Annotated in this window: 52 protein-coding genes and 1 tRNA gene (2 of these 53 cut by a window edge); 36 read left to right on the top strand and 17 right to left on the bottom strand. The window is 61.4% G+C overall.

The genetic code is table 11. The features are described from left to right. The 6 genes from VF285_RS14155 to VF285_RS14130 form a co-directional block, all read left to right on the top strand. A protein-coding gene (locus tag VF285_RS14155; RefSeq protein ID WP_346953275.1) for a maleate cis-trans isomerase family protein crosses the window boundary here: on the top strand, positions 1–216 show its final stretch. 504 nt of this gene lie to the left of the window's left edge; only the last 216 of its 720 coding nucleotides appear in the window; the start codon falls outside the window, past its left edge; its stop codon occupies positions 214–216. A gap of 74 nt (positions 217–290) precedes the next feature. Then, positions 291–1,043, top strand: a complete 753-nt coding sequence (locus VF285_RS14150) for an aspartate/glutamate racemase family protein (protein ID WP_346953274.1) — start codon at positions 291–293, stop codon at positions 1,041–1,043. 102 nt (positions 1,044–1,145) lie between these two features. After that, positions 1,146–1,823 carry a GntR family transcriptional regulator gene (locus tag VF285_RS14145; protein ID WP_346953273.1) on the top strand — a complete coding sequence of 226 codons (678 nt, stop codon included), beginning with the start codon at positions 1,146–1,148 and terminating at the stop codon, positions 1,821–1,823. Between the two features lie 260 nt (positions 1,824–2,083). After that, complete coding sequence (locus VF285_RS14140) at positions 2,084–3,646, top strand: S53 family peptidase (protein ID WP_346953272.1); 1,563 nt, start codon at positions 2,084–2,086, stop codon at positions 3,644–3,646. Next, entirely contained in the window at positions 3,580–5,226 is a 1,647-nt protein-coding gene (locus tag VF285_RS14135; RefSeq protein ID WP_414648159.1) for a S10 family peptidase, read from the top strand. Before VF285_RS14140 ends, VF285_RS14135 begins: the two co-directional genes overlap by 67 nt. A 66-nt stretch (positions 5,227–5,292) precedes the next feature. Beyond that, a tRNA-Pro gene (locus VF285_RS14130) sits at positions 5,293–5,369 on the top strand. Positions 5,370–5,531: 162 nt separating this feature from the next. Here the strand turns inward: VF285_RS14130 and VF285_RS14125 are convergent. The 3 genes from VF285_RS14125 to metC all read right to left on the bottom strand — a co-directional run bounded on the left by VF285_RS14125 (position 5,532) and on the right by metC (position 8,276). After that, entirely contained in the window at positions 5,532–5,915 is a 384-nt protein-coding gene (locus VF285_RS14125; protein WP_346953271.1) for a pyrimidine dimer DNA glycosylase/endonuclease V, read from the bottom strand. A 181-nt stretch (positions 5,916–6,096) separates the two neighbouring features. Continuing rightward, entirely contained in the window at positions 6,097–6,918 is an 822-nt protein-coding gene (locus tag VF285_RS14120) for an SDR family NAD(P)-dependent oxidoreductase (protein WP_346953270.1), read from the bottom strand. Positions 6,919–7,022: 104 nt separating this feature from the next. Continuing rightward, positions 7,023–8,276: a cystathionine beta-lyase gene (metC, locus tag VF285_RS14115; protein WP_346953269.1), complete on the bottom strand. Its 1,254-nt coding sequence runs from the start codon at positions 8,274–8,276 to the stop codon at positions 7,023–7,025. A gap of 120 nt (positions 8,277–8,396) precedes the next feature. Here metC and VF285_RS14110 point away from each other — a divergent pair, with 120 nt between their 5' ends. Continuing rightward, positions 8,397–8,873: an Lrp/AsnC family transcriptional regulator gene (locus VF285_RS14110; RefSeq protein ID WP_346953268.1), complete on the top strand. Its 477-nt coding sequence runs from the start codon at positions 8,397–8,399 to the stop codon at positions 8,871–8,873. A gap of 10 nt (positions 8,874–8,883) precedes the next feature. On the opposite strand, the gene VF285_RS14105 is transcribed toward VF285_RS14110, so the two are convergent. The 3 genes from VF285_RS14105 to VF285_RS14095 all read right to left on the bottom strand — a co-directional run bounded on the left by VF285_RS14105 (position 8,884) and on the right by VF285_RS14095 (position 13,046). Next, a complete protein-coding gene (locus tag VF285_RS14105) occupies positions 8,884–9,357 on the bottom strand; it encodes a carboxymuconolactone decarboxylase family protein (protein ID WP_346953267.1) in 474 nt (157 codons plus the stop codon). A 91-nt stretch (positions 9,358–9,448) separates the two neighbouring features. Then, entirely contained in the window at positions 9,449–11,155 is a 1,707-nt protein-coding gene (cysI, locus tag VF285_RS14100) for an assimilatory sulfite reductase (NADPH) hemoprotein subunit (protein WP_346953266.1), read from the bottom strand. Between the two features lie 46 nt (positions 11,156–11,201). Further along, positions 11,202–13,046 carry an assimilatory sulfite reductase (NADPH) flavoprotein subunit gene (locus VF285_RS14095; RefSeq protein WP_346953265.1) on the bottom strand — a complete coding sequence of 615 codons (1,845 nt, stop codon included), beginning with the start codon at positions 13,044–13,046 and terminating at the stop codon, positions 11,202–11,204. 336 nt (positions 13,047–13,382) lie between these two features. On the opposite strand from VF285_RS14095, the gene cysG reads away from it, so the two are divergent. The 4 genes from cysG to VF285_RS14075 are packed head-to-tail and all read left to right on the top strand — an operon-like array spanning position 13,383 to position 17,797. Further along, positions 13,383–14,810 carry a siroheme synthase CysG gene (cysG, locus tag VF285_RS14090; protein WP_346953264.1) on the top strand — a complete coding sequence of 476 codons (1,428 nt, stop codon included), beginning with the start codon at positions 13,383–13,385 and terminating at the stop codon, positions 14,808–14,810. Further along, on the top strand, positions 14,807–15,559 hold the full coding sequence (locus VF285_RS14085; protein WP_346953263.1) for a phosphoadenylyl-sulfate reductase: 753 nt from the start codon (positions 14,807–14,809) through the stop codon (positions 15,557–15,559). Before cysG ends, VF285_RS14085 begins: the two co-directional genes overlap by 4 nt. A 16-nt stretch (positions 15,560–15,575) precedes the next feature. Then, positions 15,576–16,487, top strand: a complete 912-nt coding sequence (gene cysD, locus VF285_RS14080) for a sulfate adenylyltransferase subunit CysD (protein WP_346953262.1) — start codon at positions 15,576–15,578, stop codon at positions 16,485–16,487. After that, on the top strand, positions 16,487–17,797 hold the full coding sequence (locus tag VF285_RS14075; RefSeq protein WP_346953261.1) for a sulfate adenylyltransferase subunit 1: 1,311 nt from the start codon (positions 16,487–16,489) through the stop codon (positions 17,795–17,797). The genes cysD and VF285_RS14075 overlap by 1 nt, the downstream gene beginning before the upstream one ends. On the opposite strand, the gene VF285_RS14070 is transcribed toward VF285_RS14075, so the two are convergent. Together VF285_RS14070 and VF285_RS14065 are read right to left on the bottom strand one after the other, a co-directional pair. Next, on the bottom strand, positions 17,798–19,672 hold the full coding sequence (locus VF285_RS14070; RefSeq protein WP_346953260.1) for an ABC transporter ATP-binding protein: 1,875 nt from the start codon (positions 19,670–19,672) through the stop codon (positions 17,798–17,800). It abuts the gene before it with no gap. 45 nt (positions 19,673–19,717) lie between these two features. Further along, the gene (locus VF285_RS14065; protein ID WP_346953259.1) at positions 19,718–20,596 is read right to left on the bottom strand and encodes an urea transporter; all 879 of its coding nucleotides are present in this window, start codon (positions 20,594–20,596) and stop codon (positions 19,718–19,720) included. 268 nt (positions 20,597–20,864) lie between these two features. Here VF285_RS14065 and VF285_RS14060 point away from each other — a divergent pair, with 268 nt between their 5' ends. After that, on the top strand, positions 20,865–22,112 hold the full coding sequence (locus tag VF285_RS14060; RefSeq protein WP_346953258.1) for a molybdopterin-dependent oxidoreductase: 1,248 nt from the start codon (positions 20,865–20,867) through the stop codon (positions 22,110–22,112). An 11-nt stretch (positions 22,113–22,123) separates the two neighbouring features. Continuing rightward, entirely contained in the window at positions 22,124–22,495 is a 372-nt protein-coding gene (locus tag VF285_RS14055) for a cytochrome c (protein ID WP_346953257.1), read from the top strand. Positions 22,496–22,541: 46 nt separating this feature from the next. Here the strand turns inward: VF285_RS14055 and VF285_RS14050 are convergent, their stop codons facing one another. Together VF285_RS14050 and VF285_RS14045 are read right to left on the bottom strand one after the other, a co-directional pair. After that, the gene (locus VF285_RS14050) at positions 22,542–23,516 is read right to left on the bottom strand and encodes a quinone oxidoreductase family protein (protein WP_346953256.1); all 975 of its coding nucleotides are present in this window, start codon (positions 23,514–23,516) and stop codon (positions 22,542–22,544) included. 47 nt (positions 23,517–23,563) lie between these two features. Further along, positions 23,564–24,793, bottom strand: coding sequence for an ABC transporter substrate-binding protein (locus VF285_RS14045; protein WP_346953255.1), 1,230 nt, complete (start codon positions 24,791–24,793; stop codon positions 23,564–23,566). A 99-nt stretch (positions 24,794–24,892) separates the two neighbouring features. On the opposite strand from VF285_RS14045, the gene VF285_RS14040 reads away from it, so the two are divergent. Together VF285_RS14040 and VF285_RS14035 are read left to right on the top strand one after the other, a co-directional pair. Further along, positions 24,893–26,320 (top strand): tetratricopeptide repeat protein, encoded by a 1,428-nt coding sequence (locus tag VF285_RS14040; RefSeq protein WP_346953254.1) that lies wholly within the window; start codon positions 24,893–24,895, stop codon positions 26,318–26,320. A 144-nt stretch (positions 26,321–26,464) separates the two neighbouring features. Next, positions 26,465–27,757: an aspartate carbamoyltransferase gene (locus VF285_RS14035; protein ID WP_346953253.1), complete on the top strand. Its 1,293-nt coding sequence runs from the start codon at positions 26,465–26,467 to the stop codon at positions 27,755–27,757. 4 nt (positions 27,758–27,761) lie between these two features. Here VF285_RS14035 and VF285_RS14030 read toward each other — a convergent pair whose 3' ends face one another. The 4 genes from VF285_RS14030 to VF285_RS14015 all read right to left on the bottom strand — a co-directional run bounded on the left by VF285_RS14030 (position 27,762) and on the right by VF285_RS14015 (position 32,773). Then, on the bottom strand, positions 27,762–28,664 hold the full coding sequence (locus tag VF285_RS14030; RefSeq protein ID WP_346953252.1) for a recombination-associated protein RdgC: 903 nt from the start codon (positions 28,662–28,664) through the stop codon (positions 27,762–27,764). Positions 28,665–28,941: 277 nt separating this feature from the next. Then, positions 28,942–30,570, bottom strand: coding sequence for an MFS transporter (locus tag VF285_RS14025; protein WP_346953314.1), 1,629 nt, complete (start codon positions 30,568–30,570; stop codon positions 28,942–28,944). 50 nt (positions 30,571–30,620) lie between these two features. Further along, complete coding sequence (locus tag VF285_RS14020) at positions 30,621–32,060, bottom strand: sensor histidine kinase (protein ID WP_346953251.1); 1,440 nt, start codon at positions 32,058–32,060, stop codon at positions 30,621–30,623. Positions 32,061–32,071: 11 nt separating this feature from the next. After that, on the bottom strand, positions 32,072–32,773 hold the full coding sequence (locus VF285_RS14015) for a response regulator transcription factor (RefSeq protein ID WP_346953313.1): 702 nt from the start codon (positions 32,771–32,773) through the stop codon (positions 32,072–32,074). 206 nt (positions 32,774–32,979) lie between these two features. Here VF285_RS14015 and recA point away from each other — a divergent pair, with 206 nt between their 5' ends. Next, entirely contained in the window at positions 32,980–34,059 is a 1,080-nt protein-coding gene (gene recA, locus VF285_RS14010) for a recombinase RecA (RefSeq protein WP_346953250.1), read from the top strand. Between the two features lie 4 nt (positions 34,060–34,063). Beyond that, positions 34,064–34,522: a recombination regulator RecX gene (gene recX, locus VF285_RS14005; protein WP_346953249.1), complete on the top strand. Its 459-nt coding sequence runs from the start codon at positions 34,064–34,066 to the stop codon at positions 34,520–34,522. Between the two features lie 66 nt (positions 34,523–34,588). Here recX and VF285_RS14000 read toward each other — a convergent pair whose 3' ends face one another. Further along, a complete protein-coding gene (locus tag VF285_RS14000; RefSeq protein ID WP_346953248.1) occupies positions 34,589–35,512 on the bottom strand; it encodes a LysR family transcriptional regulator in 924 nt (307 codons plus the stop codon). Between the two features lie 102 nt (positions 35,513–35,614). On the opposite strand from VF285_RS14000, the gene metE reads away from it, so the two are divergent. From metE to VF285_RS13905, 19 genes are all read left to right on the top strand, one after another. Beyond that, positions 35,615–37,912, top strand: coding sequence for a 5-methyltetrahydropteroyltriglutamate--homocysteine S-methyltransferase (metE, locus tag VF285_RS13995; RefSeq protein ID WP_346953247.1), 2,298 nt, complete (start codon positions 35,615–35,617; stop codon positions 37,910–37,912). A 116-nt stretch (positions 37,913–38,028) separates the two neighbouring features. Beyond that, a complete protein-coding gene (locus tag VF285_RS13990; RefSeq protein WP_346953246.1) occupies positions 38,029–38,589 on the top strand; it encodes a DUF2889 domain-containing protein in 561 nt (186 codons plus the stop codon). 77 nt (positions 38,590–38,666) lie between these two features. Next, on the top strand, positions 38,667–39,827 hold the full coding sequence (gene sucC / locus VF285_RS13985) for an ADP-forming succinate--CoA ligase subunit beta (protein ID WP_346953245.1): 1,161 nt from the start codon (positions 38,667–38,669) through the stop codon (positions 39,825–39,827). Positions 39,828–39,846: 19 nt separating this feature from the next. Then, positions 39,847–40,728: a succinate--CoA ligase subunit alpha gene (sucD, locus tag VF285_RS13980; protein WP_346953244.1), complete on the top strand. Its 882-nt coding sequence runs from the start codon at positions 39,847–39,849 to the stop codon at positions 40,726–40,728. 187 nt (positions 40,729–40,915) lie between these two features. Then, positions 40,916–41,857 (top strand): hydroxymethylbilane synthase, encoded by a 942-nt coding sequence (gene hemC / locus VF285_RS13975; protein WP_346953243.1) that lies wholly within the window; start codon positions 40,916–40,918, stop codon positions 41,855–41,857. Between the two features lie 5 nt (positions 41,858–41,862). After that, entirely contained in the window at positions 41,863–42,621 is a 759-nt protein-coding gene (locus VF285_RS13970; RefSeq protein ID WP_346953242.1) for a uroporphyrinogen-III synthase, read from the top strand. An 18-nt stretch (positions 42,622–42,639) separates the two neighbouring features. Then, entirely contained in the window at positions 42,640–43,884 is a 1,245-nt protein-coding gene (locus VF285_RS13965) for a uroporphyrinogen-III C-methyltransferase (RefSeq protein WP_346953241.1), read from the top strand. Positions 43,885–43,895: 11 nt separating this feature from the next. Continuing rightward, positions 43,896–45,380, top strand: a complete 1,485-nt coding sequence (locus tag VF285_RS13960) for a heme biosynthesis HemY N-terminal domain-containing protein (protein WP_346953240.1) — start codon at positions 43,896–43,898, stop codon at positions 45,378–45,380. A 54-nt stretch (positions 45,381–45,434) separates the two neighbouring features. After that, the gene (ppa, locus tag VF285_RS13955; protein ID WP_346953239.1) at positions 45,435–45,965 is read left to right on the top strand and encodes an inorganic diphosphatase; all 531 of its coding nucleotides are present in this window, start codon (positions 45,435–45,437) and stop codon (positions 45,963–45,965) included. 6 nt (positions 45,966–45,971) lie between these two features. Next, positions 45,972–46,670, top strand: a complete 699-nt coding sequence (locus tag VF285_RS13950; RefSeq protein ID WP_346953238.1) for a fumarylacetoacetate hydrolase family protein — start codon at positions 45,972–45,974, stop codon at positions 46,668–46,670. A gap of 245 nt (positions 46,671–46,915) precedes the next feature. Next, positions 46,916–47,146, top strand: coding sequence for a hypothetical protein (locus tag VF285_RS13945; RefSeq protein ID WP_346953312.1), 231 nt, complete (start codon positions 46,916–46,918; stop codon positions 47,144–47,146). 1 nt (position 47,147) lies between these two features. After that, complete coding sequence (locus VF285_RS13940; RefSeq protein WP_346953237.1) at positions 47,148–48,452, top strand: hypothetical protein; 1,305 nt, start codon at positions 47,148–47,150, stop codon at positions 48,450–48,452. Positions 48,453–48,461: 9 nt separating this feature from the next. Beyond that, a complete protein-coding gene (locus VF285_RS13935) occupies positions 48,462–49,238 on the top strand; it encodes a hypothetical protein (protein WP_346953236.1) in 777 nt (258 codons plus the stop codon). A gap of 652 nt (positions 49,239–49,890) precedes the next feature. Then, positions 49,891–50,850, top strand: coding sequence for a Flp pilus assembly protein CpaB (cpaB, locus tag VF285_RS13930; protein ID WP_346953235.1), 960 nt, complete (start codon positions 49,891–49,893; stop codon positions 50,848–50,850). Then, a complete protein-coding gene (locus VF285_RS13925) occupies positions 50,847–52,259 on the top strand; it encodes a type II and III secretion system protein family protein (protein WP_346953234.1) in 1,413 nt (470 codons plus the stop codon). Before cpaB ends, VF285_RS13925 begins: the two co-directional genes overlap by 4 nt. Then, positions 52,249–54,015 (top strand): ATPase, T2SS/T4P/T4SS family, encoded by a 1,767-nt coding sequence (locus VF285_RS13920; protein WP_346953233.1) that lies wholly within the window; start codon positions 52,249–52,251, stop codon positions 54,013–54,015. Before VF285_RS13925 ends, VF285_RS13920 begins: the two co-directional genes overlap by 11 nt. A gap of 5 nt (positions 54,016–54,020) precedes the next feature. Further along, complete coding sequence (locus VF285_RS13915; RefSeq protein WP_346953232.1) at positions 54,021–54,869, top strand: type II secretion system F family protein; 849 nt, start codon at positions 54,021–54,023, stop codon at positions 54,867–54,869. Positions 54,870–54,877: 8 nt separating this feature from the next. After that, positions 54,878–55,744 (top strand): type II secretion system F family protein, encoded by an 867-nt coding sequence (locus VF285_RS13910; protein WP_346953231.1) that lies wholly within the window; start codon positions 54,878–54,880, stop codon positions 55,742–55,744. Then, on the top strand, positions 55,741–56,067 hold the full coding sequence (locus VF285_RS13905; protein ID WP_346953230.1) for a DUF192 domain-containing protein: 327 nt from the start codon (positions 55,741–55,743) through the stop codon (positions 56,065–56,067). Before VF285_RS13910 ends, VF285_RS13905 begins: the two co-directional genes overlap by 4 nt. On the opposite strand, the gene VF285_RS13900 is transcribed toward VF285_RS13905, so the two are convergent. Next, a complete protein-coding gene (locus VF285_RS13900; RefSeq protein ID WP_346953229.1) occupies positions 55,998–56,801 on the bottom strand; it encodes a BPSS1780 family membrane protein in 804 nt (267 codons plus the stop codon). The two genes, VF285_RS13905 and VF285_RS13900, sit on opposite strands and share 70 nt — an antisense overlap. A 6-nt stretch (positions 56,802–56,807) precedes the next feature. Continuing rightward, positions 56,808–57,069, bottom strand: the final stretch of a protein-coding gene (locus tag VF285_RS13895) for a homoserine kinase (RefSeq protein WP_346953228.1). It continues 710 nt past the right edge of the window; only the last 262 of its 972 coding nucleotides appear in the window; the start codon falls outside the window, past its right edge; it ends in the stop codon at positions 56,808–56,810.

The following is a 57,069-nucleotide window of genomic DNA, read 5'->3' as shown; positions in this document are numbered from 1 at the left end:
ACTCTGGCTGATCTACTCAGAGAGGTGACCCGACACAAACCGGATGGTCTGACCGTCATGTGCACCAACTTACGCGCGGCCCACCTCGCCCACGATCTGGAAGAGGAACTTGGCATCCCGCTCTACGACTCGGTATCGGTCGTAGTCTGGAAGGCGCTGCAAATGCTGGGGGTTCCTGCTGGCACCGTGAAAGGCTGGGGGCGCCTTTTCGACTGACCCCGCCCCACGTTATCAACGGGGCGACAGCCCGCTCAGTGCTGTCGGCCTGCGCCCCTCAACGGAGATTCCTCATGCGTCTGCTCATCATTAATCCCAACATCTCGACGAGTGTCAGCAAGCTGATTGACACTGAAGCCCATCTGGCGGCCGCCCCTGGCACGCAGATCACCACCCTGACGGCACAACTCGGCGTCGCCTATATCGAGACCCGCTTTGAATCTCTCATTGCGGGATATGCCACCGCCGTTCTGGCTTTCGAACATGCATCGGCGCATGACGCCCTCATCGTTGCGGCCTTTGGCGACCCCGGCATCACCGGCCTGCGGGAAGCGCTGGACATCCCTGTTGTCGGCCTCACGGAAGCAGCCCTCATGAGTGCCTGCTTGCTAGGACAGCGATTCTCGATCATCGCCATTTCGCCACGCATCACGGCCTGGTACCGAGAGAACGTGGAGCGCAACGGCCTGATCTCACGCCTGGCCAGCATCCGTCACCTGGAAAGCCCGCTACGAGATATCGGCACCGTACAGGACGACCATGCAGAAAGGCTGGTGGCACTGTGCCACGAAGCGGTACGGCAGGACAACGCTGATGTAATCATTCTTGCGGGCGCACCGCTCGCCGGGCTCGCCCGCCGTGTGAAAGACCGGCTTCCTGTACCAGTCGTAGATGGGGTCTCGAGTGCCGTCTGCCATGCGCAAACGCTCGCTCAATTGGCTCCAAAAGGGGCGACTGAGGGCAGTTTCGCCCAGCCTCCCGTCAAGCCCAACATCGGCTTGCCCGACGCGCTCGCACGACTGCTCGCCCGAGAAACGCACGCCTGATTTTCACGGCAATAAAACACGCAGCGGTTCCCAAAGGAGCGAAGTTGATAAAATGAGGGGCATGCGGATTAAGACTGTAGATGCAACAATCGGTAGACTAGTTTGAAACCACGTGATCTCAGCGCACCAGATATCGCGCAAAAACTCTATTCAGCGATTCTTGAACACCGCATTCCACCGGGAACCAAGCTCGCTGAAGGCCGCCTTGCCACCATCTTCTCGGTCAACCGGGCCCGCATCCGCGAGGTGCTCGCCCGCCTTGCACACGAGCAAGTCGTCGAGCTCGTCCCGCATCAAGGTGCACACGTCGCAAAGCCCACGGTTGAGGACGCCAAAAGCGTCTTCGAGGCCAGGCGGCTTGTGGAGCCCTTCACAGTGCGCAAACTGACCACCACGCTGACGGCGGACAAGACTGCCTTGTTGCGTCGGCATCTCGCCAAGGAAGAGGAGGCACGTCGCCTGGATGACCAGCCCAGCATTATTCGCCTTTCGGGCGAATTTCACGTCTTGCTGGCGGATCTGGCCGGAAACACGGCACTGCTGCGAACCACGCGTGAGCTGTCGATGCAAACCTGCCTGATCATCAGTCTTTATAGCCACTCCACAGCACTCAGTTGCCGCGCAGACGAGCACGAGACCATTGCCCAGGCGGTCATTGACAAAGAAGCCGAGCAGGCCGTGCACCTCATCCTGGAGCACTTTGACCACATCCAGGGCAGCCTGGAGCTCAATGCGCTGCAGGAAGACATAGACCTCGAAGGGCTGTTCGCAGAGAACTGAATGCGTCCTTTGACCAGGCACTTTGCCCAAGGTGGCCCCGTCGAGAGCTAAATGGAAATGCCCGGTACAGGGAGCTGCTCGGCCTGCTGCGGACGTGCCAAGTTGACGACACTCGGCGGGTTTACCGGGTGCTTACTCAGCATCGACATTTCGGCACGCGTATCTCCAGTTGATACATGGGTGTAAAAGCGGGTTTCTGCGCTTGTCCTGTCTGTAAGCGGGGCAGTTAAATGGAAGGGAGGCAACAGGAGGATCAGCAGATGTCGCATGTTGAACTTTCCGGAAGCGCCCGGCCCTTGATGGCGGGTGCGCGATGCATCGGAAGCGCCGATCCGGGCGAACGGATCGAAGTGACTCTGGTGCTGCGTCGCCCGCATGCGGATGCGTTGAGTGAACAGGGTCGGAGGATGCTGGCAGGTGAAGCTTTCCATGCGCTGTCGCGCGACGCCTTTGCCCGGCAGTTCGGAGCGGCTCCTGAGGACTTGGACGCGGTAGTCCAGTTTGCCCGGCAGTATGCGCTAAAGGTCGTCCGGCAGGAAGCTGCGGCAGGTACGGTGGTCTTGACGGGTCCGGTCAAGCAGTTCAATCAGGCGTTCGGGATCGTGTTGCAGCACTACCAGCATCCGGGGGGCATCTATAGAGGGTGCGAGACGGCGCTGCGCATACCCGAAGCTCTGCGAGATATCGTCACGGCGGTCCTGGGCCTGGACGACAGACCGCAAGCCCGCGCACATATCCGCTTTCGCCCGCCGCTTCAGCCTGCTCGGCAGGGCGAGGCGGTGGGTTATCTGCCGACTGAGCTGGCCGCTCTCTACGATTTTCCGAATTCGGCGGGAGCGGGGCAGTGCGTGGGCCTGATTGAACTCGGCGGCGGATATGCGGCCCAGGATGCACAGACGTACTTTTCCGAACTGAGGCTGGCTGCTCCTGAAGTGACCGTTGTGTCGGTGGACGGCGCCGCAGCCGATCCGACCGGCGACCCGAGCGGGCCGGACGGTGAAGTCATGCTGGACGTGGAGATCGCGGGGGCGGTGGCACCCCAGGCCCATCTGGTGCTTTATTTTGCGGCCAACAGTGATGCCGGATTCATCCAGGCCTTCAACGCTGCCCTGCACGACAGCACACATCGTCCCTCTGTCATTTCCATCAGCTGGGGTGGGCCTGAGGCATCCTGGACCGCGCAGTCGCTGCAGTCGTTCAATCAGGCACTGCAGGCTGCCGCCATGATGGGCGTCACCGTGTGTGCCGCTGCGGGAGACAGCGGGGCTGGCGATGGTTTGTCCGGTGACCATGTGGATTTTCCCGCGTCCAGCCCTTATGCGCTGGCTTGTGGCGGTACGCGGCTGGAAGCGGCAGGTCAGACGATTACGCGGGAGACGGTCTGGAATGACGGATCGCAGGGTGGTGCAGGGGGAGGCGGCGTGAGTGCCGTATTTGCGCGACCGCAGTGGCAGGACGGGCTGACCGTTCGCACGCCGGAAGGTACGGCGCCGCTGTCGCGGCGAGGCATCCCCGACGTGGCCGGCAATGCGGATCCTGCCACCGGCTACCGCATCCAGGTGGATGGGACTGCGCAGGTGGTAGGGGGTACCAGCGCCGTGGCTCCCTTGTGGGCTGGCCTTATCGCCCGGATCAATGCGCTGCAGCCGCAGCCGGTGGGTTATGCGCATGCCCGTCTGTATGCCGCACCGCAGGCCTTCCGCGACATTACCCAGGGTAGCAACGGCGGGTTTTCGGCCACGAAGGGGTGGGATGCGTGTACCGGCCTGGGGAGCCCGAAAGGGCAGCAGGTAGCGCAGGTCTTTGCAGGAGGAACAGAATGAAAGATCAGCCTTATTCTGATTCGACGGCCTATGGCAATGGTCCGGATGATTCCGTGACCGATGTGGCCGAACACGCCGCCGTCACCCACCATGTATTGAAGCTGGCCGACCGAGCGTTGTCTTATACCGCGCGTGCGGGCCATCTGGTCGCCGTCGACCCCAGCAGTTCGCGCCCTAGCGCGAAGTTCTTCTATGTGGCCTTCACACTGGACGGGGATGAGGCGCACGCACGGCCCGTCACCTTCTTCTACAACGGTGGGCCGGGCTCGTCCTCGGTTTTCGTGTTGCTGGGCTCGTTTGCTCCGCGCCGCATTCGTACCTCCATGCCGGATTTCACGCCGCCTGCGCCCTATGTGATGGAAGACAATTCCGACAGCTTGCTGGACCGCAGTGATCTGGTCTTCATCAATCCGGTGGGGACAGGCTATTCGGCGGCCGTCTCCCCCTGGAAGAATCGCGATTTCTGGGGGGTGGACCAGGACGCCGCTTCGCTGAAGCAGTTCATCAAGCGCTACCTGACCGAATACGATCGCTGGAATTCACCCAAGTTCCTGTATGGTGAGTCCTATGGCACCGCCCGCAGCGCCGTGCTGTCCTACGCCCTGCACGAAGACGGCGTTGATCTCAACGGCGTGACGCTGCAGTCGTCGATCCTGGATTATGCGCAGGCGGGTGATCCCGTCGGTGCATTGCCGACGGCAGCGGCGGACGCCTGGTATCACCATAAACTGGGTCTGCAGCGTGTGCCTGGCGATCTGGCCTCCTTGATGGCAACGGTTCGCGGCTTCGCGGCGGGCGACTTCGCCAAGGCACTGGCGGCGTACCCCAAGGTGGCGGCGGGCACCCTGGATCAGCTGTCCACATACACGGGCATCGATAAAGCCACCCTGACGTCCTGGCACCTGGATGTTGCCGCGGGCGACGATGCCGGCCATACGCTGTTCCTGATCCGGCTGCTGCATGAACAGGGCCTCGCGCTGGGCGCTTATGATGGCCGGGTGACGGGTGTCGATACTGGGATCGCGCGCCAGATTTCACCCAATTCAGGCGGCAATGACCCCGCGATGACGGCCGTATCGGGCGTTTATACCGCCATGTGGAATCACTATCTGAACGACGAACTGAAGTTCACGTCCGACTCGGCCTTCACCGACCTGAACGATCAGGCGTTTCAGTATTGGGACTTCCATCACCTGGATCCCGCTGGTGTGCAGAAGGGCCTGGACGCCAAGGGCAACGTCGTGCTGTATACGGCTGGAGATCTGGCAGCAACGATGAGCTTGAACGTAGATCTGAAAGTGCTGTCGGCTAACGGCTATTACGACTTCGTCACGCCGTTCTTCCAAACCGAGACGGATCTTCAGGACATGCCGCTGGCCAACGAAGCCATCCGCAAGAACCTGACCGTACGCTGTTATCCTTCCGGCCACATGGTCTACCTGGATGGTTGGTCGCGCACGGCCCTGAAGGCTGACGTGGCGGCCATGATGGACGCTGCCATGGCCGATCATGCGGCCGTGGCTCGCATCCGCGGGCTACAGGCTCGACATGTATCGGCCGCGACATCGCCGAAGCGATGAAGGGGATAGCAGCGCTCTTGAAGGCTGCCGCGATGCAGAAGTTTCTGTGCTAGAATCGCAGTCTTTCGGGGCGTAGCGCAGCCTGGTAGCGCACTTGCATGGGGTGCAAGGGGTCGCGAGTTCGAATCCCGCCGTCCCGACCAGCATTATCAAGGGCTTACAGAGGAACCTCTGCAAGCCCTTGTTCTTTTCCCTGCATTTTTCCCCATCAGATTTTTTGTCGTCGTGTGGGGACGAGGCCTGCTTTCGCCGCTGGAGTCAAGGCCACCCGCATTTCGTGAGGTTCCGTGTCGCTACGAATTTGGTCAGCGAATCTTTTGCATTTCCGTGGTCCGCTCTTTAATCCGCAGCCGATTTACCCGCATTGCCGCGGCGGTCGGCTTCCAGTCGTTCCAATAGGTATCGGGCGTGCCTGGGAAGTCCTCCCGACGTACGCCTGAGAATGTTGGCTTGTATCCGCGTTTTTTCATTTCCTCGATTAGAGCCATGTGGCGTCTGGCGAGATAACCCAGCCGTGTGTAGAAGAACAGTAGGTGTCCTCTCCCGAGGACGTATGTCTTGGGCTGTGAAAACGCTCCACGCGCGGCCGCCTTTTGCGCCAGTGCAAACACTCTGGGTAATTCCCTATACTCCGCGACGAGGTGAGGGCCACTGAGCTGTTCAACAGGGATGCAGTTTATGCGGGTCATAGTGTTCAGATTGAGTGAAAGCCGTTTTATCTCAGCCGCCTCCCGCTGCGTCCGGAAGGCTGGAGGGAGTCTGCGTGTATCGCGTATTCAGGGTCATTCCACCTGGTAGTCAATTCATGACCAGGATGTGAGTGCAGATCTGCCTGGACACGAGCGTCGGCACATCTAGTCGGAACTTTCCTCAGACCTGTCGATGGACACGTGTGCCCGCCAGGCTTTGCGCGACGGGCATCAATTCGATGATGTTGATGTTGACCCGGGCTGGCTGGCTGGCGGCCCAGACGACGGCTTCGGCCACGTCTTCAGGCTTGAGGGCGTCGACATGCTCGTAGAACGCGGCAGCCTTGGCTTCGTCGCCGTGCATGCGTACGGCTGAAAATTCGGTTCCACCGACCATTCCTGGTTCAATGTTGGTGACGCGCACCTGTGTACCAAACAGATCCGCGCGCAAGCCCATGCTGAACTGCCGTACGAAGGCCTTGGTTCCGCCGTAGACGTTGCTGCCCTGGTAGGCGTAGTTGCCAGTCACCGAGCCGATATTGATGATGTGCCCGTGGTCGCGAGCCACCATACCGGGCAGAAAGCGGTGCACCATGCGGCTCAGACCGAGCGCGTTGGTTTGAATCATGCGTTCCCAGTCGAGCATGTCGCTTTGCTGAGCCGGCTTCGTGCCCAGGGCCAGCCCGGCATTGTTCACCAGCAATTGCAGGCCTTGGGGGCAGTTGGCCTCGAGCGTTTGTGCTGCCTGCTCGATGCTGTCCTCTGAGGTGACGTCCAGCGCCAGGGCGTGAAAGCGCTCGCCCAGTGTCTGTTCCAGGTGCTGCAGGCGGTCCAATCGCCGCGCCGCGCCATAAACGGTCCAGCCATTCCTGGATAGGGCAGTGGCGATTGCCAGGCCAAAGCCTGCTGAGGCGCCCGTGACCAACGCGGTGCGGGACGGCGTGGCAGTGGTGGCAGGGCCCGTGGTTTCGTAGGCGGCGTTGGCGTGCTGGTGTGAACTCATGGCGTGTTCCCGGAGAGGGCAGGGGTGGAAGAAAATTCCGGGCTTGAAGGCCCGGAATGAATTTACCGCAATGTGGCAAGCCTGTGGCAAGCCGTGTCTGCGCTTCAGGCGCGCAGGTGTTGCATGGCTTCTCTCAGATCGGCGATGAGATCGTCGGGTGATTCCAGCCCCACGTGCAGTCGCACCAGCGAACCCTGATAGGGCCAGGGGGATGCTTCGCGCTCCGGCATGGGTACTTCTGGCATGACCATGCTCTCGAATCCGCCCCAGGAAAATCCCAGGTGGAAGAGTTGCAGGGCATCGACGAAGGCGCGCAGCGATTCTTGGGTGCAGGGCTTGAAGACCACGCCAAAGAGGCCGGAAGAGCCCTTGAAATCGCGCTTCCAGAGGGTGTGGCCCGGGGCGCCTGGCAGCCCTGGGTGCAGGACTTGTTCGACTTCGGGTTGAGCAGCCAGCCATTCGGCCACCTGCAGCGCGCTGCGTTGATGACGTTCCAGACGAACCGAGAGGGTGCGCAAGCCGCGCTGCGCGAGGTAGGCATCGTCCGGGCCTGCATTCAGGCCGTGCGCGAAAGCCTGCTCGTGAACTTCCTGCCAGCATTCGCGGGTGGTCGTGATCGCCCCCAGAAGCACGTCAGAGTGACCTGTGATGTATTTTGTGCAGGCTTGCACGGACACGTCCACGCCATGCTCCAGCGCCTTGAAGTACAGCGGCGATGCCCAGGTGTTGTCCATGACGACGCGAGCCCCGTGATGGTGGGCGCAGTCAGCGATGGCTGGAATATCCTGCACTTCGAAGGTCTGCGAGCCGGGTGACTCGACATAGACGACGCGTGTGTTGGCCTGGATCAGTGCTTCGATTCCTGCACCGATCTGTGGGTCGTAAAAAGTGGTCGTGATGCCATAGCGTCCAAGGACCGTCTTGGCGTAGTGGCGCACAGGGCCGTAGGCGCTGTCGCTCATGAGCACGTGGTCGCCCGCCTTCAGGAAGGCAGACAGACCGGCGATGCAGGCGCCGAGCCCGGATGACGCGAGCAGCGTGCGGTAGCCACCTTCGAGGTAGGCGATCGAATCCTGCAGGGCGAAAGTGGTGGCAGTGCCCAGACGGCCGTACCAGAGCACACCGGGTTCGTCACGTGCCAGCGCTTGTTGGCGCCGGTCCATGTCGGCCATGTCGTCGAACACCAGTGTCGAAGCTCGGCAGACAGGGGGGTTGACGCTCCCGCCGAAGTCATGCGGGCTGCGTGTACCGTGAGAGAGGAAGGTTTCCACCGCAAGACCACTTTGCCGCGAGGCAGTGACGGGAGTCCGGGTGGCTGCCATTTCCTGTACGGCCTTGCGTGCCAGTGGTGCGTTCATGTGCTGTCTCGTTGTCGGGCTTTGATAATGGACAGTCTAGCGATGCTCAACGAGAAAGTGCTTGCTTTGTTTCCTATGGATCTGTTTGAATTTAGAAATTAATTCTAAATTAGTAGTCCTATGGATAAACTCGACTGCAAAATTCTTGAGATCTTGCAAGCAGATGCTTCGATTGGGCTGGCCGATCTTGCCACGCGAGTAGGCTTGTCCACCACGCCGTGCTGGCGGCGGGTTCAGCGCTTGAAAGATCTGAAGGTGATTCGTGCACAGGTCGCCTTGTGTGACCCTGCGCAGCTCAACCTGGGCCTGACGGCTTTCGTCACGATTCGCGCCGCACGTCATGATGACGACTGGACACGGCGTTTTCTGGATGGCGTGGCGGCGATTCCGGAGGTGCTCGAGGCCTACCGTATGGCGGGCGACGTCGACTACCTGCTGAAAGTGGTGGTCTCCGACATCGCCGGCTACGATCGGGTCTACAAGAGGCTCATCAAGGTTGCTGAGCTGACGGACGTGAGCTCAGGATTCGTCATGGAGGTGGTGCGTTACACCACGGCGCTGCCCCTGGATCATGTCCGGGCTGGCGTGGCACGTTGAACTCGGTACCTCAGGCCGTTACGCTGGCATGCAGGTTTGCGACGGCTTTTGGGGTATTGCGAAAGCCGATGCCCAGACGGTTGTAGGCGTTCATGACGCTGATTGCCAGCGTCAGATCAGCAAGTTCCTTGTCGCTGAAGACGGCCTCCACCGCGTCGTAGTCGGCATCCGGTGCGTGGGTTTCCGACACCCGTGTGAGCGACTCGGCCCAGGCCAGGGCGGCGCGCTCGCGACGATCGAACAGATCGTCGGATTCTTCCCAGACGGGCACCAGCACGATTTTTTCGATGCTCATGCCGCCCTTCATCAGGTCGCGCGTGTGCAGATCGATGCAATAGGCGCAGCCGTTGATGAGCGAGACCCGCAGGTACACCAAGTCAATGAGCAGTTGCGGCAGGCCGCAGTTGTCCAGGTATTGGTGAACCGTTCCCAGCGCCTTGGCGCCTTGCGGGATGACTTCGCGGTAATTTAGGCGGTGTGTCATGGTGCGTGCCTCTTGGAAGTAGTGGTGACGATGCCCCATTATGCGCCACCGGTTTTGCGGCTGGCTGGATGGGGCACGGACCACGAGGCCTTCAGTAGCGGATGGTGGGGCGCCGTTTGGGTGGGGCGACGATATTTGCTCGAACGACGAAGTCGCCGAAGTGCTCACCGCGGGTACGCTCTTCGGCATAGCGGCCAAATACGCCGTCCAGCGCCGACAGGATGGCCTGCTCGTCGGCGTTTTCCAGAAAGAGCGCGTTCAGGCGTTCGCCGATGTGGTCGGCACCGATGCGCAAATCGTATTTGCCGACTGCGCGACCGACCAGGCCGATTTCCCCCATGTACGAACGCGAGCAACTGTTGGGGCAGCCCGAGATTCGAAAGTGGATAGGCTCGTCGCGCAAGCCGTGCTTGTCCAGCAGCTCTTCCAGTTTGTCGAGAATGTGCGGCAGGTAGCGTTCGGATTCGGCCATGGCCAGGCCGCAGGTGGGCAGGGCCACGCAGGACAGGGCTTGCAGTCGCAGCCCGCTTGCACGCTTGTAATCGTCCAGACCGTATTCTTTGACCAGCGCGTTGATGTCCGCACGGTCCGAAGCGGCCACGTTGGCAATGACCAGGTTTTGATCGCAGGTCATGCGGAATTCGCCCTTGTGGATGCGGGCGATCTCGCGCATTCCCGTTTGTCGCGGGTGACCTTCGACGTCGCGAATGCGACCGCTGGGGATCTGCAGTGTCAGGTGCCATTGGCCGTTGTCACCCTTGATCCAGCCGTAGCGGTCGCCATTGTGTTCGAAGTGATAAGGCCGTGGCGGCTCGATCTTGAAGCTCAGGCGTGATTGCAGCTCGTCGTGGAACCACTGCAGACCTCGGTCGTCGATGGTGTATTTCAGCCGTGCATGCTTGCGTTCGCTACGGTCGCCGAAATCGCGTTGGACCGCCACGGCGTGCCAGCATGTTTCCAGCAGATGGTCCGGCGTGACGAAGCCGATCAGGTCGCCCAGTGAAGGGTAGGTTTTTGAGTCACCGGCGGTGGCGCCCATGCTCCCTCCTGGGGCGAGGTTGAAGCCTTGAAGGATGTGGTCTTCGCCAATGATCGCGATGAGACCAAAGTCCTGTGCGAAGACGTCGATGTCATTGTATGGAGGGACGGCAATGCCAAACTTGAATTTGCGCGGCAGATAGGCTTTGCTCAGCAAGGGTTCGTCGTCCTGCGCTCCGTCGGTGGTGTTGGCAAGACGGTCTATCCAAAGCTCCTTGTACGCAGTCGTGTGCGGCTTGACGTGGTTCATGAGCTTGAGTGCCCAGTCGTAGACCTCGGCGTGGCTCGACGACAGCTGTGGGTTCACCGAGCAGATGACGTTGCGCACGTCGTCGCCGCAAGCCGCCAGTGTGGACAGGCCGGTGTTGTTGATCCCGCCGATCATGTCTCGCAGGTGCTCCTTGCGGATACCATGGAACTGAAAGGTCTGGCGGGTGGTGATGCGCAGTCCATTGCTCGTGTATTGGCTTGCCAGCATATCCAGTCCCAGCCATTGCGCTGGGGTGATGACGCCGCCCGGCAGACGCACGCGGACCATAAATCCGTAGTCGGGTTCCAGCTTCTGACGGCGCCGTTCGTCGCGCACGTCACGGTTGTCCTGCTGGTAGCTGCCATGAAATTTCAGGAGCTTGGTATCTGGCTCGCTGATTGAGCCTGTCGTCGGGTCTGCCAGCCCCTGGTCGATCGTGCCGCGCAGGAAGTGGCTGTCGGCTTTGATGAGTTCCAGGGTGGAGAGTGGGGTAGTAGTTTGTTGCGTCATGTAGGTTCCAGATGGGATCGATACATTGTTCGTAGGAGGATCAGGCTCAGTACACGTCGCGGGTGTAACGGCCTTCGGTCAGCAGCGCTTCTGCCCAGGTTGTGGCTTCTTCGCGAGATTGGTGGCCGTGCTCGGCGGCAATGTCGACCAGCGCGGTGTGAACGTCAGGTGCCATCCTGTCTGCATTACCGCAGACGTAGAGATGGGCACCGTGCTCCAGCCATTCCCAAATTTGGGCGCCGTGTTCGCGCAGCCGGTGCTGCACGTAGATTTTTTCGGCCTGGTCGCGTGAAAAGGCGACGTCCAGACGGGTCAGCAGGCCTTCCTTGAGCGCCTGCAGCCACTCGATCTGATACAGAAAATCGCTGTGGCGATGGGGGTTGCCGAAGAACAGCCAGTTGCGTCCCGTGGCACTTTGGGTTTGGCGTTGTTGCAGGAAGGCGCGAAAGGGGGCGACACCTGTACCGGGGCCAATCATGATTACATCGCGCGTCGTGTCCTGCGGCAGGCGGAAGCGCTCGTTGGGTTCTACGAATATCGGTACCTGTGTCCCTTCGGCAGCCTGGCTGAGGTAGTGGCTGGCCACGCCCCAGCGCGGTTCACCGTCGTGTTCGAAGTCCAGCAGGGCGACCGTAAGATGCACCTCTTCGTCCACCTGTTCCTGGCTGCTTGCGATGGAATACAGGCGGGGCGCGAGGGGGCGCAGCGCGGCGACGAGTGCATCCCCGTCCCAGGCGGTTGGGTATGCGCGCAACAGGTCGAGCAGCTGCCAGTTTTCAAGCAGTTGTGAGAGCTCTGCGGATGCCTCGGGTTGCAGCAACGCCTGAAGCCTCGCGTGGTGGCCCCGTTCGGCGTGGGCGCGGACAAATGGACGCGTCAGAAGCGTGAGCTCGCGGCGTTCAGTGAGCCATCGAGCCAGCGGCCGACGCTCCTCGCCCAGCGTGATTTCCAGGCTTCCGTCCAGCCCCAGCGCATCCAGAATGCGAACGACCAGGTCGGGTGCCTGTGTGGGCCACACACCCAGTGCATCGCCTGGCTGGTAACGCAGGCCGCTGCCCTGCAGTGAGAGTTCGATGTGCCGTACATCCTTGTTACTATCCTCCGCCACGATCGCCTGATTGACGAGGACTTCCGCCAGGAAGGGGCGCTCGCGAGTCCAGGCGGCGTGGGCCGGTCGCAAGAAAGTCACTACGCCACCAGTGGGAGGATGTCGCGCCGAATCGGGATGCCCAAGCTGTTTGCGAGCGTGCTGCAGCGCGTCCTCTGCCCAGGGGGTGGCAATCTGTTCCAGATCCACATCGGCTTCGGCTCGGGTGAGCAGACGTTGGGCCCCCAGCTCTGCAAACCGTTCATCCAGACGCCGGCCGATACCGCAGAAATCTGCGTAGCTGGAGTCGCCCAGTGCCAATACGGCGTATGAAAGCTCGGGTAGCGCCGGCGCGCGCCGGCTGGTCAGGAACTCGAAGAACCCTCGCGAGTCATCAGGAGGCTCGGCGGTGTCACCTTGACTGTGCGTGCTGATGATGAGGTAGAGGAATTTTTCTTTCTTCAATTCACTCGTTCGATAGGCGTCGGTTCGCACCAGGCGTACGGGCAGGCCGGCAGCTTCGACATTGGCCGCCAGGCGTTCGGCCAACCGCTTGGCGTTGCCTGTCTGGCTGCCGTAGAGAATCGTGAGTGACTGCGCCGTGGCAGGGGCCGCCACGGCGAGGGGGGCCGCGGGGATCGTGTGCTCAGGAAGGGTGCGCAGTTGCGCAGCGGCGCCTGCCAGATAGCCCGACAGCCACTCCAGTCCGTAACCGTCCAGGCCTTGGATCAGCTCGGCGGCAGTGCGTGCCTTTTCGGGGGGAATCGGTAATACGGCCAAGGCCGCGTCGCTGGTGGGTGTCATGTCATGCTCCATGGTGGCGAGGTGAAAGGGCAGTGTTCATGTCTTGCAGGCCTCGTTGCGAGCGCTGAGAGATGACTGCGCAAGCGGTTTTCAAAGGCGCATGGTAGCCATCGGATGTGGCGCTAAGGAAGGAATGATTGGTCATAAGGTAATGGACGCATAAGAAAAGACGGCGCAGGCATAAAAGCGAGATGGGGCGCGGCGTTACGTGAGCAGTGAGCGGGGTGTTTGCTGCGATTTGCGTATTTGTTTATGGCGACATAACGGCATAACCAGACAATCGTTTTTCCCGCGCCTGAGCGTTCCTAGAATGGACCCCTCAGAAAAGAGGTTTCCATGAATCATTTCCCCCTGTTCCTGGATGTGCGCGGCCGGCCGGTGCTTGTCGTGGGTGCCGGCCTGGTTGCCGAGCGCAAGATCGCGCTGCTGTGTGCTGCAGGTGCTCAGGTGGTGGTCGTTGCACTTCAGGTGCGCCCCCAGGTGCAGGTTCGGGCACAGGCTGGTGAGATCACCTTGTACCAGGGTGAGTTCGAACCGGGTCAACTGGATTCGGCCTGGCTGGTGTTCGCCGCCACCGGCGACCCGGTGACGAACCGTGCGGTCGCCGACGCAGCACAGGCTCGGCGCCTTTGGTGCAACGTCGTCGACGATGCTGAGCTTTCGTCCGCACAGGTGCCTGCCATCGTGGATCGCTCTCCGGTCGTCGTGGCCATTTCCTCCGGGGGCGCTGCCCCGGTGGTTGCCCGTCACCTGCGTGAACGGATTGAGGCGCAGGTTGAACCCGCCGTGGGCTCTTTGGCGGCGTTGCTGGCTCATCGTCGGTCCGCCATCCGGGCGGCCCGTCCGGAGTTGCGGGCACGTCGTGCGCTGTATCGCTGGGCGCTGGAAGGGCCCGTGCTGGCGGCTTTGCGCTGCGATCTCCCACAGCGCGCCGAAGCTTTGCTCAGCGATGCACTGGCGCGTCGCACCATGCCGATACAAGGCAGGGTTCTCCTGGTGGGGGCGGGGCCGGGCGCCCCAGGCCTGCTGACGTTGCGGGGTTTGCGGGCTCTGAACGAGGCGGACGTGATCCTGCATGATCGTCTCGTCAGTACCGAGGTGCTGGCCTTGGCCCGCCGCGATGCGCTCAGAATTTCGGTGGGCAAGGTACCGGGCGAGGATCACGAGGCCACGCAACGGCGTATCCACGCGCTCTTGCTGCAACATGCTCGCCGTGGCCGCTGCGTAGTGCGCCTGAAAGGCGGTGATCCTCTGGTGTACGGTCGGGGCGGTGAAGAGCTTGAATTCCTGCGCGGGCAGGGCGTGGCTTATGAAGTGGTGCCTGGCATCACGGCCGCCTTGGCGTGCGCAGCCTATGCCGGCATACCACTCACGCATCGTGATCATGCCAGTACTGTGACGCTTGCCACGGCACACCGCCGCTCGGATCTGGGCGGCTTCGTGGGAGAGGGCGAGACGCGGGTGTATTACATGGGCGTGGAGCGTCTGCCCATGTTGTGCGCGGAGCTTGTACGGCAAGGGTTACCGGCCGCCACCCCATGTGCTTTAGTAGAGAACGGTTCGCGCCCTGGTCAGCGCACGCTGCACGCACGGCTTGGCGACCTTGCCGTTGCGGCGCGTCGCTACGCCGTGTGTTCACCTGCTTTACTCATCGTGGGCGAGGTCGCCGACCTGGGAACGCAACTTGCCTGGTTTGGCGAGACTCTTGATGCAGACTCCTCCGTCGCCTTTGCGCCATCCGCTCCTCAGGCGATTGCGGCATGAGCGTCCTTCGCAGACCGCCCGAGGGTCTCGTCGGCACCCTGGCGTCTCGCTGGGAGGCCCTGCTGGCGCAGCTGGGCGCAATTGCTGACGCGTATCCGGACGCACAGTTGGCGTCGTCTATGGGTGTCGAGGATACCTTGCTCATTCACGCGCTCATGCAACTGCCGTGTCGCCTGGAGGTCTTCCTGCTGGACACGGGGCGACTGCACGCCGAGACGCTGGATCTGGTGGCCGTCGTCGAGCAACGCTATGGCATCCGGATACGGGTGATGCACCCCGATCCACAGGCGGTGAAGGATCACGTGGATGCCTATGGGGAATATGCGTTCCATGAGAGCGTTGCACTGCGCAAGGCCTGCTGCGGGATTCGCAAGGTCGAACCGCTGCGTCGCGCGTTGGCTGGGCATTCCGCCTGGATCACTGGACAGCGCCGCGAGCAAGCCGTGACGCGCACCGAGCTGCCTGAATCGCAGTGGGACGCGGCATTTGGCTTGCAGAAGTTCAATCCGCTGGCCCGTTGGACCACGGCTGAGGTGTGGGGCGTAGTGCACGCATTGGGCGTGCCTTACCACCCCCTGCATGACCGCGGCTATCCGTCCATAGGCTGCGAGTGCTGCACGCGTGCGGTTCGCGCAGGTGAGGATCTGCGCGCCGGACGCTGGTGGTGGGAGCAGCGCGCGACCCGCGAATGTGGTCTGCACGCCGCCCCCACGGTGATTCCACGCGCCGTGCCCCCTTCCATCCCTTGATCCATTTGAGGCCACGATGACTACTTCCGTGTTGCAACGTACGCACCTGAACTGGCTGGAGTCCGAATCCATCCACATATTGCGTGAGGTCGCAGCCGAGTGCGAGCGGCCGGTATTGCTATTTTCGGGGGGCAAGGATTCCTGTGTGCTTTTGCGTCTGGCCGAGAAGGCCTTTCGTCCGGGGCGCTTTCCGTTTCCATTGCTGCATGTCGATACGGGCCATAATTTTCCTGAAGTGATCGCCTTTCGCGATGCGCGGGTCTCACAATTGGGTGAGACCTTGCTGGTGCGCAAGGTTGAGGATTCCATCGCGTGCGGCAGCGTCGTGTTGCATCGGGAGAATGACTCACGTAACGCGGCGCAGGCCATCACCTTGCTTGAGGCGATCGACGAGTTTCAATTCGATGCCTGTATTGGCGGTGCGCGTCGGGACGAGGAAAAGGCACGTGCCAAGGAGCGCATTTGCTCGTTTCGCGATGAATTCGGCCAGTGGGACCCGAAGAACCAGCGTCCGGAACTCTGGAATCTTTACAACACGCAGGTGCATCCAGGCGAGAACATCCGAGTATTCCCGATCTCGAACTGGACCGAACTCGATATTTGGCAATATGTGGCGCGCGAGCAGCTCGCTTTGCCCTCCCTCTATTACAGCCATGTGCGTGAAGTCGTGCGCCGCAAGGGCCTGTTGGCCCCGGTGACGCCCCTCACGCCGGCCGGCGAGGGCGAGACGGTGGAGCGCGTGTCCGTACGTTTTCGCACGGTGGGCGACATATCTTGCACCTGTCCGGTGGCTTCGATGGCGGCCACGGCCGTGGACATCATCGCCGAGACGGCCGTCGCCACCCTCACTGAACGCGGTGCCACCCGCATGGATGATCAGGTCTCCGAGGCCTCCATGGAACGCCGTAAGAAACTGGGATATTTCTGATGGATACGTTAAATGAACAATGGCCGACGATGGCCGACGGCAGCGTGTTGCGTCTGGTGACGGCCGGGTCTGTGGATGATGGAAAGTCCACGCTGATTGGACGCCTGCTGCTCGATAGCAAAGGTGTGTTTGCCGATCAGTTACATGCGATCTCCCGGTCGCGCTATTCCCGTGCGCCGGGGAGTACACCGGACCTGGCCCTGTTGACGGATGGTCTGGAGGCCGAGCGCGAACAAGGCATTACCATCGATGTGGCCTACCGGTATTTTGCGACGCCGGTGCGCAAGTTCATCATTGCGGATGCCCCCGGACACGAACAGTACACCCGCAACATGGTGACGGGAGCATCCACGGCGGACGCCGCCATCATTCTGGTCGATGCTGCGCGGGCGGCTGGTGGGGCGTTGTTGACGCAGACCAAGCGCCATGCCACTCTCGCACGCCTTCTGGGGCTACGCCATGTCGTGGTGGCGGTCAACAAGATGGACCAGGTGGGTTGGGATGCCGAGGTGTTCAGTGGTATTCAGGCCGCTTGCCACGATCTTGGGCAACGTTTGCAGATTCCCTCGTTGCAGTGCGTACCACTGTCTGCGTTGACCGGAGACAACGTCGTTCATGCCAGCGCCCACATGCCTTGGTATCCGGGCTCGCCCTTGCTGCCGCTCTTGGAGGCATTGCCAGTGGGGCACCCTGATAGTCGCGACGCCTCGCGCTTCTTCGTTCAATGGGTGATTCGGCATGAGGGCAGCACGACACGTGCATTTCGGGGCTATGCGGGGCAACTTCGGGGCGGAACGTGGCGCGTAGGTGACACGGTATGGGTGCTGCCGGGGGGGGAGTCCGCATCCATCAGCGCCCTGTGGCGCGGGGATCAACCGCTGCAGATTGCACATCGAGGCGATAGCGTCACGGTCGTACTGGATCGCGAAATTGACGTCTCTCGGGGCGACTTGCTGGTGGGCGACGGTATCCCTCCTGTCGAGGCGCGGCAATTCGAGGCTGATCTGTGCTGGCTGGATCGGCGAGCACTTGATCAGACCCGATGGTACTGGCTCAAACAGGGTTCGCGTCTGACTCGGGGCCGTGTTGTCGACGTCACTGCGCGCCGTGATATCCACGAATTGCGTTCGGTTCCCTGGCACGGGGAGTTGGCCATGAACGATATTGGCCGAGTGCAGATCTGCGTGCGCGATGCGTTGGCCCTTGATGATTACGATGATGAGCCTGCGACGGGGGCATTCATCCTGATTGACGAGGCGAGTCACCAGACAGCTGCCGCTGGCATGGTGCGGTTGGCGGCCGGCAGCTGATCAGGCGTGTGGGGCGCCTTGTGCGGATCGGCGGCCCTTTGCCGTCGGGTCCGACATGAATCCACCGGTCTGGCGCTGCCACAGATGAGCGTAGAGTCCGCCTTGGGCGAGCAGCTCGGCGTGCGTGCCCATTTCGACGATGCGACCGTGATCCAGCACGACCAGGCGATCCATGCGTGCGATGGTGGACAGGCGGTGGGCGATGGCGATCACGGTCTTTCCCGACATGAGCAGCTCCAGGCTTTCCTGAATGGCGGCTTCTGTGTCGGAATCCAGCGCGCTGGTGGCTTCGTCCAGCACCAGGATGGGGGCATCTTTCAGAAGCACACGGGCAATGGCGATGCGCTGGCGTTGCCCGCCAGACAGCTTGACGCCGCGTTCTCCTACCGTGGCGTCCAGGCCGTGGCGGCCGTCGCCGTCGACCAGGCCCGGGATGAACACGTCGGCATGGGCTTTGCGAATGGCGGCCTGCAGCTGGGACTCTTCCGCGTCCGGGTTGCCATACAGGATATTGTCTCGAATGGAGCGGTGCAGCAGCGATGTATCCTGTGTCACGACTCCGACCTGGGCGCGCAGGCTTTCCTGTGTGACACGCGCGATGTCCTGGTTATCCACCAGAATGGAGCCTTGTGTGAGATCGTGCAGGCGCAGGAGCAGGCTGACCAGGGTGGATTTTCCGGCACCGGACGGCCCGATCAGGCCGATCTTTTCACCGCCTCGAATGTCCAGGTTCAGGCCCGAGAACACCGCATGCCCTCGGTCATAGTGGAAGTGGACGTCGCGCAGGGCGATGACGCCTTCGGATACACGCAGGGGCTGCGCCTGGTTTGCGTCTTGCACGTCACGCGGTCGCGAAATCGAGGTAATGCCATCCTGCACTGTGCCCACGTCACCAAAGATGCTGTTGACGACCCACATGATCCATCCCGACATGTTGCTGATGCGGATGACCAATCCTGTGGCAAGTGCAATGTCGCCTACAGTCACTTCGCCACGGGTCCAGAGCCAGAGGGCGAGCCCCGAGGTGGCGGCAATCAGCAGGCTGTTGAGAGCGGTGACGCCGGCATCAAGCGCAGTCGTGACGCGTGTCATGTGGGCAAGCTTCTCGGTCTGTTCAGCGATGGCCTCACCCACGTAGGCTTCTTCTCGCTTGCGCTTCGCGAACAGTTTGAGGGTCAGGATATTTCCGTAGCCGTCGACGATGCGGCCCATGAGTTTGGAACTGGCCGCAGAGGCTCTCCAGGATCGTTCCTTCATGATGGGGATGCATACGTACAGCAAGGCGACATACACGATGATCCACACGACCAGTGGAACTGCCAGCCGCCAATTGGCATGGACAAACAGCGCCACCGCGCTACCGGCATACACGATGACGTACCACAAGGCATCGACCACCTGCACGGCGGATTCACGCAGGGCGTCGCCCGTACGCAGAATTCGGTTGGCGACGCGTCCGGCGTAGTCGTTCTGAAAGAAGCTCAGGCTCTGTCGCATGACATAGCGGTGGTTCTGCCAACGGATGCGATTGGTGAGATGAGGGACGATGGTCTGGTTGACCAGCAGGTCGTGCAGAGCACTGAAAATCGGTCGAGCCACCACGGTGATGAGGGCCATCCAAAGTAGCTCACGTCCGTGTCGCGCAAAGAACCCCGGTTCCGGCAATTCTTTGGCCAGATCCACGATACGCCCGATGAAGCCGAACAGCGCCACTTCGATCGCCGACACCCCAAATCCGACCACGAGAATAGCCGCAAAAATAGGCCACACCTGACGGAGATAGAACAGGTAAAAGTGGCCCACCTGGGTGGGCGGCATGCGATCGTCGGGTTCTTTGAAAACCTGAATCAGCGATTCGAACCAGCGAAAAATCATTCCGTTGCCTGTGTACCCGTGGGATGGATTCAGTATGAGCGCGTTTCAGTGGGCGTGGGGCTGGAGCCGCGCGGCACCCAGTACCAGCAGCCAGGTGCATAGCACGAAGGGGGCTGTCAGTGTGGGGATGCCCTCGAGTTGTAATCCACGTGTGAGCACAGTGCTGAGGATGATGCCCAAGGTGGGTAGCCACCAGCGCCCTCGGGTTCGTAGGGCTTCTGCCGTCAGCACTGCATTGAAGCCGTAGATCCCAAGTGTCTGCAGGTCTGAGGGAAACCCCAGCAGCAACGCGATTCCCCAGCCCAGCAAGGTGGCCCACAGTGCCGTCGTGGCGGCTTTTCGACTTGAGAGCAGCAGTGCCAGCAGACACAGTGCGCCAGACACCGGGTTGTCCAACAGCATCACCTGGCCTGCACCCCGCAGCACCCCGAACAGTGCATCGGTTTGCGCCGGAGCTTCCAGAGGGGCTGTCGGAGTTGCGTTGGGCCAGCTCAGCCAGGCCGCCAGCGCGATGAGTAGCCACGTGACTGCGACAAACGGTGCCGTATAAACCGGGAACCGGCTTGCCTTTTGCCACAGGATGACAATACTGGCCGTGATGATCCCGGCAATCACGACCAGTGTCCAGGCAAAGGGCCCAGGGTTTATCAGCCACAGGACACCGATGCCGGAGAGCGCGCCGTTGTACCCGTAGAGCCCGTCACGCCAGGCGTTTCGGTCGCCAAATGCATAACCCCAGGCCGAACCGGCCAGCGTGCTGAGCGCGCAGGCTGCCGCCCATTCATACGATTGCAGAGCCACGGCCGCGAGCAGCAGTGTGCCGGTCCAGGCGCTGCGCTGCAGATAGACCTGTCCGATCCCCCGCAAGAACGCGTGCAACCAGTGTACGAACGGCTCGTGCTGGAGGGCTCCTGACTCGGTCATGCTGCCTCTGTGGTGATCGTTGAGTGAATGCCCGGCTGGGCGGCTGGCCGAGTATAGACCTCCGTGTCTTTGGTGAGCGCAACCGGGGGCGATTTTGGGTGGGATCTGGTCCCAATGAAAGCCTGTCACTGGTCCAAAAAATGCCTGTGGCTGGAGGAACGCCCGTAGTAAGCTTGTCGTCAGTATGGTTATAAGCTCATAAGATGGGTTCATAAGAAGAATTCGGGAACTCAAAATGCCAAGGTTTTCAACGGAAGAGGAGTGAGACATGACAAAATCGCATCGTGGCGATTCAGGTCCGACGACCCGCCGCAGTTTTTTGCAGCTGGGTGCTGCAATGGGCGTAGGGGCAGCTCTAGGCGGGTTGTCTCGGGTCGCCAGTGCGGCCGCACCCGCAGTGGTCGATTTGCCCTTTGCCAATGGGATGCGTCCCATGGCGACCTTCCCACAGAAGCGGCCGCTCATTCTTCAGACGGCGCGCCCGCCCCAACTCGAAACCCCGTTTCGCATTTTCAATGAAGGCATCTTCACACCGAATGATGCCTTTTTCGTTCGCTATCACTGGAGCGGCGTTCCGACCGACATCAATCTCGACACCTATCGCGTCGAGATCAAGGGAGCCGTGAACACGCCCTTGTCTCTGTCGCTGGCGGACGTCAAAAAGCTGGGGGAAACCACGCTGGCAGCAGCACATCAGTGTTCGGGCAATAGCCGCGGGTTTTTCGAGCCCAGAGTCAATGGCGGCGAATCCGGGAACGGCGCCATGGGCAACGCCCGCTGGACGGGGGTGCCCCTGAAGGCCGTGCTCGAAAAGGCTGGGCTCAAGGCGGGTGCCGTGCAGGTCTCGTTCAATGGCCTGGATCATCCTCCGTTTGGTGATGGTCCCGACTTCATCAAGGCGCTTGAACTCGATCATGCGCTGGATGGCGAAGTGATGCTGGCTTGGGCCATGAACGGCGAAGACCTGCCCATGCTCAATGGCTATCCCTTACGCCTGGTCGTCCCGGGGTATTACGGGACCTACTGGGTCAAGCATCTCTCCGACATCACCGTGCTCGACAAACCGCTCGAAAATTTCTGGATGAAGACAGCGTATCGGGTTCCTGACGACGCCTGCGCTTGCGTGGCGCCGGGTGGAAAAATGACCAAGTCGCGTCCGATCGGCAAATTCGCAATCCGTTCCTTCATCACCAGTGTGCTGGACGGCGACAAGCTGCATGTGGGCAAGTCCACCGTGCTCCGAGGAATTGCCTTCGATGGTGGTTATGGCCTGACGGCCGTTGATGTGTCCTCGGATGGCGGGCGTTCCTGGAGGCGGGCCAAGCTGGGCGACGACCATGGCAAATATTCATTCCGCGAGTGGACCCTGCCCTTTACTCCGGCCAAACGGGGCCCGCTGCAACTGAAGGTCAGGGCATTTAACCGCATCGGCCAGACGCAGCCCATGGAGGCACTCTGGAATCCCTCCGGTTATATGCGCAACGTGGTGGAAACCACGCGCGTCACTGCCATCTAGGAGCCGTCATCATGTCTACACTGCATCGTTTCATTTTGATGGCGGGCGCGGCATTCTGTCTTTCGGCCGCCGCGTTGCCTGCCAGCGCCTTACAAATCACCTTGCCACCCGATACGGCCACGCTTGAACCCAGCACTTTGCCGGGTTACCAGAAGGCGCTGCAAAACTGTACGGCCTGCCACACGGCTGCGTACATGCAGACGCAGCCAGCCTCCTCCCAGGCATGGTGGACGGCCGAAGTGCACAAGATGAAGAAAGCCTATGGCGCGCCTATCCCCGAAGCGGACATGGACGCGATTGCCGAGTACATGTACAAGATCTATGGCTCGGGCGATGGTGCGAGTCGGGCTTATGGCGCTGCACATCCGGCGGCCAAGAAGTAACTCTGCAAGAGCAACAGGGAGCGTCTTGCGGGTGGCGGAACCGATGTTATGAGTGCACCCGCAAGACGACTTTTCCGAGTTGCGCATCCGATTCCATATAGGCAATCGCTTGCGGCAGTTCACGGAAAGCGAATGTCTTGTCGATGAGAGGCGCGTCGTGAGGCAGACGCGGCAGTACCTCGCGCACGACGCCTTGAACCAGGTGGTGGCGCTGCTCTGCACTCTGTTGTTTGCTTGACACCCCAAATAAGGTCAGGCGCTTTCGGTGCAGTGCAGCGAGGTCCAGCGGGCTATTCTGCACGCCGTCCAGGTAGCCCACCATGGCAAGGCGGCCTTCGAATGCAAGCGACCGGATGCATTCGGCAAAGACCGTCCCGCCGACGGTGTTGACGATCAAGTCGGCACCGTGTTCTTGCGTCGCGGCCATGACCGCCACATGGAAATCGTCCACCCGGGTGTGCAGGCCTACGTCCAGCCCCAACTTCTGTAGCCGCTGCAGTTTGGCTGCAGAACCCGAGGTGCCGATCACTCGTGCGCCCAGGGATTTTGCAAGTTGAAGAGCCAGCACGCCGACCCCTGAAGAAACTCCGGTGACGAGCAGCCATTGCCCTGACGCAAGGTGGCCCTGAGCGATCAGCATGTCGTACACGACCAGCGACGCAATGGGGATAGCCGCTGCCTGTTCCCATGACAGCGATTCAGGTATCGGCATGGCGTCCGAGGCTTCCATGAGCACCTGCTCCGAATAGGCGGCGTGGCAGCGGCCCATGACTCGGTCCCCCACCTTGAAGCCTCCGGTCTGTGCGCCTGTCTCCAGTACCGTGCCGGCTGCCTCCATGCCTAGCGAGACAGGCTGGCCCGAAGCCGTAGGATGGCCGTGCAGGGCCAGCAGTTCGCCACGATTGAGGCCTGCTGCGCGGACCTGAACCCGGAGCTGGGTGGTCCCGGGAGTCGGCTCAGCGACTGGATCGCAACTGACCCTTATCTGGCCGCCGTCAAGCTGTGCGCGATATGCCTGCATCGAGATTCTCCCTGCCTCTGTAGACTGGCTCTCACCTTAGCACGGCGTCAACTCCGGCTCCCGGAATGTTTTTGCGGCGCTTGCCGTACGTAAGGGCAGGTGGATGCACTCAGCGGTCCATAGGCCTGTTCGGCAGGGATGGTCGCCACGACTTTGTGGAGATCCCATGGGCCTGCGCTTTCAGATGGATTCTTGACCTGAAGCAGGGTCAGGTCGTTCATCATCCGGCCATCGGCGCGGATGACCCCGTGGTGCACGAAGAAGTCATTGACAGGGTGAGATTTCAGCCAGGTGATGACGGTTTCGGCCTGAGTGCTCCCGGTCTGTCTGACGGCGTTCAGGTAGCTGCGAGCAGCGGAGTAGTCACCGGCCTGGCCGTAGGTGGGCATGCGGCCGATCTTTGCCTGGTATCGTTTTGACCAGGCCTCGGATTCCGGGTTCTTGTTCCAGAACCACGGAACAGTGAAGTACATGCCCTGTGTCACCTGAAGTCCGAGGGCGTGGATATCAAGCAGTGTCGCGGTGAGCCCCACGGGGGTCATGGTCTTGGTGAGGCCGAATTCCACGGCGGTCTTCAATGAATTCACCAGATCGGCACCTGCATTGGCGAGTGCCAGTACGTTGGCACCAGAGTTCTGTGCCTGCACGATGAAGGATGAGAAGTCGGCGGTCCCCAACGGGGTGTTGACCGACCCCAGCACCTGCCCCCCAGACTCTTTCACCACGGCGGCCGTGTCGTGCTCAAGTTCGTGCCCGAAGGTGTAGTCGGTCGTGAGGAAGTACCACTTTGAACCGCCTTGCTTGACGACTGCCGCCCCTGTCCCTCGCGCGAGCCCGCTCGTGGAGTAGGTGTATTGGATGGTGTAGGGGTTGCAGCGCTCATTGGTGAAGGCCGAAGCGCCTGCGCTGGAGGTGATGAAGAGCTTTTTCTTTTCTGCAGCGACCGCCGACATGGCCAGGCTGGCGGCCGAGTTCGTCCCGCCGATCAGCAGATCGATGTGCTGGTTGTCGAACCACTCTCTGGCCAGCGCGGCCGAGACGTCGGCCTTGTTGCGGCTGTCGGCTACGATGAGTTCGACTTTGCGGCCGTTGACCGTACCGCCGATGTCGGCGATTGCCATGCGGATCGCCTCGGCGCCCCCGGGGCCGTCGCCGTCCGCGTAGACCCCGGACATGTCGGTGATGAAGCCGATTCGGATGGGCGGTTCGGTCGGTTGGCCGCCTGCAGCTGTGGCAGACAAAAGGGTGAACAGCAGGCCAAGAAGGGGGGTTCTCATGAGGATTCCAATCAGCAATTGCGGTGTATTCTAGCGGCAGAGCGGGTTACAAAATCTGTCAGCCACTGTTGCGTACAGGGTTTCTGGAGGAAGACACGGATGATTCGTTATGGCGTTGCTTTAGGTGGCGTGATCTGTGCTGCGCTGCAATGGGCGGTACCGGCCTCGGCGACGGCCTCGGCGCTGGATGCCTTCCTCCAATCTGATTACAAGGCTGCGTTTACGCAGTACCAGGCGCTGGCGAAGTCGGGCGCGCCCAACGCGCAGGCCATGGTAGGGGTCATGCTCCAGGACGGCATTGGTGCGGATGCCAGTGTCGAAGGGGCGACCGCAGCGTTTGAGGATGCCGCCAAGGCCGGTAATGCCGTAGCTGAAAACGGGCTGGGCTACATGTATGACAAAGGGCGCGGCGTCGGAATCGACTTTGATCGTTCTTTCAAGCTTTATCAGTCGGCGGCCCAGAAAGGCTTTGCGCGTGCGCAGTTCAATCTGGGGGTCATGTATGACCTGGGTCGTGGCGTATCCAAGGACCACAGCCAGGCATTCAAGTGGTATCTTGCGGCGGCCCGTCACGGTTACGTACCGGCTCAGAACAGCGTAGGCGGCATGTACGCCTTGGGCGAAGGGGTGCAAAAGGATCCGAAGCAGGCGGCCTATTGGTTCGGCCAAGCGGCGTCCGCAGGACGCGATGCGTTGGCACTCGGCAACTTGGGCGCGTTGTACGCCTTGGGCACTGGGGTCGACAAGTCTCCCGAGCGTGCGCTGGACTTTTATCACAAGGCGGTTGCGGCCAAGGATGCCAATGCAGAATTCAACCTGGGACTGATGTACCTGAAGGGTGACGGTCTGCCCAAAGATGTCACGCAGGCAGTCAAGGCGTTCGAGAAGGCCGCAGCGGGTGGCAATGAACGTGCGCGTGCCGTCATGGGCCTCTTGTACGCCACCGGGTTCGGGGTGGGTAAAGTCAACCTGATGAAGGCAGTCACGCTCTTGCTCACGGCAGCAAACAACGCTGACCAGGCTGAAAGCCGAACCTGCGGGATCAAGACTCAGGCTGACATCGATACCCAGAATCGGTTGGCGCAAGACAACAATCCTCGTGCGCTGTACTGTGTGGGGGTCGCGTATGCGCAAGGCATAGAGGGGCTTTTGGCCCCAGATCCGGCCCAGTCCAGCATGCTTTTGGGGGCCGCTGCCAATCTGGGTGATCCTGGGGCGCAGTACCGCATGGGGGTTGCTGCCATGCAAAAGGCTGCCAACCCCTGGGACAGTCAGTTGGCCATTCAATGGTTCCTTGCCTCTGCGCTAGGGAAGCGTCTCGATGACGTGCCTTCTACGGTCGACGCGACGCAGCGTTTCCTGGATGAAAGCGAGCCTTCTATCTCGTTTTCTCTGGTCACGACGGCGTCATCGGCTCACGATCTCTTGCCTGGCCAGATCCTTCTCGCGTCGCCGGGTGAATTGGGCCAGATGAAAGTCAAGGCTGCGTCGGTCAAAACGACAAAGGGTGCTCCGGCGGCGTCCTGAACTTCGCCGCATGCCGAGATGAGTGCAGCGACGCCGCCACAGCCGCGCCGCGCACGTCGATTTTTTAAGTTTATTGCCACGTGATGCTTGTTTTTTTGGCATGATTTGCTCAAAATTATGCGCAATGCGTATATAGGAGCCATCATGGCCGTAGCCCAACAAGTCTTCTTGCGCGACGCCATGCGTCGCTTGAATCTCACGCGAGACGTGTTTGCCGCCCGAATCGGTGTCAAACGCAGGGCGTTGGATACTTGGCTGTTACCCGAAGGCTCGCAGGAATCTCGGGCCATGCCAGAGGTCGTCAGCCGCTTCGTGACGGAAATCGTCGAAAACGACGGGCTTCTCAAAAAATATGCGCAGAGCGCACGTTCTGGTCCTCTGCGTGAGCGTATCGCGATCAACAACAAACATCAGTTGTTGTCCGTGGACCAATTCACGCGGGAGTCGGTCGAAGAGCTGTTTCGAGTCGCCGATCTGATGCAACCCATCGCGCGGCGACACAAGGTGACGCGTGTGCTGGAAGGGGCGGTGCTGGGCAACCTGTTTTTTGAGGCGAGTACACGCACGCGGGTGAGCTTTGGCGCCGCATTTTGCCGGCTAGGGGGCTCGGTCTGCGACACCACCGGGTTCACGTTTTCATCCATGGTCAAGGGTGAATCCATTTACGACACCAGCCGTGTGATGAGCGGTTATGTGGATGCCATGGTGATTCGCCATCCCGACAAGGGGTCGGTCGCCGAATTCGCTGCTGCCACGAACATTCCGGTGGTCAACGGGGGGGATGGCGCGGGCGAACACCCCAGCCAGGCTCTTCTCGACCTTTACACCATCCTGACGGAATTTTCGCGCCTCGGAAAGCTGCTCGATGGCGCGCATATCGTGATGGCAGGGGACCTGAAATATGGCCGCACGGTTCATTCTCTCATCAAGCTGCTGGCTCTGTACCGCGGGATGAAGTTCACCTTGGTGTCGCCACCAGGGCTGGAGATGCCGGACTACGTGCTGGAACAGGTGAGCCGCAACGACCACGTCATCGAGCAGACGCACGATCTGGCAGGCGGGCTCAAAGGGGCTGATGTGATCTACGCCACGCGTGTACAGAAAGAGCGTTTCACCGGCGAGCAATTGGAAGGCTACACAGCCGACTTTCAGGTCAATAAGGCGCTCATTGACAGCTGCTGCGGGCCCGACGTGGTTATCATGCACCCCTTGCCTCGCGATAGTCGAGAAGGCGCCAATGACTTGAGTACGGACCTCAACCACGATGCTCGTCTGGCCATCTTTCGCCAGACTGACAACGGCATCCCGGTGCGAATGGCAATCTTCGCCGTGTTGCTAGGGGTAGAAAACCTGGTGCACCACTCGCTGCGCGACGTGACCTGGCTGCCGCCTTCGCATATTGGCCCGGACGACAGCGTGTTTCACGGAGTCGATTGAGGCGCTATTTTTCCTCGGGCGCAGACCCTAGGGCGCCCGTCAAATCGTCAAGCAGGCGGGCGAGCTCTCCCGTCATCAGTGCGGTGTCGGCGTCGAACTGTTCAGCCTCGTTGGCCACTTGAGCGTCCTGGTTTTCTTTGAGTACGTCGAGCGGTGCCACCCGCTTGATGTCCAGCGTGTCGGTCAGTACGAATGACACGCGATCATTCCAGGTCATGGCCAGGCGCGTGCATTGCTTGCCCGCTTGCACGTGGCGGCGGACTTCTTCGATCTCGATGGACTGCCGCACGTAGCGCACGGTGGCGCGGGATTCACCGGTGGATCGCAGCTCGGTGTCTTGATCGATGGTGAAACCGGCCGGTGGTTCGTCCTCAGACAGCCACAGCGTCATGGCTGTCGCAGGTGAGAGCTCTACGTGCAGCGGCACGATAGGGAATGGGGTCAGCGTTTTGGCGAGCAGGCCCAGCACTTCGTCGCTGCGTGCGGTGGCGGCTGCGTCGATGGCGACCCAGCCGTTGCGGGTATCCATCCATAGCCAGGTGTCGTGGGCGATGACGAAGGCGCGCGGTAGCAGCTCCATCGTCATCTGCTCCTTGATTTCCTTCATCTGCTTGCGTCCCGGCTTGTAGCCTTGCCGGTCTTCGATTTCCTGTGCGCGCGCACGGCTCGCCTGATTGATGACAGTGGTTGGCAGCAGTTTCTTTTCAGTGCGCAATCGCAGCAGAATTTGCCCATTTTGTTCATACACCAAGGCGCCATCGTCTCGTGGAGAAGCCCAACCCGAAACCTGGCTGTCCTGGCTGCTGCCCGGCTGAAAGGCCAGGGGCTCCAGCGCGGCTTCCAGGGCGGAGGCCGTCAGCGTGGCATGAGGAGCGAGACGGTAGAGCTTGAGATTTTTGAACCACATGGCAAGGGTGTGAGTGATCGGCGAAAAAGGCCTTGATTGTACGCGAGCCCAAAAAAAAGACGGCCCAGTTGAACTGGGCCGGGAGAGACGATCATGGTTGCAAGTGTTAAGGCTCGCGGGGGATGCAGCCATGACGGTACACCGAAGTGCTCGGGGCTAGGCCATCAAGGGGAAGATCGGCCTTGCAACCGTTCGAGCGTACTCGTCTATTCTAGCGGTAACCGGCTGACTGAACTCTGAATGAATTGACAGAAATTACAGGCTACTTGCATTGGAATCAGATGCTGTTCAAGTCCTGATGGCGTTTTTCATGCACGAATAGGGTGCCGACCACCAGCGTCATAGCGCAAACGCCGATAGGGTACCAAAGGCCGTCGTACATATTGCCGGTAGTAGCCACCGTCGCGAATGCCACAGGTGGCAAGAACCCCCCGAACCAACCGTTGCCAATGTGGTAGGGGACGCTCATTGAGGTGTAGCGGATGCGTGTGGGGAACATTTCCACCAGCAAGGCTGCAATCGGCCCGTAGACCAGCGTGACCTGCAGCACCAGGCAGAAAAGAAGCAGAAGCACCATGATGGCGTTGATCTGCGTGGGGTCTGCGTGGTCGGGGTAGCCGTGGGCGCGCACCGCGTCGCGCAGCTGCTTTTTCAAGGCCTGTTCGCGATGGGCGAATTCGATTCGTGTGAGATGGTTGCCTTCGAAGGCATCGATGCGCTGGTCACCGATCCGTGCGTAGGCCACGGTGCCTGCGGGTGCCGATTGGTTGAGGTAGTGCACGGAGTGGCTCGCCATGAACGATTTCAGCAGGTCGCACGAGCGCGTGAAGGAGGCGATGCCCACGGGGTTGAATTGCAGCGAACAGGCGGCAGGGTCGGCGACCACGTATACCGGGGCTTTTTCCTGGGCGCGTTCCAACGCAGGATTGGCATAATGGGTAAGGCCCTTGAAAATCGGAAAGTACGTCAGGATCGCGATCAGGCAACCGGCCATGATGAGAGGTTTACGTCCAATGCGGTCAGAGAGCGCGCCAAATACCAGAAAGAACGGGCAGGCGAGCAGCAGGGCCAGCGCCACGAGGATGTTGGCGATGTTGGCATCTACCCCCAACGTTTCAGTCAGGAAATACAGCGCATAAAACTGACCGGTGTACCAGACAACCGCCTGGCCCGCCGTCAGGCCGATGAGCGCAAGAAGGATGAGGCGCAGGTTGCGCCAGCGCCCAAAAGCTTCTTTGATGGGCGCACGTGAAAGGAGCCCTTCGGATTTCATGCGCGTGAAGGCGGGGGATTCATGCAGGCGCAGACGAATCCAGACTGAAATGACAAGCAGCAGCACAGAGATCAGAAAGGGCACGCGCCAGCCCCATTCCTCGAAGGCTTCGCCTCCGAGCGTCGCGCGTGTGCCCAGCACTACCACCAGGGACAGAAACATGCCGGTGGTGGCGGTCGTCTGTATCCAGCTCGTGAAAAAGCCGCGCCGATCGTTGGGGGCGTGTTCGGCTACGTAGACGGCCGCGCCGCCATATTCTCCGCCAAGCGCCAGCCCCTGCAGTAGGCGCAGTCCCAGCAGAATCATGGGTGCGGCAGTGCCAATCGAGGCCGACGAGGGCAACACGCCGACCAGAAAGGTTGACAGCCCCATGATGAGAATGGTGATCACGAACGCGTATTTGCGTCCGACCAGATCGCCCAGGCGCCCGAACACCAGGGCTCCGAAGGGGCGCACGGCAAAGCCGGCCGCGAAGGTGAGCAGTGCAAAGATGAAGCCTGCCGTAGGGTTGAGCCCTGAGAAGAAGTGGCGCGCGATAATGGCTGCCAGCGAGCCATAGACGTAGAAGTCATACCATTCGAAGACGGTTCCCATCGAGGAGGCGAGAATGACTCGGCGCTCTTCGTGCGTCATGGGGCGTTTGGTTTCGTCTGCGGCGTCTGCAGGCGCGGTGCGGGCTGGGATCATGGACGAGTCCTGTCACGAGGAAACGAGACGCGCAGCCGGGTGCCAGCGCTCGTCGGGTCCTGATGGTTGCCGGGAGGCAGGAAGGCGATGGTTGCATGGTGGTGCTCGGCCACCTCGCGCACGATGGACAGGCCCAGCCCGCTGCCGTCGGCGCCTTGGCCCAAGATGCGGTAGAAGCGGTCGAAGACTCGCGTGCGTTCTTCGGGTGGAATGCCGGGACCGGTGTCTTGCACCTCGAGGCAGCAATCATCGCCTTCGGCCAGAGCGCGTACCGTGATCTGCCCTCCTTCGGGTGTGTAAAGCAGGGCATTGTGGATCAGATTATTGAGCAGTTCGTGAATCATGGTGCGGTTGCCAAAAACGGGGAGGGGTTCGTCGTTGGCTTCAAACCCCAGGTCCTGGTTGCGCTCCAGCGCTGCGCTCACCCATTGGCTCGTGCAGTCTTCAGCCAGCGCACAAAGGTCCAGCAATTCGGTGGTTCGCGATTGCCCCGGATCGATGGACTCGGCTCGCGCCAGCAACAGCAGCTGATTGACCAGGCGTGTGGCGCGTTGAGATCCCGTGACGAGCTGTTGCAGGCTGGCGCGCACTTGCGCCGGATCGTGTTCGCGCAGCGCCACTTCGCATTGAGTTCGTATCCCCGCCAGGGGGGTCTTGAGCTGGTGTGCGGCGTTGGCAACGAACCGCCGCTGAGATTCCAGGGACGCCTCCAGACGTTGCAGGACGTCGTTCATGGCGTCGATGAGGGGGACGATCTCGGCGGGCGCGAGATCGTCCCGGATGGGAGACAAATCACCAGGCTTGCGCCGTCGCATGAGCTCTTGCAGCAAGCTCAAGGGTTCCAGGCCCTGAGTCAGGCCCAGGCCAGCGAGCATTGCCGCAAGCGGCAGGATGATGAGCTGCGGGGTGAGCATACCCGTGAGGATTTCTTGCTGGAGCGTGGCGCGAGCTTCGGCGGGCTCGGCGACGACGGCGAGAAAGCCGCTTCCGGCCTGATCGCGGCCCCCCCAGACGTAAGCTATCCGCACCGACTGATGGCCGATCTGAGCGTTGCGGAAGTGCACTTGATCGATATCGTAGCCCCAGTTCTCCGGGGTGGGAATGTGCGCGTTACCCGCTACGAGGTGACCATTGGCGTCCAGGATTTGCCAGGTGGTCGGCGTATCGTCGGTCCCGCCAGCCAGAACGGTGCGAGCAGATCCAGAAAGCGCGATCCCTTGGTTGAGGTGCTGCTGCTCGACTTCGTGGCGCAGGAGCCTCAGGTGGCTGGAAAGGGTCCGGTCGTAAGGTGAATTGGCCAGGTTCAGCGAGATGAAGTACGTGATGACGATGCCGATCGACCACAGAGCGAAGAGCGGCACGATCATCCAGAGCAGGATGCGCCCCAGCAGCGTGCGGTGGCTGGAGCGGCGGGAGCGGGCGAAGTGGGTGGACATCCCCTGTGTGCTCAGCCAGCAGCCGGCACTTCGACGGGCTGGCTGCGGTGTTCGGGCTCCAGGCAGTATCCCAGGCCTCTCACGGTGAGGATTCGGACGCCGGCGGGCTCGATTTTTTTGCGTAGACGGTGAATGTAGACTTCAATGGCGTTGGTGGTGACTTCTTCGCCCCATTCGCAGAGCAGATCGACGAGCTGGTGCTTGCTGATCATGCGGCCGCTGCGCGAAAGGAAGATTTCGAGCAGACTGGTTTCTCGGGCCGAAAGTTCGAGTGGGATGCCGTCGATGCTGGCTACCCGCCCGTTCAGGTCGAAGACCAGCCGTCCGTGAAGCAGCGTAGACGCCCGTGAACCGCCGTGACGTCGAATGAGTGCGCGCACCCGTGCTTCGAGTTCGGTGAGCGCGAAGGGCTTGGACATGTAGTCGTCGGCGCCCAGGTCCAGGCCTTCGACCCGCCGTTCGATGGAATCGGCCGCTGTCAGGATGAGGACGGGCAGCGGCGTGCCACGCTGACGAAGCCTGCGCAAGACCGACAGGCCACTGAGGCTGGGCAGGCCCAGATCGAGGATGAGCAGGTCGAAGGATTGCAATTGCAGCGCGGAGTCGGCGCTGGATCCGTCGTTGACGACGTCCACCGCATAGCCCTCGTGGCGCAATGATCGGGAGAGCCCATCCGCGAGAATGCTGTCGTCCTCGGCAATCAGGATACGCATGGCGGGTGTGACGTTTTTGTAGTGGTGACGAGGCAGAAGAAGCTTGGAAGTTGCATTCTGACACGCAACCTTGCTTGCGGTCATTTAGGGTAAACGCTGGGCAAGGTGTGCCAGTATTGTGTGCTGGTTTTGTCTTGACTGTATTTTCATACAGTATAATTTAATGCCATAATTTCCCGAAACGCATCTTCTCTAAAGGAACCCGTATGGACGAACGCACCGGCAAGGCCAACACTGAACGTGCCAAAGCGCTGGCTGCCGCGCTGTCGCAAATAGAAAAGCAGTTTGGCAAGGGCTCCATCATGCGCTATGGCGACAACCAGGTTGAACACGACATCCAGGTGGTATCCACAGGTTCGCTGGGTCTGGATATTGCATTGGGGGTAGGGGGCTTGCCACGCGGTCGGGTGGTCGAAATCTATGGTCCTGAATCATCCGGCAAGACCACGCTCACGCTGCAGGTCATTGCCGAAATGCAAAAGATTGGCGGCACCTGCGCTTTTGTCGACGCAGAGCACGCGCTCGACGTTCAATACGCCTCAAAGCTTGGGGTCAGTCTTGAAGACCTGCTGATCTCGCAGCCCGATACGGGCGAGCAAGCGCTCGAGATCACCGATGCGCTGGTGCGCTCGGGTTCGGTCGACCTCATCGTGATCGACTCGGTGGCTGCGCTGGTTCCCAAGGCCGAAATCGAAGGCGACATGGGCGATTCCCTCCCGGGATTGCAGGCACGGCTCATGAGCCAGGCCTTGCGCAAACTGACGGCTACCATCAAGCGCGCGAACTGCATGGTGATCTTCATCAATCAGATCCGCATGAAGATCGGGGTCATGTTCGGCAACCCCGAAACCACGACGGGGGGCAACGCCCTCAAGTTTTACGCTTCTGTGCGCCTCGATATCCGCCGCATAGGCTCCATCAAGAAGGGTGACGAGGTCGTCGGCAACGAAACACGGGTCAAGGTGGTCAAGAACAAGGTGGCGCCACCGTTCAAGCAGGTCGAATTCGACATCATGTATGGTGCGGGTATCTCGCGCGAAGGCGAAATCATCGACCTTGGCGTCCAGGCCGGCATCGTCGAAAAGTCCGGCGCCTGGTACAGCTACGGAGGCAATCGTATCGGGCAAGGCAAGGACAACGTGCGTGATTACCTCAAAGAACACGCCGATATGGCTTTCGAGATCGAAAACCGCGTGCGTGAGCAACTGGGCGTTGCCCCCCGTGCTGGCGTGCAGCCGGCTGCGGTAGCCCCTGCAACGGCCGAACCGGCCAGCCAGGGCGACTGATCCGGTGTTCGGACAGAGCGGCCCGAGCCTGAAGGCTCGGGCCATAGGCTACCTATCCAGGCGCGAACACTCGCGCCTGGAATTGCGTCGCAAGCTGGCCAGCTACAGTGATGACGCAGCCGAAATCGAGGCGGTACTTGACGATTTGGCGCGCGAGCACTGGCAATCCGACACACGTTACGCACAGGCCTATGTCCACCGCAAGTCGGCGTCGCAGGGTGCTCTGCGTATTCTGCAGTCGCTGCGTCAGCAAGGCGTTGCCGACACCGAGCTGGCCTCTTTGCGTGGGTCGTTGCAAGACACCGAGCTCGAGCGCGCGCGCGCCGTGTGGCAGCGGCGTTTCGGGGTCGTCCCGGTCGATGCCCGAGACCATGCACGGCAATACCGGTTTTTGGCGGGGCGTGGTTTTTCTGCCGACAGCATCCGGCGGGTGCTGGGTGGACGGTCCGACGACGACGCCTGAAACACCCTTGGCCCCCCAACACCGGGCAGGGGGGCGCTCCCCCTGCCACGTGGCGGTGCGGTGCGGCTAGGGCCTGTCGTCGGCCGCGCGAATGCCTGGCAAAGTGTCAAAGCAGGTGCGCCGTGCCTGATCCAGAAATGCCTGCACGTAGGGCGTTTCCATGTCTTCGTCTCGTACCGCTGCATGCAGAGTACGCCAGACCCCTGAGCCCAGATGGCAGATCGTGAGCCCGGGCAAGTCTCGATATTCCGCCAAGGCCCAGCTGGGCAACGCCGTGACGCCACGGCCGCTGGCGACCAGCTGCACGATCATGGGGGTGAGTTCTGCCGTGCGAACGGCGGCGGGCTCCACGCCCGCCGGGTCCAGAAACACGGTGAAGATGTCGAGCCGGCTTCTCTCCACCGGGTAGGTGATGAGAATCTGTTCGGCCAGGTCCTCAGGTTGGATTCGACTTGCATGGCCCAGCGGCCCGTTGCTGCAGACGGCCAGCACTAATTCATAGGCGAAAAGCGCGCGGTACTGCACGCCTGCGATGGGTTCCGGGTCCGAGGTGATGACCACGTCCAGATCGCCTCGTGCCAGGGCGGGGAGTGGAGCAAATGAGAACGCGGCCGTCAGATCCAGCGTGACCTCGGGCCAGTCACGACGAAAGGCATCCAGTGTCGGCATCAACCACTGGAAGCAGGAGTGGCAATCGATGGCCACATGCAGCCTGCCGGCGCGTCCGGCAGCGAGTCGGCGCAACTCGTGCTCAGTGGCGCGGATGCGCGGCAATACGTCTTCGGCCAGTGCCACCAACCGCAGCCCTGCCGTCGTCAGGCGCGCAGGGCGAGTGCGCCGGTTGAGCAGCGGTGTTTGCAACCGGACTTCGAGATCACGTAACTGGTGCGAGAGTGCCGACTGGGTCAAGTGGAGCCGTTCGGCGGCTTCCTGCAAACTGCCGCCGTCGCGGATGGCCAATAGGGTTTCAAGGTGACGAACTTCTATCATGAATTTTTTTCAATTAAAGAGTGCGGGATTTGATTTTTTATTTGGATGTTCCTAGTGCAGAATATTGTTCATTGAAAGATTCTAATGTAAAAGTTCATCTTCATGACGACAATTCATAATTTGGGTTTCCCTCGTATTGGAACCGCGCGCGAGCTCAAGCGTGCTCAGGAATCGTATTGGGCCGGAAAAATCAGCCAATCCGAGCTGCTGGAGACGGGGCGTGAGTTGCGGGCCCGCCATTGGCAGATTCAGGCTCGGGCGGGGTTGCAGTGCGTCCCGGTGGGCGACTTTGCCTGGTACGACCACATCCTGGAATGGACCACGCTGCTGGGCGCAGTGCCTGCGCGCTTTGGTCAGGCCGAAGACTCTCCCGTCACGCTTGATACGCTGTTTCGCATGGCGCGGGGTCGTGCTCCATCGGGAACCCCGGCTGCGGCGTGCGAGATGACCAAATGGTTCGATACCAACTACCACTACATCGTGCCCGAGCTGCATCCACAGCAGACCTTCCGCATTGCTCGCGATTCCTTGTTCACGCAAGTGACCGAGGCACAAGCGCAGGGTTTCAAGGCGCGCCCGGTCATTCCTGGACCACTGACCTGGCTGTGGCTGGGCAAGGGAGATGCCTACGACGCCGGTGCTGTCGATGCCCGCAAGCTGGATCTTCTTTCCCGTCTGTTGCCTGTCTATGAGCAGGTCCTGCAGCGCCTGGCGCAGCAGGGGGTCGAATGGGTGCAAGTGGATGAGCCGATTCTGACGCTGGAGTTGCCTCAATCCTGGCGTGAGGCCCTGGCAACAGTGTATTCGCGCTTGAGTCAGCAGGGGCTGAAGCTTCTGCTCACCACCTATTTCGAGGGCGTGAGCCTGAATCTGGACGTGATTCGCACCTTGCCGGTGCAGGGCTTGCATGTGGATCTGGTGCGTGATCCGCAACAGCTGACGGCAGTGTTGGCGGCTCTGCAGCCGCAGCAAATCCTGTCATTGGGCGTGATCAATGGGCGCAACGTCTGGCGGGCAGACCTGGATCATGTCCATGCGCAGATTCGAGAGGCGGCGGCTGTGCTGCAGGATCGACTTTGGCTGGCCCCTTCGTGCTCGTTGCTGCACTCTCCGATGGATCTGGCGCTGGAAACCGGCCTGGATGCAGAGCTGCGCAGCTGGCTGTCCTTTGCGGTGCAGAAGCTCGACGAGCTGCGGCTCCTGCGGGTGCTGGTCGACGGGAACGCCACCGAGAGCGACCAGGCCGCCCTGAAGGCGGCCCGGGCGGCTGTCGCCGATCGTGCCACGTCGAACCGCATCCATCGCGCCGACGTGGCCCGCCGCATGCAACAGGCAGCCTCGATCGAGCGCGAGCGCACGCCTTTTGCGCAGCGCATCGCAAGCCAGCAGAAGCGCCTGGCGTTGCCCGCTTACCCGACGACTACCATAGGCTCGTTCCCTCAAACCCCTGAAATACGGGCTTTGCGTCACGACTGGCGGGCGGGCTCGCTGACGGATGCCGCCTACGAGAAGGCGATCCGCGCCGAAATCGAACGCGTGGTCCGGTTCCAGGAAGAAGTCGGGTTGGACGTGCTGGTGCACGGCGAACCTGAGCGCAATGACATGGTTGAATACTTTGGTGAGCTGCTGGCGGGTTTTGCCTTTACCAGTTTTGGCTGGGTGCAAAGCTATGGCTCGCGGTGTGTGAAACCGCCGCTCATCTTCGGTGATGTGGCACGCCTGGCTCCCATGACCGTGGCCTGGTCCGCCTATGCCCAGTCGTTGACCGACAAGCCTGTCAAGGGGATGCTCACCGGGCCCGTGACGATCTTGCAATGGTCCTTCGTGCGCGACGACCAGCCGCGCGCACAGACCTGCCGCCAGATCGCGCTCGCCTTGCGTGACGAAGTGCTGGATCTGGAAAAAGCGGGCATTCGCGTCATCCAGATCGACGAACCGGCCTTCCGTGAAGGCCTGCCATTGCGTCATGACCGCTGGACAACCTATCTGGACTGGGCTGTGGACAGTTTCAAGCTGACGACGAGCGGGGTGCAGGACGACACGCAGATTCACACGCATATGTGTTATTCGGAGTTCAACGACATCATTGAAGCGATCGCCGCCATGGATGCCGATGTCATCACCATCGAGACGTCGCGTTCGAACATGGAGCTGTTGGGAGCCTTCGAGGCGTTTGCCTACCCCAATGACATCGGACCGGGGGTGTATGACATTCACTCGCCCAATGTGCCCAAAGAGCGCTGGATGGTGGATCTCATGCACCGCGCCGCACAGCGTTTACCCGCTGAGCGCCTTTGGGTGAATCCGGATTGCGGGCTCAAGACCCGAGGCTGGCCGGAGACCCGCGAGGCCCTGGCGGCGATGGTGCACGCTGCCCACAGCCTGCGCGAAGCGGCCTGAGAAGAGCTCGCCCCGGCTCGCGAGGGCTGGGGCAGGGACTCCTGGAGCCTGCGATAGGCGTGTGCGCATACACGTTATAATCGAAAGATTGAGTCCAATTCGCTTTTCGAACCTACATGCCTTTGTCTGCCCCTGCGTGCAGCCGCCAGCCCCTTCATACGCGAACCATTCGCGTGCATTCTTATGTGCGTGAGGATGGGCTTTTTGACATCGAAGCAGAACTGGTCGACGTCAAGGCTTACGACTTCGTCTTCCAGGGTGGGGAACTGCATCAGGCCGGTGAACCGGTGCACGACATGCACCTGCGCGTCACCATCGACGACAAATTTACCATTCGCGATGCCGAAGTCGTGTACGACGCTGCGCCCTACGGCGAATTCTGCAGCGCGATTGCGCCCGATTACAAGGCATTGGTGGGCTTGAACCTGCTGCGCCAGTTTCGGCACGAGGTGCGCGAACGCTTCGGGCGGACCGCCGGGTGCACCCACGTCACCGAACTCACCAATGTGCTCCCTACCGTGGCCGTCCAGACCATGGCAGGCCGCAGGCACGAAGAACCGGGCAAGCGACCTTTTCAACTCGATGGCTGTCATGCCTTGCGGGTCGATGGGCCGGTTGTGCAAAAGTATTATCCGTCGTGGCATGTTCCGCCTGGGACAGACCACGAAGGTGGCTAGGTTCTTGACCCTGGCCGTAACCCTGCGTCGAAGCGGCGCGCTGAGGGCTTCTCTTTTACTTCACTGACAGGTAACTCATGAAAATTCACGAATATCAAGGCAAGGAATTGCTGAAGAAGTTTGGCGTGACTGTCCCGCGCGGCTTTCCCGCGTTCTCGGTCGAAGAGGCCGTTGAGGCAGCCAAGAAACTGGGTGGTCCTGTCTGGGTGGTCAAGGCCCAAATTCACGCAGGTGGCCGGGGCAAGGGCGGCGGCGTGAAACTTGCGCGCTCCATCGACGAAGTGCGTACTCTGGCCTCCGAAATCCTGGGCATGCAACTGGTCACGCACCAGACTGGCCCCGAAGGACAGAAGGTCAAGCGCCTGCTCATCGAAGAAGGCGCCGACATCAAGAAAGAATATTACGTGGGTATCGTGATGGACCGCGCCTCGCAGCGTGTGTGTGTCATGGCCTCCAGCGAAGGTGGCATGGAAATCGAAGAAGTCGCCGCCAAGACGCCCGAGAAAATCCTCAAGGTCTTTGTCGATCCCCTGACCGGCCTGACCGAATCCGATGCAGCCGGCCTGGCTCGCGGTATCGGCGTGCCAGAAGCCTCGGTAGGGCGCGCAGCCGCCGAATTCCAGAAGCTCTACAAGGTGTATTGGGAAACCGACGCTTCGCTGGCTGAAATCAATCCGCTCATCCTGGAAGGCAATGGCGGCATCAAGGCCTTGGACGCAAAGTTCAATTTCGATGCCAACGCGCTCTTTCGTCACCCCGAAATCATGGCGTACCGCGATCTGGACGAAGAAGATCCTGCCGAGGTCCAGGCCAGCGAATTCGGTCTTGCGTACATTCAGCTGGATGGCAACATTGCCTGCCTGGTCAATGGCGCAGGCCTGGCCATGGCGACGATGGATACCATCAAGCTCTACGGTGGCTCTCCGGCCAACTTCCTGGACGTGGGCGGTGGTGCCACGGCCGAGAAGGTCACTGAAGCCTTCAAGATCATGCTGAAGAACAAGGGTGTGAAAGCCATTCTGGTGAACATCTTCGGCGGCATCATGCGTTGCGACGTCATTGCCGAAGGCGTGATCGCTGCCTGCAAGGCGGTCAACCTGAGCGTGCCTTTGGTCGTGCGCATGAAGGGGACCAACGAAGAACAGGGCAAGAAGATGCTGGCGGCCTCAGGCCTGCCCATCATCAGTGCGAACACCATGGCCGAGGCCGCGACGGCTGCCGTTGCCGCTGCAAAATAAGCATCGAGGGAAAGCAAACATGTCGATTCTGATCAATAAGGACACCAAGGTCATTACCCAAGGGATTACGGGCAAGACCGGTCAGTACCACACCCACGCCTGCCGTGAATACGCCAACGGCCGCGCGGCGTTCGTCGCCGGTGTGCATCCTAAAAAGGCCGGGCAGGATTTCGAAGGCGTGCCCATCTACGCTTCCGTCAAAGATGCCAAACAAGCCACCGGTGCCACCGTGTCGGTCATCTACGTACCGCCCGCGGGGGCTGCGGGTGCCATCTGGGAGGCCGTCGAGGCCGATCTGGACCTGGTCATTTGCATCACTGAAGGCATCCCGGTTCGCGACATGCTCGAAGTGCGCAACCGCATGCGCGATCAAAATCGCAAGACGCTGCTGCTGGGACCCAACTGCCCCGGGCTCATTACGCCGGACGAAATCAAGATCGGCATCATGCCGGGTCACATTCACCGCAAGGGCCGTATCGGCATCGTCAGCCGCTCTGGCACCCTGACCTACGAAGCCGTGGGGCAGGTGACGGAACTCGGGCTGGGGCAGTCCAGCGCCGTTGGCATCGGTGGCGACCCCATCAATGGCCTCAAGCACATTGACGTGCTCAAGATGTTCAATGACGATCCCGACACCGACGCAGTGATCATGATCGGCGAAATCGGCGGCCCGGATGAAGTCAATGCGGCGCAATGGGCCAAAGACAACATGAAGAAGCCTGTGGTGGGCTTTATCGCGGGCGTGACCGCACCTGCTGGCAAACGCATGGGTCACGCGGGTGCGCTGATCTCGGGCGGTGCCGACACGGCCGAGGCCAAGCTGGCGGCCATGGAAGCCTGCGGTATCCGCACGACACGCAACCCGTCTGAAATGGGCAAGTTGCTCAAAAGCGTGTTGTAATCGGAGAGGCATCCTGTAAGGGATGCCAAGCGGGCCTTCGCCAGGCCTGCTCCGACGCCGGGGCCCGCCTTGCGGGCCCTTTCGTTTTTTTACGGGTTTCCATGAAACGTCCCACTTTGCTTCAAGGCCTCATTTTCCTGGCTGCCATTGGCCTGGTGTTGCGACTGGTTCTTTCGCTGATTACCGCATGACCACATCTCATCCTTCAAAGCTCGTCATCGCCACTCGCGCCAGCCGATTGGCCTTGTGGCAGGCGCGTCATGTCCAAGAGTGCTTACGGGCGCTTTATCCTGATTGCCGGGTGGATCTTCTCGAGATGACGACGCGTGGCGATCAGATCCTGGACCGCACCCTGTCCAAGGTGGGCGGCAAGGGTTTGTTCGTCAAGGAGCTCGAAGTCGCTCTGCTCGACGGGCGGGCCGACCTTGCCGTGCATTCCCTCAAGGACGTGCCCATGCAGTTGGGTGATCCTTTCGTCTTGGCGGCCGTCATGGCGCGAGCCGACCCTAGCGACGCGCTGGTTTCCAACACTGTGAGTGAACTGCACGAATTACCCGAGGGCGCCGTAGTGGGAACCTCCAGCCTGCGGCGCGAGGCCCAGTTGCGGGCCCATTTTCCGAAGCTGGCCGTCAAGCCGCTCAGGGGTAATCTGGACACAAGGCTCACCAAGCTGGACCGAGGGGATTACTCGGCCATCGTCCTTGCGGCAGCGGGTCTGCAGCGCCTGGGCCTGGGCGCTCGCATCCGCGCCGTGATTCCGTTCGATCTCAGCCTTCCGGCTGCGGGGCAGGGCGCATTGGGTATCGAGACACTGTCCTCCCGTGCCGATGTGCGTGCCTGGCTGGCACCTCTGGCAAGCGCTGAATCGACCGCTTGCACCAGGGCCGAGCGGGCCGTATCCCGGCGACTCGGGGGGTCTTGTCAGGTGCCGTTGGCGGCTCATGCGGTGTTGCGCGACGGTGAGCTGTTTTTGCGGGCCTTGGTGGCCGAGGTCGATGGAACGCGCGTTGTCAAGGCTCAAAGAACCGGTCCCGTGGACGACGCCGAGCGCCTGGGCGATTTGGTGGCTCAGGACCTTCTGGATCAGGGGGCGCAGGAAATTCTGGCGCATCTGGCGCCCCCTGTGTAGTCAGAGTGTCATCCATTGCCCTTTTGACGCGTCCGCGTGGACGTAACGACTCCTTGGCCAGTCGCCTGATTGAAGCAGGGCTGAGTGTGTACGAGGCGCCCGCGTTGAGTATTCACGTGCTGCCCACGCCCAGGCCCTTGCCAGAGCCGGGGAATTTGTATCTGTTCGTCAGCCGCCAGGCCGTCGACGCATATTTCTCAGTCGCAAGGGCTGACTGGCCTTGCGAGGCTTGGGCTGCCGCCGTGGGGGGCGCCACGAGAGACGCCTTGCGGGCTCACGTGCCAGACGCACAAATCCTGGCACCGTCGATGCATGCGGCAAGCGACTCTGAAGCGCTGTTGTCTGTCATCCAGGCTCAAGAGCTTGCGCCGGCACAAGCCCATATCCTGAGGGCGCAGCGCGGACGCGACTGGATGGCCGAGCAGTTGCGTTTGCGCGGCTGGCACGTGACGTGTCACGCCCTGTACGAACGCACCGCTGTCGTGATGGATTTTTCTGCGTGCAGGGTGCTGGCGCAGGATCCACAATGCATTTTGCTGGTGACCAGCCTCGAAGCACTGGATGCCATCGATGCCAGCCTGCGCCATCATGGCTTGCGCTGGCCGGACGCTCTGCGGGCCGTGACGCTGCACGCGCGTATGGAGCGGCAGCTACAATGCCAGTACGCGGACAAGCCTGCAGGTGCGTTACAGGTCAAGCTGAGTGCTGCAGATGACGTTTCGCTGTTTCACGCTATATTGAACGCTTCCCGTCTGTCTCACTAGAAGGACTCCAAAGACGCCATGACCGACACTGCGCACAGCCCGTCTGATTCTTCTGCCGAGTCCACCCCTGTTTCATCGGGCTCCCGCAAGACTTCTTCAGCTTCCAGACGTGGCACCGTGACGATGATCGTGGGGCTGATCGTGTTGGCGCTGATACTCGCGGGTGCGCTCTATTATCAGCAGCAACAGTACCGGGTTTTGCGCGCGGATCTGATCCGTCAGCACGGTGATAGCGTGCGGCTGGTGCAGGAATCCCAGTCTCAGGCGTCCCAGGCACTGGCGCTGGCCAAGCAGCAGGCGTCTCAGATCGATGACCTGCAGCGTACGCTCGAGACCACAGGCAATCAGGTGCAGGACCTCGAGCAGGCGCTGCAAATGATGACCGACAGCGGTTCCGATCTGATGCTGCTCAACGACATTGACCGCCTCGTGACGATTGCCCAGCAACAACTCGGGCTGGGCGGCAATGTAGCCAATGCCATCGTTTCCCTGGAAGCCGCACAGGCACAGCTTGCGCGCGCCAATCGCCCCAGTTTGGCCGCGTTGCAGCAGACGCTCAACGGCGATCTCGATCGACTGCGCGCGGTAGCTACCATCAATGTGCCCGCGCTGTCCGGTCGGCTGGAACAGCTCTCTGGTCTCGTCGCTACGGCTCCCCTGCTGGTGCCCGACGCGGCTGCACAACCGGTACCCAATCCTGCCCCGGCTGAAAGTCCGGTGGCTGGTACGAATCAGTCGTCCAATGTCTCTGCCAAGGGCTGGCGGGCCGCCGCTGCCGATGCCTGGGCGTGGACCTCGGATGGTGCCTCGGCGATCGCTCACGACTTGCGGGGTCTGTTCGACATTCGGCGCGTGGGCGACACGGCAGCCTTGCTTATGTCGCCTGACCAGGCCTTGCGTTTTCGCGAAGGACTCAAGCAGCGCATCGTGACGGCACAGCTCGCGCTCATGATGCATCAGCCCAAGATTTGGCAAGCCGAGCTGGATAAGGTGGCACAGGCCGTGGATCACCGCTATGACATGCACGCCGAGTCTTCGCGTCAGGCGCTGAAGATTGCCCGCGAACTTCACGATACGGCGATTGAAATTCAGTTGCCCACGGTAGACAACACCTTGCAGGCCATTTCAGCGGCTCGCGAGGCGGCTGAAGCCGATGACGCCTCTCCAGGTCAGGGTGGCGATGGTGGTGACTCGACCAGCGACCAGCCGGCGAGTCCGTCGCCTGCCGTCTCGCCTGCAACCTCATCGGCCGGCAAGGTCTGAAGGAGGCGGAGATGCGAGGCTGGATCTGGACTCTCGTACTTCTGGCGGCCGCGGTCGGCCTGGCACTGGTCCTGCACGACCATAGCGGAAACGTGCTGATCATTGCGCAACCTTGGCGCATCGAGCTTTCGCTGGCGTTGGCCGTGGTGTTGACTTGCGTGTGCTTTGTGGTGTTTTACGGCGTGGTCCGCAGCCTGTATTGGTTGAGCAGCAGTCCCACGCGTTTGCGGGCGTGGCGCGGACGCCGTGCCCAGCGGCGAGACACCGAGCTGCTCGAAAGCGGCTGGATCAATGTCCTGGAGGGTCGCTACGTTCAGGCCGAAAAAGACCTGTCCACGTTGTTGGCGCACACGCGGTCGGCGGATCGCAAGGTGCTGGCAGGCTTGAGCGCGGCACGGGCGCTGCATCTGCTGGGCGAATACTCGAGGCGCGACCAGGTTCTTCATCAGGCGCAGGACGGTGCAGGGAAGGATTCCCGGTTGCGTCAGGCGGTGGATACCGTCACAGCCGAAATGTTCCTGGATCAAGGCCGTGCGCAAGAGGCGCTGGCTTTGCTGGAGCCTTGGCAGGATGCGTCCTCACGCTTTTTGCATGGCACGCGGCTGCTGCTGCGCGCGCATCGGCAACTGAGCCATGTCGATCAGGTGTATGCGCTCACGCGCCTGCTGTTGCGACGCAGCGCGATCGACCGTACACAGGCGCACCAATTCATCTGTGAAGCTGCCGCACAGCGTTTGGCCACGGTGTCTGATGCAGGCTGGAAGGCGATCTGGAGCGATCTCACCCCGCAAGAGCGCGTGGATTCTCGCGTTGCATTGGCAGGTTCGGCTGCGCAGCAGCGTCTGGGGCATTCTCAAGAGGCTGCTCGCATCCTCGAGGTCGCTATCGGCAATGAACTCGACGAGCGCTTGCTGCGAGCATATTCGCGTTGTGATACCGAGCAGGCGGCTGATCGGCTGGCGCACGCAGAACTCTGGCTGAAGACGCATCCGGATCACCCAGGCCTGCTGGCTGCACTGGGGCAGTTGTGCCTGGCTGGCCAGTTATGGGGGCAGGGCGAGCATTACCTCAATCGCAGTCTGACCCTGCGCGACGACATGCATATCCATGCCCTGTTGGGGCATCTTGACGACGCCCTGGGTCGTCCGGAGCAGGCATTGGAGCATTGGCGGCGCGCCTGTGCTGCAGCGGATGTGGACATGCCCGAGGTCTCGCGCCTGTTGCCTGCGGCGGATACCCGCGCCGACCCGGCGTTCGTCACCGAAGCTGCCACACCCACCCGGGTGGCGGCTGCCCCTGAAGCGGCGAGTGGCGCCTATCTTGATGACGAGCTCGACGAACCCGTGTCGGTTGTGCAGGCGCCTTCTGAAGCGTCGGCAGAAGCTGCCAAGGTCGAGCCGTCACCCGACGAAGAATATTTTGATACGGCGCCCATCCCGGGCGTTGATATGTCACAGACCTCAGCTTCGAACGCACGCGGCGATGCGCCGCGCTAGCGCAGCCGGGTCACGTTGATTTCATTTGCTTTCTCAATATTTTCAAGGAATTTCATGAGCCTAGATCGCGTTCCGGCAGGCACCAAACTCCCGGAAGAATTCAATGTTGTCATCGAGATCCCCATGAATGCCGATCCCGTCAAATACGAGGTGGACAAGGCCAGTGGTGCCGTGTTCGTGGATCGCTTCATGATGACCGCCATGCACTACCCATGCAATTACGGCTACATCCCCGAGACTCTGTCTGAAGACGGTGATCCTGTTGACGTGCTGGTGCTTGCGCCGTTTCCGGTCGTGGTGGGCAGTGTGATTCGTTGTCGTGCCCTGGGTGTCATGAACATGGAAGACGAAGCAGGCAAGGACGCCAAGTTGCTCGCCCGTCCCGTCGACAAGCTCTATCCTCCGTACCGCACCCTGCAGTCCACCGACGATCTGCCGCCCGAAGACCTGGCCCGTATCCAGCACTTCTTCGAGCATTACAAAGATCTCGAAAAAGGCAAGTGGGTGAAGGTTCAAGGTTGGGCTGGCCTGGATGCCGCCAAGAAAGAAATCATGGATTCCGTTGCTCGTTACACCAAGAGATAACTCATCATGGATGAAACCGTCATTCCCCGCCCAGTAGCGCCCTCGCTGGTCGTGCAAGGCACGAGCGCACGATTTCCCGTGCGCCGCGTGTATTGCGTGGGTCGAAACTACGCAGATCATGCGCGCGAGATGGGTGCTACAGGCCGTGAGCGCCCGTTTTTCTTCGCCAAGCCCGCTGATGCCGTTCTGAACGTTGCGGACGGTACTGAGGGGCTGATGGCCTATCCGCCGGTCACGCAAAACCTGCATCACGAAGTCGAGTTGGTCGTGGCTTTGGGCTCGGGTGGCCATGATCTCAGTGCTGAACAGGCGGCCGCCTGCATCTGGGGTTTCGCGATCGGCCTGGACATGACTCGCCGCGATTTGCAGTCTGAAGCCAAGAAGGCGGGGCGTCCCTGGGAAACCGGCAAGGCGTTCGATCACAGCGCGCCAATAGGGCCGCTGCACCCCGTGCAACAAACGGGGCCGATGACGTCAGGCACCATTGAGTTGCTCGTCAACGGTCAACCGCGTCAGGCCGGGAATCTGTCGGACATGATCTGGTCCGTTTCCGAAGCCATTGCAGACCTGTCCACGTTCTTTACGCTGCAACCCGGCGATTTGCTCTTTACGGGGACTCCGGCAGGTGTGGGGCCGGTCGTGCGCGGCGACCATCTCGAAGCCAAGGTGCAAGGCCTGGGTACGCTCAAGGTTCGGATCGGCTAGTGTCTCCAGACCCCGGGCAGTCAAGGCTGCTCGGGATGTTTTACGCCACCTCGGCAAGTGCGAATGGTGGCCGTGACGAGCCTGCGGCACACTGAAATCCCTCGTTGGATTTCGGAGCTGCCGCCATGTCGTCTGTTTCTCTTCGATCGCCCAGTTCAGGCCTTGTTCGTACGCATGCCGTGGGCCGGTTTCCCGCGAAGGTCGCCGGGCGCCGCGCTGCGGAATCCCGGCAGCGGGGGCAGGCCATGGTCGAATATGTGATCGTGGTGGCGCTGGTGGCGGTTGCTGCCATCGCGGTCTATCAACTCTTTGGCCAGGTCATCCGGTCACAGACCGCCGCCATGGCGCGCGAGATTGCCGGCGAGGACGGCTCTGAGCAATCACGGGTCGCCCAGACTGCAGCAGAATCGGCAGCAGCCCAGGCCGCGGCAAAATCCCTGAAGTCGTTTACTGGCAATGCCTCTGCGGGGCAGTGACATGTCAAATCTGGAACGCCAGAAGGGTCAGATCCTGGTCCTGGGGATGTTGCTCGCTACCGTACTGAGTCTCGCCTGGTTGCGCTATTTCGCCACAGGGCAGGTAACCGCAGGCAAGGCGCGCCTGGTGCATGGCCTGGATGCGGCTGCCTACAGCGGCGCTCTGGTGCAAGCGCGCACACTCAATCTTCTTTCGTACGTCAATCGCGCCCAATTGGCTCATCAGCTGGCGATGGGGCATCTGATGACCCTTGGAAGCTGGGCCCACTTTGGCGGTGTCGAAGCAGATCGACTTCTTCAGGGGAATCCACCGGCGCATTTGATCGGTTTGTTGTTTGGTGCTGATCATGGCCGTGCCTATCTGTCTGCTGCCAACGCGGTCGGCCTTCAGGCTCAGGCACAACCGGCCGGGGGCTTGGGGCATGCCTGGGCGCAGCACGATGCGTTTGTCCACGGGCATTTGCGGGATGTGGCAACGATGCTGGTGCGGGGGTTGCCGAGGGCCCGGCTTGCGGCCATGCAGACGGTCTTGCAGGTGCATTACCCGGAGCTTGCAGGGGACAGCCTCGTGCCGCAGGTATCGGCCGATGCGTGGCCTGGCAGGGTGCGTTCGAGGCCACCAGATGCAGGATATCTTCGTTTCGTCCGCACTTTAGCGGCACGCTATTCGTTTCTGGCGCCGCGTAACCAGACCGTCCGCAACAGCTGGCCGGTCGATGCCCGCTGTCCGACGTTGCGTCACGAACTACGGCGGCGCGGAGCGACGGATTTGAACCCCAGCGGGCGCTGGCAGTCCGGAGATACCCAGTCTTTTCATGCGGTACGCTCCAACCGCTGGATTGGGTGCTATTACCGCGAATATCCCATGGGGTGGGCCTGGATGCCGGCCTCCGAAGGCGGGCAAGGCTTGGGGGATTACGCCGAAGAAGCACCCAAGAATTTTTCCGAGCAGGACTTCTGGCGCTGGGTTGAAGAGGCAACTCAATGGGATCTGGTCGGGGGTGACGCGAATCCCCTGGCAAATTCATATGCCGTGCAAAGCCGCCCGGTGTGGCCGTCACGAGGGCTGGCCGCGTACGAAGAGCTCTCGTCGACTGCCGGTGATGAAGAGGTCACCGCCGCCTCACGGTTCGAGGTCCGTTTGAGTATCCCCGGCGCGGATGGGCGCATGCTGCATGCGCGTAGCGCCGCAGAGAGCTATTTTTCACGGCCGTCGCGTCGCAGGGATGGTCGGTTGGAGGTGGCCAACCTCTTTCGACCCTATTGGCTGGCTCGGCTCGCACCTGGCCTGCCCGGGCCCTCGTGAGGAGATGTCATGCATCCGTGGATCATGGCTGAAGCGTTCTTGGTTCAAGTGCGCGGGAGCCAGTTGCAGCGCGGTCAATCTGTCGTGGAGGCGCTGTTGGCACTGGCGGTTCTTGGGAGCCTGTCCCTCGCCATCGCCTGGCTTGGGCGGCTTCAAGACGTGGCTTTGCAGGCACAGCACGCAAGTCGCCGCATTGCGTTTGCGCAATCTCATCAGGGGCTGGGCCCGGCCCGATTGGCGTCTGGAGTGGACGGTTACCTGGAGACCCCGGGGCATGCCTGGCGTGATCGCCAGGGCCACGCGCTGCTTGTTGAAAACGACCAGCCCGGCGCAAAGCACGCCGTCCGTCTCTGGAATACAGAGGCTGTGCCATCGGTTCAAGTCGGTGATCCTGTCGTGGGCGCGAACCGATGGCGTCACGAATTGCAGTTGGGCGAGGAGGGTGTCTGGCGAGCGGACGTTTCACTTCGGACGCAAGCAGCCGACGTGTCTGCCAGGACGCTGCGTGATTTCGACCGGCTTGGCCTGAGTCTGCATCGGCATACCGCCATATTGCAGGGTTCGGGTGCTGCGGCCTCGGACATTCAGGCTCAGGACAGGCTTTCGGCGAGCCCTCAGGCGTGGGACAAACTTGCGGCTGGATCGCGCAAACAGGGTCAGACGGTTCAGCGGCAGATGCATCAAGTGGACTCGGCATGGGGCCGATCGCAGCCGGAGTGGGACTGGACGAGCCGCTGGGCCGATGAGGTTCCTGCTTGGTATCTCAAGCCGTGGAGGCAACCATGAACCAGGCATCGGTATTCCTCTTTCTATGGCTGCTGAGCAGGATTGCCTTCGCCGAACCTTGGGATTTTCGAGATCGGATATCCGATCCAGCGTGGGTGTGGTCCGTTCCGCAGGTCTTTGATCTTTCGGGGACCCGGATGCGGGTGCAGCACTTCACGACGCCTCTCAGGATAGTACCGGCTGCTCGGGAGTTGACTCAACTTTTGATTCCCACCTTTTCTCGCGTGCAAGTCAGCGGGTCCGAGATCCGGCTGTCAGGTATGTCGGGCCCCGTACATTGGTTGGCAAGGTTGCGGCGCCGTGACGAGGCGACGGTGGGTGAAGTCTCCAGCCTCGAGCTCCATGGGTTGCCTCGAGGAGCATTCGACGCCTCTCATTTCGTTCCCTCGGGAGCGCAACAGGTTGTTCGGGTGGGGTTTCCAGAGCAAAAGGGCCCCAGCTTGTCACACTGGCAGGTCACAGGGCGTACGGAAGAGATCCTGGCTCACGTGGGAAGGCGGTTGCGATCCTCGGCCTGGCGAGCGGCAGGGCGGCCACCTGAAGCACTTCTGCCGTCCAATTGGCGGCATCCGGACGGGGCTCAGTTGTCTGTTTTTCATGAAAGCAGGGGGGATGGTGTGCTTCTGACCTTCTGGCATGAGAAGGAGGTTTCATGACGCCTCTTCGCCGGCTGCAAATACCGAGGGCCGCTGTCCTGGCGAGTGTCGCCTTGCTCGCCGGTTGTTTGGCGGCGGCTTCTTTGGCGTTGCATTTGAAGGAGCGCGAGCGTGAACTGGAGGCACGAACACACATGACAATGGTTCCGCGCATCGTCGCAGCACGTGACCTGCCCTCCGGGACTCGCCTGATGGCCGACCATCTCGCGGTACGGGATTTTCCCTCGCAGTGGGTAAGCCGGGATGCCTTGCCAGCCAGCCGCCACCTGGAGCTGGAGGGGCTGGTGCTCACCTCTGCATTGCGAGCAGGCGATCTGGTCACGCCGGCCCATACCCATCGCCCGCAAGTCGCCTTTTCTTCCCAACTCGCACCTGGCCGTCGTGCGATCACATTGCCAGTGGATCAGGTCAATTCTTTATCCGGGTTGTTGCAGCCTGGGGATCTGGTGGATCTGTACGTGTCCTTCGATCATCAGCGCAAGCGGCTGACGGCCCCGCTATTACAGGGAATGCTGGTTCTCGCAACGGGCCGTGAGACCCGCGCGGGCGATCCCGATAGCCAGAGCTACTCGACCGTCACTCTGGATGCTGCGCCTGACGAAGTGGTCCGGTTGGTGGCGGCCCGCCAGGCAGGAACCTTGACTGCCATCTTGCGCCACCCGGAGGACTCTCGGGCCGATTTGCGGGCGGTGCGTGGTGACCTGGCGACGCTTTTGGGACTCGTGCCAGCGCCAATACCCAAAAATCGCAGACCCGTCATTTTGTATGGCGCGTCCGGATCTCGATCCGGCTTGGTCAGTCCTTCCGGCGTGGGCGCGCTACCGCATGGCTGGTTCGAATTGCCTCCCGACGCCGTGCGGGCGGGATGGGCCGGCGCATACGAACCATCCGTGGAGTCGAACGAGAACGACGGATTGCGCAGGGAAATAAACTCCGCATCTGAGGAGAATCCATGATCCGGCCGATGACACGTGGACTGGGCACTCTGATTTTCAGCGTGTGGCTGGGTGGAGTATCCGGACCGGTTGCCGCGGTACAGGCTGCGCACGAGACGTTCTTGAGCCTTCAGGTCGGGGATGTTCGGGTTCTGGGAATTCCGGGCGTGGCACGGGTCGCCGTTGGGGACGGCAAGGTGCTGAATGCCGTGAGCACGGACGATAAAGAAGTCATCGTGTTTGCGCGTAAGGCGGGTTCCAGCACACTGCACGCCTGGACTGCGGACGGACAACGCCAGCGGTACAGGGTCGAGGTTTCACCTGAAGGCACGCGGCAGTTGCAGGATGAGTTGCGTGCGGTGCTGGAACGTATTCCCGGTACGCGCGTCACGACGTTGGGAGACAAGCTGTTGGTCGAGGGCGACGACCTGACAGATGCGGATCGGCAGCGCGTGGCCGAGCTTGGGCGCCGTTACCCTCAATTGCTGGACTTCACCGGCGCGGTTGGTTGGGATCAGATGGTCCTGCTGGACGTTCAGGTCGTGGAACTGCCACGAACGCTGCTGCGTGAGCTTGGCGTGCGCTGGTCGCCGAACTCCACCGGTGGGATCAATGCGGGCGTGGGATGGGATGGCGGGTCGCGCCGTTTTGCAGATCGTCCAGGAGAGTCTGTGGTGCCATTGCTCTTCCCCGCCGCAGGGGTCGCTGGGTATTTCGGAGTGAATGCGCTGCTGTCGGCGCAAATCAATTTACTGGCGCAGGAGGGGCATGCCGTCGTTCTGGCACAACCCCAGTTGCTTGCCCGTAGCGGCGCCACGGCCGAGTTCCTGGCCGGTGGTGAAGTGCCTTACAGCACCGCGGACAAGAACGGAAATCCGCAGACCTCGTTCAAGCCTTATGGCGTCTCGCTCAAGATCACACCCTTCGTCGAGCGCAGCGGCGCCGTACGCTCGCACGTTGAGATCGAGGTGAGCTCCATCGATCCAGCGCTCTCCGTGCCCAGTGGTCCTTCGCTCAAGACCCGCCGCACGGCGACCGAGTTCAATGTGCGCTCGGGGCAGACTTTGGCGTTGGCGGGGTTTCTGTCCCGGGATGCAGCTCAGAACATGGACAAGGTTCCTGGCCTGGGAGACCTCCCGATATTGGGAGAGCTCTTCCGATCCCGCCGCTTCCAGCGCAACGAGACGGAACTGGTGGTGCTGGTGACGCCAGTGCTGGTCAATGCTGAGCATGCGGACATGCAATCGCGCGCACATCGAGCGCAGGCTGTGTTGCAGAAGACGTTTCCAGACCCACCGCAGATTCTGACACCTTTGCGTACAGGGACAGGCCTTCAAGGAGCCGCACCAGAGTCACGGTGGAATCCGCGTGCTGGGGGAGCCGGCTCCCAGTGGCGCGATCACCCCCAGGAGAGCCCCCATGAACCTTGAATCCGAATCGGTCTTGGACACCACGTGCCCTTCAGTTCACCTTGTCCTGTGTTTCGAGGATGGTCACCGTGTGCAGCAAAGCCGTGCGCTCCCGCTCCTCATTGGTCGAGATCCAGGCTGTGATCTGGTCTTGAAAGCCTGGCGCGTTGCGCGTCGGCATGCACGCCTTGTCTGGCGCCAAGGGGAGGTCTGGGTCGAAGACTTGGGTGCGCTCACCGGGACCAGTGTCAACGGCCAGCGTGTGGCTTCGTATGGCCCTTTGCTTCCCCATGACGAATTGATTGTGGGGCCTTGCCTGTTGCAGGTGACGTTGACCGAGGTGCCTGGTTCTGAGATCCGCGCCGCAAGGTCCAGCGTGCATGGGCGGGGCATGACGCCTGGGAGCTCGGAGGGCATGGCGGAGAGCCATGTGCCCGAAGAGGCAGATGTCGCGCCTTTGTTGTCAGGGGGAGCATTGCATGAAGGACCTGCCTTGCATCTGTCGCGCTCATGGGGTTCTGTCCATCGTCGGCGCCTGCACGAGGCGTTGATTGCAGCGCTGCAGTTGCGTCGGCGGGACATCGCACAAATGAGTGATGCTGCTCTGCGAGCAGAGGCCACCGTGGTTTTGTCGGGCCTTATCGAAGCCGATCAAGAGCTGCCTTCAGATCTGGATCGTGTGTCCCTGGTAGCGGGGTTGGTGGACGAGGCGGTGGGACTGGGTCCTCTGGAGTCGATGCTGGCTGACCCCGCCGTCACAGAGATCATGGTGAATCGGCATGACGAGATTTTTGTCGAAAAGGCGGGGCAATTGGCGAGGGTACCTGCGAGCTTTAGCAGCGAGCAGGCCGTGCTGGGTGTGATCGAGCGCATTGTCTCGCCGTTGGGGCGCCGCATCGACGACAGTGCGCCCATGGTGGATGCACGTCTGCCGGATGGATCTCGTGTCAATGCGGTGATTGCGCCGGTGGCGCTGCGCGGTGCCAGCCTCACCATCCGCAAGTTTCCGGTTCGAAGGCTGGAGCTGTCGGACCTGCTGGAGGTCGGTGCGTTGGACGAAGCGATGGCAAGGTTTCTGACGCATTGCGTGATCTATCGCAAGAATTTGATCGTTTCAGGAGGGACCGGGTCTGGCAAGACCAGTCTGTTGAATGTTCTTTCCAACGCCATCCCGCCGGGCGAACGCATCATCACCATCGAGGATGCCGCCGAGCTGCGATTGAATCACGTACATCTCGTCAGCCTCGAAGCGCGCCCTGCCAATCTTGAGGGCCGTGGCCGCATCGATATTCGTGATCTGGTGCGCAATGCCTTGCGGATGCGCCCGGACCGCATTGTGGTGGGCGAGTGTCGTGGGGGCGAGGCCTTTGACATGCTTGCTGCGATGAACACGGGGCACGAAGGTTCACTCACGACGTTGCACGCCAACAGCCCGCGAGATGCGTTGAGCCGGCTTGAGACCATGATTCTGATGGCTGGCCTGGATCTTCCTCTTGGGGCAGTACGAGAACATATTGCTTCCAGCGTGGATGTGATTGTCCAGCTGGTGCGCGCGGCGGATGGGCGCCGCCTCATCAGTGCGATCGTCGAGGTCACGGGGATGGAATCGGGGCGCATCCAGTTGCAGGAATTGTTCCTGGCCGAGTGTGGGCCGCCCGCTGTCTTTGTGGGGTGTGGTCTTCTCCCGGGGCGATTCAAGGAGGCGGCAATGCCGGATGTGTCCTGGTTCATGCAGCGTACGGTCATCGACGGTCGTGCCACCCTTCCGCTCGGTTAGTGGCGATGTGGCTCTATCTGTCTCTTGGCCTGTTCGGCGTGGCGGTCACCCTGGTGTCCGGCTTGGCGATGGTGCGTACTTGGCGTGCCTGGAGGATGTTCGACGCGCGAGTGCAGGATGACGCCCGCCATACGCTCGATGCCTCGTTTCTGTTTCTCGATACGGCGCGGGTGTGGCCCGTGCTCTGGGGAGTGGGGGCAGTTGGCACGACGCTCGCCGTCTGGTTGGCTGGGAGCGGATGGATTGCGCTGCCGATGCTGGGCGCTTTCCTGGCGGCGCCGGGATTTCTCTTGCGGCGGATGCGAGAACTACGCAGGCGACGTTTTGACGCGCAGTTACCCGACCTGGTCCAGGCACTCGCTGGTGCGCTTCGCGCGGGGGCCGGCATGCAGCCCGCCCTGCAGCACATTGTGGGGCAGTCGTTGCCGCCGCTGTCGCAAGAGTTTTCACTGCTGCTGCGCGAGCAGCGGCTGGGCCTTGGATTTCACGAGGCCTTGCACAAATTGCGTGGGCGCATGCCGACCGAATCTTGCGGGTTGGTCGTCTCTGCACTGGGGGTCGCGGCGCAGACGGGGGGTAGTCTGGCTGACACGCTCGAGAGCCTCGCTCAGACGCTGCGCATGCGTGAACATTGGCTGGGACGCGTGCGGGCGCTCACCGCTCAGGGACGGATGCAGAGCCGCATCATGGCTGGCTTGCCTGTTTTGCTGTTGGGAGTCCTGGTGCAATTGGAGCCTGAGGCCATGGCCAGATTGTGGACGACGGGATTTGGCTGGTTGGTCTTGTGCCTCATTCTGATGCTCGAGTTGATCGGGATTTTCTGGATTCGCCGCATCGTGGATGTGGAAGTCTGAGGAGAAACATGGTCTGGTTCAGCGTGGGATCTGCTGCCATTGGGGCAGCCTTGGGCTTTTGGATACTGGGAGCGCCCTGGTTGGCGGCACCAGGCTTGGCTGCCGCATCGTCCGAGGGAGATCGGCCTCTCTGGTGGGCCTGGGTACAGGCACTTGAGCCTTGGTGTTCATCCTTTGTGACGTGGGGGATGCTCCGTGAATTCGAGCATTGGAAACTGCGTGCCGGATTGTCGACGCAGTGGCAAGCGGCGCACTGGTTGTCCGCGAGGTGTCTGCTGGCTGCATTGGGCGCCGTGGGCGCTGGCGCATTTGGGGGCATCGTCGAGCCGGACCTGATCTGGATCGTGCTGCCGATGTGTTCGGGAGGCCTCGCGGGTTTTTGCTGGCCTTCGCTGTGGTTGCGCCGCCGGGCAGTGCAGCGGCGTCAGGTTATGGCTCGCGAGTTGCCGTTCATGCTGGACCTGCTGACCCTGTGCGTAGAAGCAGGCCTGAGCCTTCCCTCTGCACTGGTTCAAGTTGCGCGCAACGCCCCCGAGGGACCGCTACGACGCAGTCTGGTGGAGGCGGCTGCGTTGGAGCGCACTGGCATGGGGCGTTCTCAATGGCTGGATCAATGGGCACAGAACACGGGTGTGTCAGGCGTTCGCAGCTTGGTGCTTGCGCTGGCACAGGCAGACCGCCTGGGGATGAGCCTGGGGCCCCTGCTGAGAGGGCAGGCCGCCCAGCAGCGCAGTGAACGATTCTTGCGGGCCGAGAAGCTTGCGCTGGAGGCGCCGGTACGTATGCTGTTCCCGATGGTGCTGTGTATTTTCCCTTGTACGTTTCTGGTGATCGGCTTTCCGGTGGTGGTGAAATTTCTTCAGTCTGGCTTATGAGTTTGCAGATCTGCTGTGCCGTCACTTTTTGGCAGCGCCTGCTTGGCGTGCGCGCCCTGCCTGATCGGGATGCCCCGGACTGGGGCTTGTTGCTGCCGCGCTGCTGGGCGGTCCACACCGTGGGACTTGCACACCCGCTCGACGTTCTTTTCGTCACGGCCGCAGGCGAAGTGCTGCGTGTGGCACGTGCATTGCCACCCAATCGTTGGGTGGCACACTTCGGCGCTTGGGGCGTCCTGGAGCTGCCGGCGGGCTACTGTTCTGTTCCTGGCTGGTCCGAGCGCGTGTCGGCTGCCTGGGGAGACTGGAAAATCGACGTATAAACGGGGTAGAAGCTGCAATACAGAAGAGCGGTGATGACGATGTCAGCAGCAAGCGCGCACCAGGTCAGTACGGTTACGGCCAGTCCCGCGCTGGCGAGCTGGTCGATGACCCAATGAAGTGCATAGTACGCAGCAGCCCAGCTGGCGACGTAGATCACGATGGGAAACTTGTTGCGCCAGCACGCCACCATCGAATAGAACAGGGCGCGGCGAAGCGGTAGTTTGTGCCATCCGACCAGCGCCGGTGTGTGCCAGAACAGGGCTGATATCACGACGTAGAACAGGCCAAATACGATGAGCGGGCCCGTCATGGCTTGGGATAGTGCTGCATAGTCCGGCTTGTCGCCTTGTGCCTGCAAGGTGGTCACCAGGTGCGACCAGAAGATCAGTGTGGCCACCGCAGCAGCCCCAAAGGTGGCACTCAAATAAGCCAATCCCAGTCTGAGCAGGGGACCTGCGGTTCCTGTTTGTCGTAGCGGTGCAAACCAGAGGCCAGGGACCATGCGTACGTTGTGGTCCAGGTTACGGCAGGCACACAGGGTCAGAAAGGTGAGCAGCGGTGTCAGGATGACCAGAGCCACCTGCCCCAGGATAGGAATCAGAGCCCCCACGTTGATCAGGAAACTCGTGGCGACGCTCCAGAACAGCATGGCCATGGGCTGACGGCGAAACAGGTCGTAGCCTTGGCCGATCCAGGCCCAGCCCGCGTTCAAAGGAAGAATGGCAGCTTGCATGGAGATTCAGCCGGGCAGAGGGGGCGCACTCTGGCTGCTGCGCAGCCTGAGGATACGCTCGAAGTGGCGTGGGTCGTGAGGCTTGAGCGTTTGCGCCGGACGCGGCAAGTAGAAGTCGTAGAGCCTGGAAATCCAGAACCGCAGGGAGGCGGCACGGAGCATCGCCGGCCAGACCTCACGCTCTGCGGCCGTGAACGGGCGCACGGCGTGGTAGGCCTGTAGCCACGCGTTCAGGCGTTTGTGGATGAAGGCACCAGATGCCCGGTGG

The sequence above is a fragment of the Castellaniella sp. genome, from assembly GCF_036379515.1.
Classification (GTDB): Bacteria; Pseudomonadota; Gammaproteobacteria; order Burkholderiales; family Burkholderiaceae_B; genus Castellaniella.
The sequence above is the reverse complement of the archived record's forward strand: the minus strand, read 5'-3'. Positions and strand labels throughout refer to the sequence as shown.

Excerpts from the sequence above, each read along its gene's own strand:
- VF285_RS14150 (WP_346953274.1), top strand. The coding sequence starts at position 291 with ATGCGTCTGCTCATCATTAATCCCAACATCTCGACGAGTGTCAGCAAG.
- VF285_RS14140 (WP_346953272.1), top strand. The coding sequence starts at position 2,084 with ATGTCGCATGTTGAACTTTCCGGAAGCGCCCGGCCCTTGATGGCGGGT.
- VF285_RS14125 (WP_346953271.1), bottom strand. The coding sequence starts at position 5,915 with ATGACCCGCATAAACTGCATCCCTGTTGAACAGCTCAGTGGCCCTCAC.
- VF285_RS14120 (WP_346953270.1), bottom strand. The coding sequence starts at position 6,918 with ATGAGTTCACACCAGCACGCCAACGCCGCCTACGAAACCACGGGCCCT.
- metC (WP_346953269.1), bottom strand. The coding sequence starts at position 8,276 with ATGAACGCACCACTGGCACGCAAGGCCGTACAGGAAATGGCAGCCACC.
- VF285_RS14110 (WP_346953268.1), top strand. The coding sequence starts at position 8,397 with ATGGATAAACTCGACTGCAAAATTCTTGAGATCTTGCAAGCAGATGCT.
- VF285_RS14105 (WP_346953267.1), bottom strand. The coding sequence starts at position 9,357 with ATGACACACCGCCTAAATTACCGCGAAGTCATCCCGCAAGGCGCCAAG.
- cysI (WP_346953266.1), bottom strand. The coding sequence starts at position 11,155 with ATGACGCAACAAACTACTACCCCACTCTCCACCCTGGAACTCATCAAA.
- VF285_RS14095 (WP_346953265.1), bottom strand. The coding sequence starts at position 13,046 with ATGACACCCACCAGCGACGCGGCCTTGGCCGTATTACCGATTCCCCCC.
- cysG (WP_346953264.1), top strand. The coding sequence starts at position 13,383 with ATGAATCATTTCCCCCTGTTCCTGGATGTGCGCGGCCGGCCGGTGCTT.
- VF285_RS14085 (WP_346953263.1), top strand. The coding sequence starts at position 14,807 with ATGAGCGTCCTTCGCAGACCGCCCGAGGGTCTCGTCGGCACCCTGGCG.
- cysD (WP_346953262.1), top strand. The coding sequence starts at position 15,576 with ATGACTACTTCCGTGTTGCAACGTACGCACCTGAACTGGCTGGAGTCC.
- VF285_RS14075 (WP_346953261.1), top strand. The coding sequence starts at position 16,487 with ATGGATACGTTAAATGAACAATGGCCGACGATGGCCGACGGCAGCGTG.
- VF285_RS14070 (WP_346953260.1), bottom strand. The coding sequence starts at position 19,672 with ATGATTTTTCGCTGGTTCGAATCGCTGATTCAGGTTTTCAAAGAACCC.
- VF285_RS14065 (WP_346953259.1), bottom strand. The coding sequence starts at position 20,596 with ATGACCGAGTCAGGAGCCCTCCAGCACGAGCCGTTCGTACACTGGTTG.
- VF285_RS14060 (WP_346953258.1), top strand. The coding sequence starts at position 20,865 with ATGACAAAATCGCATCGTGGCGATTCAGGTCCGACGACCCGCCGCAGT.
- VF285_RS14055 (WP_346953257.1), top strand. The coding sequence starts at position 22,124 with ATGTCTACACTGCATCGTTTCATTTTGATGGCGGGCGCGGCATTCTGT.
- VF285_RS14050 (WP_346953256.1), bottom strand. The coding sequence starts at position 23,516 with ATGCAGGCATATCGCGCACAGCTTGACGGCGGCCAGATAAGGGTCAGT.
- VF285_RS14045 (WP_346953255.1), bottom strand. The coding sequence starts at position 24,793 with ATGAGAACCCCCCTTCTTGGCCTGCTGTTCACCCTTTTGTCTGCCACA.
- VF285_RS14040 (WP_346953254.1), top strand. The coding sequence starts at position 24,893 with ATGATTCGTTATGGCGTTGCTTTAGGTGGCGTGATCTGTGCTGCGCTG.
- VF285_RS14035 (WP_346953253.1), top strand. The coding sequence starts at position 26,465 with ATGGCCGTAGCCCAACAAGTCTTCTTGCGCGACGCCATGCGTCGCTTG.
- VF285_RS14030 (WP_346953252.1), bottom strand. The coding sequence starts at position 28,664 with ATGTGGTTCAAAAATCTCAAGCTCTACCGTCTCGCTCCTCATGCCACG.
- VF285_RS14025 (WP_346953314.1), bottom strand. The coding sequence starts at position 30,570 with ATGACGCACGAAGAGCGCCGAGTCATTCTCGCCTCCTCGATGGGAACC.
- VF285_RS14020 (WP_346953251.1), bottom strand. The coding sequence starts at position 32,060 with ATGTCCACCCACTTCGCCCGCTCCCGCCGCTCCAGCCACCGCACGCTG.
- VF285_RS14015 (WP_346953313.1), bottom strand. The coding sequence starts at position 32,773 with ATGCGTATCCTGATTGCCGAGGACGACAGCATTCTCGCGGATGGGCTC.
- recA (WP_346953250.1), top strand. The coding sequence starts at position 32,980 with ATGGACGAACGCACCGGCAAGGCCAACACTGAACGTGCCAAAGCGCTG.
- VF285_RS14000 (WP_346953248.1), bottom strand. The coding sequence starts at position 35,512 with ATGATAGAAGTTCGTCACCTTGAAACCCTATTGGCCATCCGCGACGGC.
- metE (WP_346953247.1), top strand. The coding sequence starts at position 35,615 with ATGACGACAATTCATAATTTGGGTTTCCCTCGTATTGGAACCGCGCGC.
- VF285_RS13990 (WP_346953246.1), top strand. The coding sequence starts at position 38,029 with ATGCCTTTGTCTGCCCCTGCGTGCAGCCGCCAGCCCCTTCATACGCGA.
- sucC (WP_346953245.1), top strand. The coding sequence starts at position 38,667 with ATGAAAATTCACGAATATCAAGGCAAGGAATTGCTGAAGAAGTTTGGC.
- sucD (WP_346953244.1), top strand. The coding sequence starts at position 39,847 with ATGTCGATTCTGATCAATAAGGACACCAAGGTCATTACCCAAGGGATT.
- hemC (WP_346953243.1), top strand. The coding sequence starts at position 40,916 with ATGACCACATCTCATCCTTCAAAGCTCGTCATCGCCACTCGCGCCAGC.
- VF285_RS13965 (WP_346953241.1), top strand. The coding sequence starts at position 42,640 with ATGACCGACACTGCGCACAGCCCGTCTGATTCTTCTGCCGAGTCCACC.
- VF285_RS13960 (WP_346953240.1), top strand. The coding sequence starts at position 43,896 with ATGCGAGGCTGGATCTGGACTCTCGTACTTCTGGCGGCCGCGGTCGGC.
- ppa (WP_346953239.1), top strand. The coding sequence starts at position 45,435 with ATGAGCCTAGATCGCGTTCCGGCAGGCACCAAACTCCCGGAAGAATTC.
- VF285_RS13950 (WP_346953238.1), top strand. The coding sequence starts at position 45,972 with ATGGATGAAACCGTCATTCCCCGCCCAGTAGCGCCCTCGCTGGTCGTG.
- VF285_RS13945 (WP_346953312.1), top strand. The coding sequence starts at position 46,916 with ATGGTCGAATATGTGATCGTGGTGGCGCTGGTGGCGGTTGCTGCCATC.
- VF285_RS13940 (WP_346953237.1), top strand. The coding sequence starts at position 47,148 with ATGTCAAATCTGGAACGCCAGAAGGGTCAGATCCTGGTCCTGGGGATG.
- VF285_RS13935 (WP_346953236.1), top strand. The coding sequence starts at position 48,462 with ATGCATCCGTGGATCATGGCTGAAGCGTTCTTGGTTCAAGTGCGCGGG.
- cpaB (WP_346953235.1), top strand. The coding sequence starts at position 49,891 with ATGACGCCTCTTCGCCGGCTGCAAATACCGAGGGCCGCTGTCCTGGCG.
- VF285_RS13925 (WP_346953234.1), top strand. The coding sequence starts at position 50,847 with ATGATCCGGCCGATGACACGTGGACTGGGCACTCTGATTTTCAGCGTG.
- VF285_RS13920 (WP_346953233.1), top strand. The coding sequence starts at position 52,249 with ATGAACCTTGAATCCGAATCGGTCTTGGACACCACGTGCCCTTCAGTT.
- VF285_RS13915 (WP_346953232.1), top strand. The coding sequence starts at position 54,021 with ATGTGGCTCTATCTGTCTCTTGGCCTGTTCGGCGTGGCGGTCACCCTG.
- VF285_RS13910 (WP_346953231.1), top strand. The coding sequence starts at position 54,878 with ATGGTCTGGTTCAGCGTGGGATCTGCTGCCATTGGGGCAGCCTTGGGC.
- VF285_RS13905 (WP_346953230.1), top strand. The coding sequence starts at position 55,741 with ATGAGTTTGCAGATCTGCTGTGCCGTCACTTTTTGGCAGCGCCTGCTT.
- VF285_RS13900 (WP_346953229.1), bottom strand. The coding sequence starts at position 56,801 with ATGCAAGCTGCCATTCTTCCTTTGAACGCGGGCTGGGCCTGGATCGGC.